At 57.1% G+C, this 57287-nt stretch carries 55 protein-coding genes and 2 pseudogenes (2 of these 57 only partly in view); 44 read left to right on the top strand and 13 right to left on the bottom strand.

All coding sequences use genetic code 11. The features are described from left to right. Together KGP22_RS16600 and KGP22_RS16595 are read right to left on the bottom strand one after the other, a co-directional pair. Positions 1-491: the 5' portion of a 6-phospho-alpha-glucosidase gene (locus tag KGP22_RS16600; RefSeq protein ID WP_149366378.1), read on the bottom strand. The gene continues 877 nt to the left of window position 1, outside the view; the window shows 491 of its 1368 coding nt (coding positions 1-491); its start codon is at positions 489-491; its stop codon lies beyond the left edge, outside the window. Positions 492-503: 12 nt separating this feature from the next. Then, positions 504-2048, bottom strand: coding sequence for a PTS transporter subunit EIIC (locus KGP22_RS16595; RefSeq protein ID WP_223580223.1), 1545 nt, complete (start codon positions 2046-2048; stop codon positions 504-506). A 286-nt stretch (positions 2049-2334) separates the two neighbouring features. On the opposite strand from KGP22_RS16595, the gene KGP22_RS16590 reads away from it, so the two are divergent. From KGP22_RS16590 to KGP22_RS16510, 17 genes are all read left to right on the top strand, one after another. Then, positions 2335-7287, top strand: coding sequence for an alpha-2-macroglobulin (locus tag KGP22_RS16590; RefSeq protein WP_223580221.1), 4953 nt, complete (start codon positions 2335-2337; stop codon positions 7285-7287). 1 nt (position 7288) lies between these two features. Further along, positions 7289-9613 (top strand): peptidoglycan glycosyltransferase PbpC, encoded by a 2325-nt coding sequence (gene pbpC, locus KGP22_RS16585; protein WP_223580219.1) that lies wholly within the window; start codon positions 7289-7291, stop codon positions 9611-9613. A gap of 156 nt (positions 9614-9769) precedes the next feature. Then, entirely contained in the window at positions 9770-10201 is a 432-nt protein-coding gene (gene ndk, locus KGP22_RS16580; RefSeq protein WP_003860625.1) for a nucleoside-diphosphate kinase, read from the top strand. Positions 10202-10370: 169 nt separating this feature from the next. Next, positions 10371-11537: a bifunctional tRNA (adenosine(37)-C2)-methyltransferase TrmG/ribosomal RNA large subunit methyltransferase RlmN gene (locus KGP22_RS16575; RefSeq protein ID WP_014171168.1), complete on the top strand. Its 1167-nt coding sequence runs from the start codon at positions 10371-10373 to the stop codon at positions 11535-11537. A gap of 292 nt (positions 11538-11829) precedes the next feature. Continuing rightward, a complete protein-coding gene (gene rodZ / locus KGP22_RS16570; RefSeq protein WP_111965151.1) occupies positions 11830-12843 on the top strand; it encodes a cytoskeleton protein RodZ in 1014 nt (337 codons plus the stop codon). 26 nt (positions 12844-12869) lie between these two features. Beyond that, complete coding sequence (ispG, locus tag KGP22_RS16565) at positions 12870-13988, top strand: flavodoxin-dependent (E)-4-hydroxy-3-methylbut-2-enyl-diphosphate synthase (protein WP_133294915.1); 1119 nt, start codon at positions 12870-12872, stop codon at positions 13986-13988. 80 nt (positions 13989-14068) lie between these two features. After that, positions 14069-15343 (top strand): histidine--tRNA ligase, encoded by a 1275-nt coding sequence (hisS, locus tag KGP22_RS16560; protein ID WP_149366382.1) that lies wholly within the window; start codon positions 14069-14071, stop codon positions 15341-15343. A 13-nt stretch (positions 15344-15356) separates the two neighbouring features. Next, positions 15357-15977: a YfgM family protein gene (locus KGP22_RS16555; RefSeq protein ID WP_115875997.1), complete on the top strand. Its 621-nt coding sequence runs from the start codon at positions 15357-15359 to the stop codon at positions 15975-15977. 10 nt (positions 15978-15987) lie between these two features. Beyond that, complete coding sequence (gene bamB, locus KGP22_RS16550) at positions 15988-17166, top strand: outer membrane protein assembly factor BamB (protein WP_045620574.1); 1179 nt, start codon at positions 15988-15990, stop codon at positions 17164-17166. A 112-nt stretch (positions 17167-17278) separates the two neighbouring features. After that, entirely contained in the window at positions 17279-18754 is a 1476-nt protein-coding gene (gene der / locus KGP22_RS16545; RefSeq protein WP_024908655.1) for a ribosome biogenesis GTPase Der, read from the top strand. A 227-nt stretch (positions 18755-18981) separates the two neighbouring features. Further along, positions 18982-20235: a site-specific integrase gene (locus tag KGP22_RS16540; RefSeq protein WP_223580217.1), complete on the top strand. Its 1254-nt coding sequence runs from the start codon at positions 18982-18984 to the stop codon at positions 20233-20235. A 117-nt stretch (positions 20236-20352) separates the two neighbouring features. Further along, a complete protein-coding gene (locus tag KGP22_RS16535) occupies positions 20353-21240 on the top strand; it encodes a hypothetical protein (RefSeq protein WP_223580215.1) in 888 nt (295 codons plus the stop codon). Between the two features lie 111 nt (positions 21241-21351). Further along, on the top strand, positions 21352-21585 hold the full coding sequence (locus KGP22_RS16530) for an AlpA family phage regulatory protein (RefSeq protein ID WP_223580213.1): 234 nt from the start codon (positions 21352-21354) through the stop codon (positions 21583-21585). Further along, on the top strand, positions 21585-21767 hold the full coding sequence (locus tag KGP22_RS16525) for a hypothetical protein (RefSeq protein ID WP_223580211.1): 183 nt from the start codon (positions 21585-21587) through the stop codon (positions 21765-21767). The genes KGP22_RS16530 and KGP22_RS16525 overlap by 1 nt, the downstream gene beginning before the upstream one ends. Before the next feature lie 13 nt (positions 21768-21780). Further along, the gene (locus KGP22_RS16520) at positions 21781-22617 is read left to right on the top strand and encodes an antA/AntB antirepressor family protein (protein ID WP_223580209.1); all 837 of its coding nucleotides are present in this window, start codon (positions 21781-21783) and stop codon (positions 22615-22617) included. Beyond that, the gene (locus KGP22_RS16515) at positions 22617-22796 is read left to right on the top strand and encodes a DUF4222 domain-containing protein (RefSeq protein WP_223580207.1); all 180 of its coding nucleotides are present in this window, start codon (positions 22617-22619) and stop codon (positions 22794-22796) included. Before KGP22_RS16520 ends, KGP22_RS16515 begins: the two co-directional genes overlap by 1 nt. Next, positions 22793-23290 carry a hypothetical protein gene (locus KGP22_RS16510; RefSeq protein WP_223580205.1) on the top strand — a complete coding sequence of 166 codons (498 nt, stop codon included), beginning with the start codon at positions 22793-22795 and terminating at the stop codon, positions 23288-23290. Before KGP22_RS16515 ends, KGP22_RS16510 begins: the two co-directional genes overlap by 4 nt. Positions 23291-23528: 238 nt before the next feature. Here KGP22_RS16510 and KGP22_RS16505 read toward each other — a convergent pair whose 3' ends face one another. Next, positions 23529-23762, bottom strand: a complete 234-nt coding sequence (locus tag KGP22_RS16505) for a hypothetical protein (protein WP_223580203.1) — start codon at positions 23760-23762, stop codon at positions 23529-23531. A gap of 3 nt (positions 23763-23765) precedes the next feature. After that, entirely contained in the window at positions 23766-23954 is a 189-nt protein-coding gene (locus tag KGP22_RS16500) for a YlcI/YnfO family protein (RefSeq protein ID WP_223580201.1), read from the bottom strand. A 193-nt stretch (positions 23955-24147) separates the two neighbouring features. On the opposite strand from KGP22_RS16500, the gene KGP22_RS16495 reads away from it, so the two are divergent. From KGP22_RS16495 to KGP22_RS16445, 11 genes are all read left to right on the top strand, one after another. Next, on the top strand, positions 24148-24351 hold the full coding sequence (locus KGP22_RS16495; RefSeq protein ID WP_223580199.1) for a host cell division inhibitor Icd-like protein: 204 nt from the start codon (positions 24148-24150) through the stop codon (positions 24349-24351). Next, entirely contained in the window at positions 24344-24538 is a 195-nt protein-coding gene (locus KGP22_RS16490; protein WP_223539379.1) for a hypothetical protein, read from the top strand. The genes KGP22_RS16495 and KGP22_RS16490 overlap by 8 nt, the downstream gene beginning before the upstream one ends. Further along, on the top strand, positions 24535-24711 hold the full coding sequence (locus KGP22_RS16485) for a hypothetical protein (protein ID WP_223580197.1): 177 nt from the start codon (positions 24535-24537) through the stop codon (positions 24709-24711). The genes KGP22_RS16490 and KGP22_RS16485 overlap by 4 nt, the downstream gene beginning before the upstream one ends. Then, positions 24708-24980 carry a transcriptional regulator gene (locus tag KGP22_RS16480; RefSeq protein ID WP_223580195.1) on the top strand — a complete coding sequence of 91 codons (273 nt, stop codon included), beginning with the start codon at positions 24708-24710 and terminating at the stop codon, positions 24978-24980. Before KGP22_RS16485 ends, KGP22_RS16480 begins: the two co-directional genes overlap by 4 nt. Beyond that, a complete protein-coding gene (locus KGP22_RS16475) occupies positions 24977-25171 on the top strand; it encodes a hypothetical protein (protein ID WP_223580193.1) in 195 nt (64 codons plus the stop codon). Before KGP22_RS16480 ends, KGP22_RS16475 begins: the two co-directional genes overlap by 4 nt. Continuing rightward, positions 25168-25764 (top strand): hypothetical protein, encoded by a 597-nt coding sequence (locus KGP22_RS16470; RefSeq protein ID WP_223580191.1) that lies wholly within the window; start codon positions 25168-25170, stop codon positions 25762-25764. Before KGP22_RS16475 ends, KGP22_RS16470 begins: the two co-directional genes overlap by 4 nt. Positions 25765-25772: 8 nt before the next feature. Further along, entirely contained in the window at positions 25773-26123 is a 351-nt protein-coding gene (locus KGP22_RS16465) for a hypothetical protein (RefSeq protein ID WP_223580189.1), read from the top strand. Beyond that, entirely contained in the window at positions 26116-28557 is a 2442-nt protein-coding gene (locus KGP22_RS16460) for a toprim domain-containing protein (protein ID WP_223580187.1), read from the top strand. Before KGP22_RS16465 ends, KGP22_RS16460 begins: the two co-directional genes overlap by 8 nt. 297 nt (positions 28558-28854) lie before the next feature. Continuing rightward, positions 28855-29046: a hypothetical protein gene (locus KGP22_RS16455; RefSeq protein ID WP_223580184.1), complete on the top strand. Its 192-nt coding sequence runs from the start codon at positions 28855-28857 to the stop codon at positions 29044-29046. A gap of 197 nt (positions 29047-29243) precedes the next feature. After that, positions 29244-29471 (top strand): PerC family transcriptional regulator, encoded by a 228-nt coding sequence (locus KGP22_RS16450; protein ID WP_223539370.1) that lies wholly within the window; start codon positions 29244-29246, stop codon positions 29469-29471. After that, positions 29468-29650: a hypothetical protein gene (locus KGP22_RS16445; protein WP_223582460.1), complete on the top strand. Its 183-nt coding sequence runs from the start codon at positions 29468-29470 to the stop codon at positions 29648-29650. Before KGP22_RS16450 ends, KGP22_RS16445 begins: the two co-directional genes overlap by 4 nt. On the opposite strand, the pseudogene KGP22_RS16440 reads toward KGP22_RS16445, so the two are convergent. Continuing rightward, positions 29600-29776 (bottom strand): annotated as a pseudogene (locus tag KGP22_RS16440) (DUF2280 domain-containing protein); the annotation flags it as partial. The gene KGP22_RS16445 and the pseudogene KGP22_RS16440 overlap by 51 nt on opposite strands. Positions 29777-29949: 173 nt before the next feature. Continuing rightward, positions 29950-30399 (bottom strand): hypothetical protein, encoded by a 450-nt coding sequence (locus KGP22_RS16435; protein ID WP_223580182.1) that lies wholly within the window; start codon positions 30397-30399, stop codon positions 29950-29952. A gap of 211 nt (positions 30400-30610) precedes the next feature. On the opposite strand from KGP22_RS16435, the gene KGP22_RS16430 reads away from it, so the two are divergent. The 4 genes from KGP22_RS16430 to KGP22_RS16415 all read left to right on the top strand — a co-directional run bounded on the left by KGP22_RS16430 (position 30611) and on the right by KGP22_RS16415 (position 35164). Beyond that, the gene (locus KGP22_RS16430; RefSeq protein ID WP_223539366.1) at positions 30611-30793 is read left to right on the top strand and encodes a hypothetical protein; all 183 of its coding nucleotides are present in this window, start codon (positions 30611-30613) and stop codon (positions 30791-30793) included. Continuing rightward, the gene (locus KGP22_RS16425; protein WP_223580181.1) at positions 30790-32628 is read left to right on the top strand and encodes a transglycosylase SLT domain-containing protein; all 1839 of its coding nucleotides are present in this window, start codon (positions 30790-30792) and stop codon (positions 32626-32628) included. Before KGP22_RS16430 ends, KGP22_RS16425 begins: the two co-directional genes overlap by 4 nt. 714 nt (positions 32629-33342) lie before the next feature. Further along, positions 33343-34884: a peptide MFS transporter gene (locus KGP22_RS16420; RefSeq protein ID WP_223580180.1), complete on the top strand. Its 1542-nt coding sequence runs from the start codon at positions 33343-33345 to the stop codon at positions 34882-34884. Positions 34885-34942: 58 nt separating this feature from the next. After that, positions 34943-35164, top strand: a complete 222-nt coding sequence (locus KGP22_RS16415; protein WP_223580179.1) for a zinc ribbon domain-containing protein — start codon at positions 34943-34945, stop codon at positions 35162-35164. Here the strand turns inward: KGP22_RS16415 and KGP22_RS16410 are convergent. Genes KGP22_RS16410 through xseA form a run of 3 tightly spaced genes read right to left on the bottom strand, consistent with a single transcriptional unit; the run spans position 35161 to position 37963 of the window. After that, entirely contained in the window at positions 35161-35511 is a 351-nt protein-coding gene (locus KGP22_RS16410) for a protealysin inhibitor emfourin (RefSeq protein WP_025757698.1), read from the bottom strand. The genes KGP22_RS16415 and KGP22_RS16410 overlap by 4 nt on opposite strands. After that, positions 35512-36531: a M4 family metallopeptidase gene (locus tag KGP22_RS16405; protein WP_111965157.1), complete on the bottom strand. Its 1020-nt coding sequence runs from the start codon at positions 36529-36531 to the stop codon at positions 35512-35514. A gap of 58 nt (positions 36532-36589) precedes the next feature. Further along, complete coding sequence (xseA, locus tag KGP22_RS16400) at positions 36590-37963, bottom strand: exodeoxyribonuclease VII large subunit (protein ID WP_223580178.1); 1374 nt, start codon at positions 37961-37963, stop codon at positions 36590-36592. A gap of 158 nt (positions 37964-38121) precedes the next feature. Between xseA and guaB the strand changes: the two genes are divergently transcribed. Further along, positions 38122-39588 (top strand): IMP dehydrogenase, encoded by a 1467-nt coding sequence (guaB, locus tag KGP22_RS16395; protein ID WP_008502128.1) that lies wholly within the window; start codon positions 38122-38124, stop codon positions 39586-39588. Positions 39589-39655: 67 nt separating this feature from the next. Next, positions 39656-41233, top strand: a complete 1578-nt coding sequence (gene guaA / locus KGP22_RS16390; protein WP_223580175.1) for a glutamine-hydrolyzing GMP synthase — start codon at positions 39656-39658, stop codon at positions 41231-41233. 55 nt (positions 41234-41288) lie between these two features. On the opposite strand, the gene KGP22_RS16385 is transcribed toward guaA, so the two are convergent. Further along, positions 41289-42119: a MurR/RpiR family transcriptional regulator gene (locus KGP22_RS16385; protein WP_223580173.1), complete on the bottom strand. Its 831-nt coding sequence runs from the start codon at positions 42117-42119 to the stop codon at positions 41289-41291. Positions 42120-42411: 292 nt separating this feature from the next. Here KGP22_RS16385 and KGP22_RS16380 point away from each other — a divergent pair, with 292 nt between their 5' ends. From KGP22_RS16380 to iolB, 10 genes are all read left to right on the top strand, one after another. After that, positions 42412-43917: a CoA-acylating methylmalonate-semialdehyde dehydrogenase gene (locus tag KGP22_RS16380; RefSeq protein WP_149366386.1), complete on the top strand. Its 1506-nt coding sequence runs from the start codon at positions 42412-42414 to the stop codon at positions 43915-43917. 11 nt (positions 43918-43928) lie between these two features. Then, entirely contained in the window at positions 43929-45854 is a 1926-nt protein-coding gene (gene iolD / locus KGP22_RS16375) for a 3D-(3,5/4)-trihydroxycyclohexane-1,2-dione acylhydrolase (decyclizing) (protein ID WP_223580171.1), read from the top strand. A 301-nt stretch (positions 45855-46155) separates the two neighbouring features. Then, positions 46156-47142, top strand: a complete 987-nt coding sequence (gene iolG, locus KGP22_RS16370) for an inositol 2-dehydrogenase (RefSeq protein ID WP_115875988.1) — start codon at positions 46156-46158, stop codon at positions 47140-47142. 31 nt (positions 47143-47173) lie between these two features. After that, complete coding sequence (locus tag KGP22_RS16365; protein ID WP_008502118.1) at positions 47174-48103, top strand: sugar ABC transporter substrate-binding protein; 930 nt, start codon at positions 47174-47176, stop codon at positions 48101-48103. A 54-nt stretch (positions 48104-48157) separates the two neighbouring features. Then, the gene (locus KGP22_RS16360) at positions 48158-49705 is read left to right on the top strand and encodes a sugar ABC transporter ATP-binding protein (RefSeq protein WP_025912800.1); all 1548 of its coding nucleotides are present in this window, start codon (positions 48158-48160) and stop codon (positions 49703-49705) included. An 11-nt stretch (positions 49706-49716) separates the two neighbouring features. Next, on the top strand, positions 49717-50745 hold the full coding sequence (locus KGP22_RS16355; RefSeq protein ID WP_008502116.1) for an ABC transporter permease: 1029 nt from the start codon (positions 49717-49719) through the stop codon (positions 50743-50745). Positions 50746-50753: 8 nt separating this feature from the next. Further along, the gene (locus KGP22_RS16350) at positions 50754-51887 is read left to right on the top strand and encodes a Gfo/Idh/MocA family oxidoreductase (protein WP_223580169.1); all 1134 of its coding nucleotides are present in this window, start codon (positions 50754-50756) and stop codon (positions 51885-51887) included. A 12-nt stretch (positions 51888-51899) separates the two neighbouring features. Continuing rightward, positions 51900-53804, top strand: a complete 1905-nt coding sequence (gene iolC, locus KGP22_RS16345; protein WP_223580167.1) for a 5-dehydro-2-deoxygluconokinase — start codon at positions 51900-51902, stop codon at positions 53802-53804. An 11-nt stretch (positions 53805-53815) separates the two neighbouring features. After that, the gene (iolE, locus tag KGP22_RS16340; RefSeq protein WP_223580165.1) at positions 53816-54706 is read left to right on the top strand and encodes a myo-inosose-2 dehydratase; all 891 of its coding nucleotides are present in this window, start codon (positions 53816-53818) and stop codon (positions 54704-54706) included. Between the two features lie 9 nt (positions 54707-54715). Further along, positions 54716-55540 (top strand): 5-deoxy-glucuronate isomerase, encoded by an 825-nt coding sequence (gene iolB / locus KGP22_RS16335; protein WP_223580163.1) that lies wholly within the window; start codon positions 54716-54718, stop codon positions 55538-55540. A 53-nt stretch (positions 55541-55593) separates the two neighbouring features. Here iolB and KGP22_RS16330 read toward each other — a convergent pair whose 3' ends face one another. From KGP22_RS16330 to KGP22_RS16320, 3 genes and pseudogenes are all read right to left on the bottom strand, one after another. After that, positions 55594-56337 carry an alpha/beta hydrolase gene (locus tag KGP22_RS16330; protein WP_223580162.1) on the bottom strand — a complete coding sequence of 248 codons (744 nt, stop codon included), beginning with the start codon at positions 56335-56337 and terminating at the stop codon, positions 55594-55596. Positions 56338-56348: 11 nt separating this feature from the next. Next, a pseudogene (locus KGP22_RS16325) lies at positions 56349-56815 on the bottom strand (DUF6130 family protein). Positions 56816-56866: 51 nt separating this feature from the next. Next, positions 56867-57287, bottom strand: the 3' end of a protein-coding gene (locus tag KGP22_RS16320; RefSeq protein ID WP_223580161.1) for an MFS transporter. It continues 809 nt past the right edge of the window; the window shows 421 of its 1230 coding nt (coding positions 810-1230); its start codon lies beyond the right edge, outside the window — the gene reads right to left on this strand; it ends in the stop codon at positions 56867-56869.

Genomic DNA, 57287 nt, shown 5'->3' with positions numbered 1-57287 from the left:
GGGCGCAGACGCCGCACGCCCTCCGCGACGATCGCTGCCGGGTTGGAATAGTTCACGATCCAGGCTTTTTCATGCGCGTAGCGATCGACCAGATCGATAAGCTCCACCATCGGCAGGATCGTGCGCAGGCCGTAGGCAAGCCCTCCGGGTCCGCACGTTTCCTGGCCCACCACGCCGTGACGCAGCGGGATCTTCTCATCCTGCTCGCGCATTTTATACTGGCCGACGCGCATCTGGGCGAAGACGAAATGCGCGCCGCTGAAGGCCACTTCCGGATCGCTGGTGACGGTAAATTTGATGCTCTGACTGTGGTCGCGAATCACCTTCTCGACGACGGGCGCAATGGTGTTTTGACGCGCCTCGTCGATGTCATAAAGGCGGATTTCGGCCAGAGGGAAATCCTGCAGGCGCACCATCAGGCTTTTCACAATACCCGGCGTGTAGGTGCTGCCGCCGCCGGCAATCGACAGAATGAATGGGGGTGTAAACATCTTTAGCTCCTTTCAGAGAAACGTCTCAACGGCTTCTCGCATTTTTTTGACGTGCAGCCCGTAGACCACCTGAACGTTGTTACCTTGTTTGATAATCCCTTTCGCGCCGGTCGCCTTCAGCCGCGGCTCGTCGATAATAGCGACGTCCTTCACCGTGACGCGTAAGCGGGTGTAGCAGTTATCCACGACCTGAATATTTTCCCGGCCGCCGAGACCTACCACGATGGATTCGCCCAGCCCGTCGTTATTCCCCTTCGCCTGGTATTCCTGCTTGCTGTAAAGGCGCGTTTCCTTGTCGTCATCCTCACGGCCCGGCGTTTTCATGTTGAAGCGCAGGATCAGGAAGCGGAACACCACGAAGTAGAGGGCAAACACGATCATCCCCACCACGATGTACATCGGCCAGTTGGACTTCTCCGTGCCGAGCGGCAGGTTGTAAAGGATGAAGTCGATAATCCCGTTGGCGCCGATGGCGTGAACGCCCAGCAGCGAGAACAGCATCATGCCGATGCCGGTCAGCACCGCGTGCACCACGAACAGCAGCGGGGCGACGAAGAGGAATGAAAACTCAATCGGCTCGGTCACGCCGACCAGCAGCGAGGTCAGCGCCGCGGGGATAAGAATGGCTTTCGCAATGACTTTACGCTCCGGCTTTGCGGTCATATACATCGCCAGCGCGGCGGCAGGCAGGCCGAACATTTTGCTGATGCCGCGCGCGTCCCACACCACCGTGCTGCTGAGCTGCTTCACGTCCGGGCAGGCCATCTCGGCGAAGTAGATATTGCGCGCGCCCTGATAGGTTGCGCCGCACACCTCCTGCGTACCACCCAGCTCGGTATAGAGAAACGGCGTATAAACCAGATGGTGCAGGCCAGTGGGAACCAGAATGCGTTCCAGGAAGCCGTAGATGGCCACGCCAAACGGTCCGGAACCTTTGATGGCCAGCGCCAGGGCGCTAATACCGTGCTGGGCAAACGGCCACAGTTCACTCATCACCACGCCGAGCAGCATGGAGACCGGAAGCATTACAATGGCGACAAAATAGTGGCCGGAGTAAATCGCCATCGCGCCGTTAAACTGTACGCCGGAGTATTTATTGTACAGATATCCGGAGAGCGCCCCGGTCAGGATCCCGGCAAAGACCCCCATCTCCAGCACCTGCACGCCCAGCACCATGGTCTGTCCGGCCGCTTTCATCTGGGCTGCTGGTGCCAGCGCGCCCTGCAGCAGCAGCGTGACGTTCATGGCGTTGATGAACACGATAAAGGTGACAAGGCCAATCAGTGCGGCATAGCCTTTATCACGCGTCGCCAGACCAATCGGAATACCGACGGCAAACACTAGCGCCAGGTTAACCAGCACCGACACGGCAGATTTCGCGATAAGCTGACCAGTATGCTGAATCAGAGGATGTCCGAGAAACGGCAGGTACTCCGCGAGATTACCGTTACCCAGCACGTTACCAAAGGCGATAAACAGACCGACGATCGGTAAGATAAGTACCGGTCCGTACAATGATTTTCCGAAATTTTGTAGGGCGTTCACGGCTCGTTTCATGGCTTTCTCTCTTATTGAACCGCGCACTCGGGGTGCGTCATGGTCATAAAACTAGCAGTCTTCAGGCACGTTTATCTAGCTATCTTATTGTTTTAAAAACAAATGACTTGGAAAGTAACATGTGACGTTATGTCTTGTGATCGCGGTTCCATCACGGCGTAGCGGCGTGATGCCATTCTGCGAGGCGCTTTCCAGACTCTAAAATTGGACTTTTTGAATTAATGAAACTTGCGGATAATACTTATCCGGACGACGACCAACAGGCCCCCTGGGCCAGGGACAAAGGATGAAACCGTTTCGCTTAGCCGCGCTCTCTCTTGCGCTGCTTACCACGTTTACGCTTGTCGGCTGTGATAACAGCGACGATAAATCTCAGGCTGCGGCTCCCGCGGCATCCACCGCATCCACACCAAAAGCCGCGGAAAAGCCCAATGCTGAAACGCTGGCTAAACTGGCCGCCCAGAGTCAGGGAAAAGCGCTGACCTTGCTGGATGCCTCTGAAGTCCAGCTAGACGGTGCTGCCACGCTGGTGCTGACCTTTTCTGTTCCGCTGAATCCTGAACAGGATTTCGCGAAAACAGTGCATGTCGTGGATAAGAAAAGCGGCAAGGTTGACGGGGCGTGGGAACTTGCGCCTAACCTGAAAGAGCTTCGCCTGCGCCATCTGGAGCCTAACCGCAACCTGGTCGTCACCGTTGAACCAGGCCTGCAGGCGCTGAACAAAGCGACGTTTGGTACTAATTATGAGAAAGCCCTGACCACCCGGGACATTGAGCCCACCGTCGGTTTTGCCAGCCGCGGCTCGCTGCTGCCGGGTAAAGTGGTGGAAGGTCTGCCAGTGATGGCGCTCAACGTCAACAATGTCGATGTCAACTTTTACCGCGTGAAGCCTGAATCGTTGGCCTCCCTTGTTAGCCAGTGGGAGTACCGTAACTCGCTGACCAACTGGGAATCCGACAACCTGCTGAAGATGGCGGAACTGGTTTACACCGGTCGATTCGATCTTAATCCGGCGCGCAACACGCGCGAAAAATTGCTATTGCCTCTGAAGGATATTAAACCGCTCCAGCAGTCTGGCGTTTATATCGCGGTCATGAACCAGGCCGGGCACTACAATTACAGCAACGCCGCGACGCTCTTTACCTTAAGCGATATTGGACTCTCCGCTCACCGTTATCATAACCGCCTGGACATCTTCACCCAGAGCCTGGAAAACGGGGCGGCGCAGTCCGGGGTTACCGTTACCCTGCTGAATGACAAAGGGCAGACCCTTGCCGAAGCAAACAGCGATGCCGACGGCCATGCGAAGCTTGAAACCGACAAAGAGGCCGCGCTGATCCTGGCCAGCAAAGACGGCCAGACCACGCTGCTTGACCTCAAGCTGCCGGCGCTCGATCTGGCGGAGTTCGATATTGCCGGTAGCCCCGGCTACAGCAAGCAGTTCTTTATGTTTGGCCCGCGCGATCTCTACCGCCCGGGTGAAACGGTGATCCTCAACGGCCTGCTTCGCGACAGTGACGGTAAGCCACTTCCGGATCAGCCCGTGAAGCTTGACGTGCTGCGTCCGGATGGACAGGTCGCGCGTACCATTGTCGTCAAGCCAGAGAACGGGCTCTATCGCTTTAACTATACGCTGGACAGCGGAGCGCAGACCGGCATGTGGCATATCCGCGCCAACACGGGCGATAACCTGCAGCGTCTGTGGGACTTCCATGTCGAAGACTTCATGCCAGAGCGCATGGCGCTCAACCTGAGCGGACAAAAAACGCCGGTATCACCGCAGGATAACGTCGACTTTAACGTGGTGGGCTATTACCTGTATGGCGCACCGGCCAACGGTAATTCTCTGCAGGGCCAGCTTTTCCTGCGTCCGCTGCGTGACGCGGTGTCTGCGCTGCCGGGCTTCCAGTTTGGCGATATCGCCGAAGAGAACCTGAGCCGCAGCCTGGATGAAGTGCAGCTTACGCTTGATGAGCAGGGGCGTGGGCAGGTTTCTACCGAAAGCCAGTGGAAAGAGGTGCATTCTCCGCTGCAGCTGATATTGCAGGCCAGCCTGCTGGAGTCCGGTGGCCGTCCGGTAACGCGTCGTGCTGAGCAGGCTATCTGGCCGGCGGCTGAGTTGCCGGGGATTCGCCCTCAGTTCGCCAGTAAAGCCGTTTATGACTACCGCACCGATACCACCGTCAACCAACCGATTGTTGACGAGAACGGCAACGCCAGCTTCGACATCGTGTATGCCAATGCCAGCGGAGCGAAAAAAGCGGTTTCCGGGTTACAGGTTCGCCTGATCCGCGAGCGCCGCGACTACTTCTGGAACTGGTCTGAGAGCGAAGGCTGGCAGTCTCAGTTCGATCAGAAAGACCTGGTCGAAGGCGAGCAGGAGCTGACTCTCAAGGCCGATGAGACGGGTAAAGTCACCTTCCCGGTGGAGTGGGGTTCTTATCGTCTGGAGGTGAAAGCGCCTGATGAGATGGTCAGCAGCGTGCGTTTTTGGGCGGGGTATAGCTGGCAGGATAACAGCGACGGCACTGGGGCAGCGCGCCCTGATCGCGTGACGCTGAAGCTGGATAAGCCAGCCTATCAGCCAGGCGACACCATTAATCTGCACATTGCAGCGCCGGCCGCAGGCAAGGGCTATGCGATGATCGAATCCAGCGAAGGGCCGCTGTGGTGGAAGGAGATCGACGTACCGGCAAACGGGCTTGATCTCGCTATCCCGGTCGACAAAGCCTGGAGACGTCACGATCTTTATCTGAGTACGCTGGTGGTACGTCCTGGGGATAAATCCAAATCCGCTACGCCGAAACGCGCGGTCGGCCTGCTGCATCTGCCGATGGGCGACGAAAACCGTCGCCTGAATATTGCGCTCGATAACCCACAGAAAATGCGTCCAAACCAGACGCTCTCGGTGAAGGTGAAAGCCAGCGTGAAAGAGGGTGCCGTGCCGCAGAAGGTTAACGTCCTGGTATCGGCGGTGGACAGCGGCGTGCTGAACATTACCGATTACGTGACGCCGGATCCCTGGCAGGCTTTCTTTGGTCAGAAGCGCTACGGCGCGGATATCTACGACATTTATGGTCAGGTCATTGAAGGGCAGGGCCGCCTGGCTGCGCTGCGCTTCGGTGGTGATGGGGATGAACTGAAGCGCGGCGGCAAACCGCCGGTGAACCACGTCACCATCATTGCCCAGCAGGCACAGCCGGTCACGCTGGATGCCAACGGGGAAGGCACGATTACGCTGCCGATTGGAGACTTTAACGGTGAGCTGCGTCTGATGGCGCAGGCCTGGACGGAGGACGATTTCGGTAGCAGTGAAAGCAAGATTATTGTGGCCGCGCCGGTTATTACCGAGCTTAATACCCCACGCTTCCTGGCAAGTGGGGACACCTCACGCCTGACGCTGGATCTAACCAACCTGACCGACCAGCCGCAAACGCTGAACGTTGCCCTGACCGCAACAGGCAAATTATCGCTGGAAGGCGGGCAGCCGCAGCCGGTGCAACTGCCTCCGGGGGCACGAACCACCCTCTTTATTCCGGTGCGTGCGCTGGAAGGCTATGGTGACGGTGAGGTGACAGCACAGGTTACCGGCCTGCAGCTTCCGGGCGAGACCTTTGCGCCACAGCAGAAGAGCTGGAAAATCGGCGTGCGTCCGGCGTTCCCGGCGCAGACGGTCAATACCGGTGCCATGCTGAACCCTGGCGAATCCTGGACCGCACCGGCGCAGCACAGTAACGGTTTCTCTCCTGCCACCCTGCAGGGGCAACTGCTGCTGAGCGGAAAACCACCGCTCAACCTGGCGCGCTACATTCGTGAGCTGCAGGCCTATCCGTATGGCTGCCTGGAGCAGACCGCCAGCGGCCTGTTCCCGTCGCTCTACACCAACGCGGCGCAGCTTACTGCACTTGGCATCAAGGGCGACACCGATGACAAGCGCCGTGCCGCCATTGATATCGGTATTTCCCGTCTGCTGCAGATGCAGCGTGAAGACGGCGGGTTCGCGCTGTGGGATAAAAACGGTCCGGAAGAGTACTGGCTGACGGCCTACGTGACCGACTTCCTGGTGCGCGCGGGCGAGCAGGGTTACAGCGTACCTGCCGATGCGGTGAATAACGCCAATAGCCGCCTGCTGCGCTACCTGCAGGATCCGGGCATGATGTCCATTCGCTACAGCGACGATACTCAGGCCAGTAAATTTGCCGTGCAGGCCTATGCCGCTCTGGTGCTGGCACGTCAGCAAAAAGCACCACTGGGCGCGCTGCGTGAAATCTGGGAACGTCACGCTCAGGCGGCGTCCGGGCTACCGCTGATGCAGCTGGGCATGGCGCTCAAGCTGATGGGCGATGCGCCGCGCAGCCAGCAGGCGCTGGATCTGGCGCTCAAAACACCGCGTAACGACAGCAAAACCTGGATGGCCGATTACGGCAGCCAGCTTCGCGATAACGCGCTGATGCTCTCCCTGCTGGAGGAGTACAAGCTGCTGCCGGATGCGCAGAATACGCTGCTGAATGCTCTGTCTGAACAGGCCTTCAGCCAGCGCTGGCTGTCAACGCAGGAGAGCAATGCGCTGTTCCTGGCCGGACGTTCGCTGCAAACCTTGTTCGGTACATGGCAGGCGAAAACCTCTCTGTCTGAGACCGCATCAGGCGGCGATAAGTCACTGGTACAAAACGTGAGCGGCGACCAGCTTGGCGCGCTGCAGGTGACCAATACCGGCACGACTCCGCTGTGGGTGCGTCTGGACAGCATCGGCTATCCGGAATACGCCCCTCAGCCGAGCGCGAACGTGCTGCAGGTTGAACGTCATATCCTGGCAACCGACGGCAGTACTAAATCACTCTCTTCCCTGAAGAGCGGTGAGCTGGTGCTGGTGTGGCTGGAAGTTAAAGCCAGCCAGAACGTGCCGGATGCGCTGGTGGTGGATCTCCTCCCTGCGGGTCTGGAGCTGGAAAACCAGAACCTGGCAAGCAGCAGCGCCAGCCTGCAGGACAGCGGTAGTGAAGTACAGAACCTGCTCAGCCAGATGCAGCAGGCGGACATTCAGCATATGGAATTCCGCGACGACCGCTTTGTGGCCGCCGTGCCGGTAAATGAAGGTCAGCCGGTCACGCTGGTCTATCTGGCGCGCGCCGTGACGCCGGGAACCTACCAGGTGCCGGTTCCGATGGTCGAGTCCATGTATGTGCCGCAGTGGCGGGCAACGGGGGCGGCCAGTGGCCCGCTGATTGTTGTTCCGTAATATGCGAATGGCACGTTTGACACGCTCCCGCTGGCTCTGGCTGGCGGGAGCGCTTCTCGTTTTATGGGGGCTAATTGTCGCCGCCGACAGCCTGTGGCCGTTGCCTCTGAAAGAGGTTAACCCTGCCCGGGTGGTGGTGGATGAGAAGGGCACGCCGCTCTGGCGTTTTGCCGATAGCGATGGGATCTGGCGCTATCCGGTGACGATCGAAGAGGTATCTCCCCGTTATCTTGAGGCGCTGATTCAGTATGAAGATCGCTGGTTCTGGGATCACCCCGGCGTAAACCCGCTTTCTGTTCTGCGCGCTGCCTGGCAGGATCTCACTTCCGGAAGAGTGGTTTCTGGCGGCAGCACGCTCACCATGCAGGTCGCGCGACTGCTGGACCCGCATCCGCGCACCGTTGGCGGCAAAATTCGCCAGCTCTGGCGTGCCATGCAGCTGGAGTGGCATCTTTCCAAGCGTGAGATCCTCACGCTCTATCTCAACCGCGCCCCGTTTGGCGGTACGCTGCAGGGCGTGGGGGCTGCAAGCTGGACGTATCTGGGCAAGCCGCCGTCGCAGCTCAGCTATTCCGACGCGGCGCTGCTGGCGGTGCTGCCGCAGGCACCGAGTCGTTTACGCCCGGACCGCTGGCCTGAGCGGGCCGAAGCGGCACGCAACAAAGTGCTCGACCGCATGGCGACGCAGGGCGTCTGGTCCGCAAAGCAGGTCAAAGAATCCCGTGAAGAATCAGTATGGCTGGCGCCCCGGCAGATGCCGCAGCTGGCGCCGCTCTTTGCACGGATGATGCTCGGCAAAAGTCGCGACACGAAAATTGTCACCACGCTGGATGCCGGACTGCAGCGGCAGCTGGAAGAGCTGGCAATGAACTGGAAATCCCGCCTGCCGGCACGCAGCTCGCTGGCGATGATCGTGGTCGATCATACCGATATGAAAGTGCGCGGCTGGGTGGGGTCGGTGGATATCAACGATGACACGCGTTTCAGCCACGTGGATATGGTCAATGCGATCCGATCGCCGGGATCGGTGTTAAAGCCCTTTATCTACGGCATGGCGCTGGATGAAGGACTGATCCATCCCGCCTCGCTGCTTCAGGACGTTCCAAGAAAAACCGGTGATTATCGCCCGGGAAATTTTGACAGCGGTTTCCACGGACCGGTCAGCATGAGTGAAGCGCTGGTGCGCTCTCTCAACCTGCCGGCCGTACAGGTGCTGGAAGCCTACGGACCAAAACGGTTTGCCGGGATGCTGAGCAATGCAGGCTTGCCGCTGATCCTGCCAGCGGGGGCGCAGCCAAATCTGTCTCTGATCCTCGGCGGGGCAGGCGCGCGGCTGGCAGATATCACCGCTGCCTACAGCGCCTTTGCCCGACACGGTAGGGCGGGAAGGCTGCGCCTGCAGCCGGGCGATCCGCTGACTGAACGTCCGCTGTTATCACCGGGCTCGGCGTGGATTATTCGCCGGATTCTTGCCAATGAAGCGCAGCCGCTGCCGGATAATGCGCTACCGCAGGTTGCGCCGCTGGCGTGGAAAACCGGCACCAGCTACGGCTACCGTGATGCCTGGGCCATCGGTCTGAATGCCCGTTACGTGATAGGCATCTGGACCGGGCGACCGGACGGTACGCCCGTGGCGGGACAGTTTGGGTTTGCCAGCGCGGTGCCGCTATTAAACCAGGTCAATAACCTGCTTCAGTCGCGCTCAACGGTAGACGAAGCCCGCCTGCCGCGCGATCCGCGTCCGGAGAGCGTCGGGAGGGGCGTAATCTGCTGGCCGGGCGGCCAGTCGCTGCCGGAAGGCAGTGAAAACTGTCGACGTCGCCTGTCGACCTGGCTGCTGGATGGGAGTGAACCGCCCACGCTGCTCTTGCCCGAACAGGAAGGCATACGCGGGATCCGTTTCCCGGTCTGGCTGGATAAATCAGGTAAACGCGTGGCGGCAGATTGCCCGGATGCTACAGAGAAAGTCCTGGATGTCTGGCCACTGCCGCTGGAGCCGTGGCTACCCGCAACCGAGCGTCGTGCGGTACGGGTCCCTCCTTCATCAACAACCTGTCCTCCGCTGTCGCAGGACGCACCTGCGCCACTCATTCTGACAGGCGTGCGCGAAGGGGCCGTCATCAAACGTCTGCCGGGGGAACCCCGCGTTTCGCTGCCGCTTCAGGCGACCGGCAATAGCGGTGAGCGCTGGTGGTTTTTGAACGGTGAACCGCTGAATGTGAAGGGAAGAGTTTACACATTACAGCTTGATAAACCGGGCGATTATCAGTTACTCGTTATGGATGAGACCGGGCAGGTCGCGACGGTGAATTTTACGCTGCAGTGACCTGAAAAAAGCTTTCTGATGTGAGCTGTTGCTAAAACTCGTCTTATTTTAAAAAAATGTTACCTGAATCCATAGGCAATGGCGCCATTGCTCATTATAATCCGCGCCACACCATACTCAGGTATGCAAAACAACAGAACATTGACAGAGGTTATCATGGCTATTGAACGTACTTTTTCCATCATCAAACCAAACGCGGTGGCAAAAAACGTTATTGGCAGCATCTTCGCTCGCTTTGAATCTGCAGGGTTCAAAATTGTTGGCACCAAAATGCTGCACCTGACCGTTGAGCAGGCTCGCGGCTTCTACGCTGAGCACGAAGGTCGCCCATTCTTTGACGGCCTGGTTGAGTTCATGACCTCCGGTCCAATCGTGGTCTCCGTGCTGGAAGGCGAAAACGCAGTGCAGCGTCACCGTGATCTGCTGGGCGCAACCAACCCGGACAACGCGCTGGCTGGTACTCTGCGCGCTGATTATGCAGATAGCTTCACCGAGAACGGTACCCACGGTTCTGACTCTGTTGAATCTGCTGCACGCGAAATCGCTTTCTTCTTCGCTGAAGGCGAAGTGTGTCCACGTACCCGTTAATTTAACGGTTTCGTTTACACATTATTTTCGTAAATGCCGCGTCCAGACGTGGCATCCCTGCGCCAGACTTTGTACAATGCAACGCCCCGGACGAGCAGACCGCTTTCCGGGGCGTTTCTATTTAACCCTCCATGGGCCATAACGTGTAACAACGAGGCCGGTAAATATTATGTCTGAATTAGTGAATACCTCCGAAGTCGCCATTCCTGCGGTTCCCAATAAAAATGGAAAAATCAACCTGCTGGATCTGAACCGTCAGCAGATGCGCGAGTTCTTTAAAGAGATGGGCGAAAAGCCGTTTCGTGCCGATCAGGTCATGAAGTGGATGTACCATTACTGCAGCGACAATTTTGATGACATGACTGACATCAACAAGGTGCTGCGCAACAAGCTCAAAGAAGTGGCTGAAATCCGCGCGCCGGAAGTGGTGGAAGAGCAGCGCTCCGCGGATGGCACCATCAAATGGGCGATTGCAGTTGGCGATCAGCGCGTTGAAACCGTCTACATCCCGGAAGAAGACCGCGCTACGCTGTGCGTCTCCTCCCAGGTTGGCTGCGCGCTGGAGTGCAAATTCTGCTCAACCGCGCAGCAAGGCTTTAACCGTAACCTGCGCGTTTCAGAAATTATTGGCCAGGTCTGGCGTGCCGCGAAAATCGTGGGCGCGGCAAAAGTAACCGGTACGCGTCCTATCACCAACGTGGTGATGATGGGGATGGGTGAGCCGCTGCTGAACCTGACCAACGTCGTTCCGGCGATGGAAATCATGCTGGATGACTTCGGTTTTGGTCTGTCCAAGCGTCGCGTCACGCTGTCTACTTCTGGCGTTGTGCCTGCGCTGGACAAGCTCGGCGACATGATTGACGTCGCGCTGGCGATCTCCCTGCACGCGCCAAACGATGAAATTCGTGACGAAATTGTGCCGATCAACAAAAAGTACAATATCGAAACCTTCCTCGCTGCGGTGCGTCGCTACCTGGAGAAATCCAACGCCAACCAGGGCCGCGTCACTATCGAGTACGTGATGCTTGACCACGTCAACGACGGTACTGAACATGCGCATCAGCTGGCTGAATTGCTGAAAGATACGCCATGCAAAATCAACCTGATCCCATGGAACCCGTTCCCGGGCGCGCCGTATGGCCGTAGCTCGAACAGCCGTATCGACCGTTTCTCCAAGGTGCTGATGGAATATGGTTTCACCACCATCGTGCGTAAAACCCGTGGTGATGACATTGATGCCGCATGCGGACAGCTGGCGGGCGATGTTATTGACCGTACCAAACGTACCCTGCGTAAACGCATGCAGGGCGAGACGATCGCGGTTAAAGCTGTTTGATTATTATGCACTCACGGCGCATTATCTGCGCCGTGAGGCATAGTCTTATGAATAATCAGTCAGATTCGTGATGACTGAACAATAATTACGGTGCGTTTCATCCGAGTTTCGGGCAGTATGTAACGACGTAACAACAGTTTAGCCGTACGGGCAGGGCTGTACTGTCATCTCCGGGCTGACAGTCTTATACTCTCTGTTCAAGGTTAACTGACCAGAAGTTTCGCGGTGCGGGTAGCATTGTGACTCACCGGCACCTGAACCCTTATTTTTCACGTACCAGTAGTTGTAGCGAATGAATACTGAAGCCACTCACGACCAACATGAAGCACTCTCCACTGGCGTTCGTCTTCGCAACGCCCGTGAACAACTCGGACTCAGCCAGCAAGCCGTTGCGGAACGCTTGTGCCTGAAGGTTTCCACGGTCCGCGATATTGAAGAAGATAAGGCACCTGCCGATCTGGCTTCAACGTTCTTGCGCGGTTATATCCGCTCTTACGCAAAACTGGTGCATATCCCCGAAAACGAATTACTGCCAATGATGGAGAAGCAGGCGCCGGTCCGTGCAGCAAAAGTTGCGCCGATGCAGACCTTCTCTCTGGGGAAACGTCGTAAAAAACGTGATGGCTGGCTGATGAGCTTTACCTGGCTGGTGCTGTTTGTGGTGATCGGTCTGACCGGTGCATGGTGGTGGCAAAACCACAAGGCGCAGCAGGAAGAGATCACCACCATGGCCGATCAATCGTCTGCTGAACTCAACCAGGCCGGAAATGATAACGCCCAGAGCGTGCCGCTGAATACCGACGGTGCGGCGTCCTCCAGCGAACCACAGACCGCAGCGCCAGACGCGTCTGCAACCGGTGCGGCACAGGCTCCTGCAGCAACGGCTGACACCACTGCGCCGCAGGCTCAGGATCAAAACGCGGTTGTTGCCCCTTCTCAGGCAAATGTTGATACGGCGGCGAACGCGCCTGCGGCTACTCAGCCTGCAGACAATACCGCAGCGTCTCTGCCAACCAGCCCGGCGGATACTGCGACAGCAGCCGATCCTAACGCACTGGTGATGAATTTCAGCGCCGACTGCTGGCTGGAAGTTACTGACGCGACAGGTAAAAAACTGTTCAGCGGCCTGCAGCGTAAAGATGGCACGTTAAATCTAATCGGCCAGGCTCCTTATAAACTTAAAATCGGCGCTCCGGCAGCGGTACAGATCCAGTATCAAGGAAAACCTGTCGACCTGAGCCGCTTTATCAGAACTAACCAGGTTGCACGTCTTACCGTTAATGCCGAACAATCAGCAGCACAGTAACAGACGGGCAACGCGGGAGATTTTTCATGCATAACCAGGCTCCGATTCAACGTAGAAAATCGAAACGGATTTACGTTGGGAATGTGCCAATCGGCGATGGGGCACCTATCGCCGTTCAGTCGATGACCAACACGCGCACCACCGATGTAGAAGCGACGGTCAACCAAATCAAAGCATTAGAGCGTGTAGGTGCGGACATTGTTCGCGTCTCCGTCCCGACCATGGATGCCGCAGAGGCGTTCAAACTGATCAAACAGCAGGTCAGCGTTCCGCTGGTGGCTGATATCCACTTCGACTACCGCATCGCACTGAAAGTGGCCGAATACGGCGTCGATTGCCTGCGTATTAATCCGGGCAACATCGGTAACGAAGAGCGTATCCGCATGGTCGTGGACTGCGCCCGCGATAAAAATATCCCTATCCGTATTGGCGTTAACGCCGGTTCCCTGGAAAAAGACCTGCAGGAAAAATACGGCGAGCCTACGCCACAGGCGCTGCTCGAATCCGCTATGCGTCACGTCGATCATCTCGATCGTCTTAACTTCGATCGGTTCAAAGTCAGCGTAAAAGCGTCCGACGTGTTCCTGGCGGTAGAGTCTTATCGCCTGCTGGCAAAGCAGATCGACCAGCCTCTGCATCTCGGGATCACCGAAGCGGGCGGCCTGCGCAGCGGCTCGGTAAAATCCGCGATCGGTCTTGGGCTATTGCTCTCAGAAGGGATTGGTGACACCCTGCGCGTCTCGCTGGCGGCCGATCCGGTCGAAGAGATCAAAGTCGGTTTCGATATCCTGAAGTCGCTGCGTATTCGCGCGCGTGGGATCAACTTCATTGCCTGCCCAACCTGCTCACGTCAGGAGTTTGATGTGATCGGGACGGTGAATGCCCTGGAGCAACGTCTGGAAGACATTATCACCCCGATGGACGTCTCCATCATCGGCTGTGTGGTAAACGGCCCGGGTGAAGCGCTGGTGTCAACCCTGGGCGTGACCGGCGGTAACAAGAAAAGTGGTCTCTATGAAGATGGCGTTCGTAAAGATCGTCTGGATAATAGCGACATGATCGACCAGCTTGAAGCCCGCATCCGCGCCAAAGCCGCCATGATGGACGAGACACAGCGTATCAGCATCCAGCAGGTTGAAAAATAACGTGATGGGAAGCGTGCCGCTTCCCATGTATGATTGAACCCATTCTTTGGGTTTTTTTTGTATATAGAAAGAGAATAAACGTGGCAAAAAACATTCAAGCCATCCGCGGCATGAACGATTATCTGCCTGGCGAAACCGCCATCTGGCAGCGCATTGAAGGCACGCTGAAGCAGGTGCTCGGCAGCTACGGTTACAGCGAAATCCGTTTGCCGATTGTAGAGCAGACCCCGTTATTCAAACGCGCGATCGGTGAAGTCACCGACGTGGTTGAAAAAGAGATGTACACCTTTGAGGACCGCAACGGCGACAGCCTGACCCTGCGTCCGGAAGGGACGGCGGGCTGCGTACGCGCCGGCATCGAACATGGTCTTCTGTACAATCAGGAGCAGCGCCTGTGGTATATCGGCCCGATGTTCCGCCACGAACGTCCTCAGAAAGGTCGTTATCGCCAGTTCAATCAGCTGGGTGTGGAAGTCTTTGGTCTGCAGGGCCCGGACATCGACGCCGAACTGATTATGCTGACCGCCCGTTGGTGGCGCGCCCTGGGTATCGCCGATCACGTTTCCCTTGAGCTGAACTCTATCGGTTCTCTGGAAGCCCGCGCTAACTACCGCGATGCGCTGGTGGCGTTCCTGGAACAGCATAGAGAGAAGCTGGACGAAGACTGCAAACGTCGCATGTACAGCAACCCGCTGCGCGTTCTGGATTCCAAAAACGCGGATGTTCAGGCACTGCTGAACGATGCGCCTGCGCTGGGTGACTACCTGGATGAAGAATCTCGCGAACACTTCGCGGGCCTGTGCAAGCTGCTTGAAGCTGCAGGCATCGCCTATACCGTGAATCAACGCCTGGTACGCGGTCTGGACTACTACAACCGTACCGTGTTTGAGTGGGTGACCACGAGCCTCGGCTCTCAGGGCACCGTGTGCGCGGGCGGTCGTTATGACGGTCTGGTAGAGCAACTTGGCGGTCGCGCAGCACCTGCTGTTGGCTTCGCGATGGGTCTTGAGCGACTTGTTTTGCTGGTTCAGGCAGTTAATCCGGAATTTAAAGCAGATTCCGTTGTCGATATATACCTGGTGGCCTCAGGCGCGGAAACGCAGTCTGCGGCGATGCAGCTTGCCGAACGCGTGCGCGATGCGCTGCCGGGCGTTAAGCTGATGACCAACCATGGCGGCGGCAACTTTAAAAAACAGTTTGCTCGTGCCGATAAGTGGGGCGCAAGTATTGCACTGGTGCTGGGCGAGTCCGAAGTGGCTAACGGCGAAGTGGTGGTGAAGGACCTGCGCTCTGGTGAGCAGACAACGGTAACGCAGGACGGCGTTGCGGCGCACTTGCGCACTCTATTGGGCTAAGGAGAAGGACTGCGTGGAAATTTACGAGAACGAACACGATCAGGTCGACGCGATTAAGCGCTTCTTTGTTGAAAACGGCAAAGCGCTGGTTGTTGGGGTTGTTTTAGGTATCGGTGCGCTGGTGGGCTGGCGTTACTGGAACAATCATCAGGCAGATTCCGCGCGCGGCGCGTCTCTGTCCTATGAAAATACCGTGAGCGCAATTCGTGCCGATCAGCCTCAAACGCTGACGGCGGCAGAAAAGTTTGCGGCTGACAACAAAAACACCTACGGTGCACTGGCTGCGCTGGAAGTGGCTCAGCAGTACGTTGATAAGAACGAACTGGATAAAGCCGCTGCACAGCTGTCTCAGGGCCTTGCTGCCGCCAGTGATGAAAACCTGAAAGCGGTGATCAATCTGCGCCTGGCACGTATTCAGGTTCAGCAGAAGAAAGCTGACGATGCGCTGAAAACGCTCGATACCATCAAAGGCGAAGGCTTTGCTGCCATCGTTGCCGATCTGCGCGGTGAAGCACTGCTGAGCAAAGGTGACAAAGCGGGCGCGCGTAAAGCGTGGCAAGCTGGCGTAGAGAGCAATGCTTCACCTGCGCTGAGCGAAATGATGCAGATGAAAATAAATAATTTGTCCGTCTGAGAGGGACCCGATGCAATTGCGTAAATTACTTCTGCCAGGACTGCTTTCTGTTACGTTATTGAGTGGTTGTTCACTGTTCAGTGGCGAAGAAGACGTTGTGAAAATGTCCCCACTGCCGACGGTTGAAAACCAGTTTACTCCATCCACCGCGTGGGATGTCTCCGTGGGCAATGGGATTGGTGATTTCTATTCCAACCTTCATCCTGCGTATGCAGACAGCGTTGTCTATGCCGCTGACCGCAAAGGTACCGTGAAAGCGGTGAACGCCGATGACGGGAAAGAAGTGTGGTCCGTTAACCTGGCGGAAAAAGACGGCTGGTTCTCCCGTAAATCTGCACTGCTCTCTGGCGGTCTGACCGTTGCTGGTGGCCACGTCTACGTGGGTAGCGAAAAAGCGCAGGTTTATGCGCTGAACAGCAGCGACGGCTCCATTGCCTGGCAAACAACCGTGGCGGGTGAATCCCTGTCGCGTCCGGTAGTAAGCGACGGCCTGGTGCTGATTCATACCAGCAACGGCCAGCTGCAGGCGCTGAACGAAGCGGACGGTCTGGTGAAATGGACCGTTAACCTGGATATGCCTGCGCTCTCTCTGCGCGGCGAATCCGCGCCGGCTACCGCATTTGGTGCTGCTATTGTGGGCGGTGATAACGGTCGCGTGAGCGCCGTGCTGATGCAGCAGGGCCAGATGATCTGGCAGCAGCGTATCTCTCAGGCCACAGGCTCAACGGAAATTGATCGTCTGAGCGACGTAGATACAACGCCGGTTATCGTTAACGGTGTGGTTTACGCCCTGGCCTACAACGGCAACCTGACCGCGCTGGATCTGCGCAGCGGCCAGATCATGTGGAAACGTGAGCTGGGCTCGGTGAACGATTTCATCGTTGAGGGTAACCGTATTTATATGGTTGACCAGAACGACCGTCTGCTGGCCCTGAGCACCGAAGGCGGCGTAACGCTGTGGACGCAAAGTGACCTGCTGCACCGTCTGCTGACCGCACCGGCGCTGTACAACGGTAGCCTGGTTGTCGGCGACAGCGAAGGGTATATGCACTGGATCGATCCGGATAACGGCCGCTTTGTTGCGCAGCAAAAAGTCGACAGCTCTGGTTTCCTGACCGACCCGGTTGTGGCCGACGGCAAACTGCTGATTCAGGCAAAAGACGGCACGCTGTACGCGATCACGCGTTAATTACCCGGCGGTTGTAGTATACTAAACGGCTCCTGTTCACTCAGGAGCCGTTTTGACATTTTTAAAAACGCCGCGAAAGCGACGTTATTTTGAATTTTATGAGGCTTCAAACATGGTACCTGTGGTCGCGCTTGTCGGGCGCCCTAACGTTGGAAAATCCACTCTTTTTAACCGTTTAACACGCACCCGTGATGCGCTGGTTGCGGATTTCCCGGGGCTGACGCGTGACCGTAAGTACGGTCGTGCAGAGGTGGAAGGACGCGAGTTCATCTGTATTGATACCGGTGGTATTGACGGCACGGAAGACGGCGTGGAAACCCGCATGGCGGAACAGTCGCTGCTGGCGATTGAAGAAGCGGACGTGGTGCTGTTCATGGTGGATGCACGCGCTGGCCTGATGCCGGCGGACTCCGCTATTGCCAAACACCTGCGTTCACGCGAAAAGCCGACCTTCCTGGTGGCGAACAAAACTGACGGTATCGATGCCGATCAGGCCATTGCGGATTTCTGGTCTCTGGGCCTGGGTGAAATCTATCCTATCGCGGCATCGCATGGCCGTGGCGTTACCAGCCTGCTGGAAACCGTTCTGCTGCCGTGGGTTGACGAAGTGAACCCGCCGGAAGAGGTGGACGAAGACGCTGAATACTGGGCGCAGTTTGAAGACGGAGAAGAGGGCGAAGAAGAAGAGCCTGAAGACGACTTCAACCCGCAGGATCTGCCTATCAAGCTGGCCATCGTGGGTCGTCCAAACGTAGGTAAGTCTACACTTACTAACCGTATTCTGGGCGAAGAGCGCGTGGTTGTTTACGACATGCCGGGCACCACCCGCGACAGCATCTACATCCCGATGCAGCGCGATGAGCGTGAATATGTCCTCATCGACACCGCCGGGGTGCGTAAGCGCGGGAAAATCACCGATGTGGTGGAGAAATTCTCCGTTATCAAAACCCTGCAGGCGATCGAAGATGCTAACGTAGTGCTGCTCGTCATCGACGCACGCGAGGGTATCTCCGATCAGGACCTCTCTCTGCTCGGCTTTATCCTCAATAGTGGGCGCTCACTGGTTATCGTGGTCAACAAATGGGATGGCCTGAGCAACGAAGTGCGTGAGCAGGTGAAAGAGACCCTCGACTTCCGTCTGGGCTTTATCGACTTTGCACGCGTACACTTTATCTCTGCGCTGCACGGCAGCGGCGTGGGTAACCTGTTCGAATCCGTGCGCGAAGCGTACGACAGCTCCACCCGTCGTCAGAGCACCGCCATGCTGACCCGTATCATGAATATGGCTGCGGAAGACCATCAGCCGCCGCTGGTGCGCGGTCGTCGCGTGAAGCTGAAATACGCCCACGCCGGTGGTTATAACCCGCCAATCGTGGTGATTCACGGCAACCAGGTGAAAGACCTGCCGGACTCCTACAAGCGCTACCTGATGAACTACTTCCGTAAATCGCTGGACGTGATGGGCACGCCTATCCGTATCCAGTTCAAGGAAGGGGAAAACCCGTTCGCCAACAAGCGCAACACCCTGACGCCAAACCAGATGCGCAAGCGTAAGCGTCTGATTAAGCACATTAAGAAAAGCAAGTAAGCTATCAGGGCGATTCACCCACCAGCACGAAATCCATAAAGCCCGTATATGTCGGGCTTTTTTGTTATCAGGGGCTATCATAACGACGCATCAGAGTGCATGATAATGTTGTACACAAGGTTGTACCCTGTATGGGTTATCGCTGTTTTGGGTACATCTTGGGTAGTTTTTGGGACAAATTACGTTGTACCCATGACTAAATAGACTGGTTTATCGGGTATTCGCACATGCCAAAACTTACAGATATGCAAATTCGCGCTTGGGTTAAGAGCGGGGAAAGGTTCGAGGGACGCGCCGACGGTGACGGCCTGTATCTGAGGTTTCGTAAAGAGGATAAAACCCCTTTTTGGCGCTACCGCTATAAAATGGCAGGTAAGTCCAGAACTATGCTGATTGGCTCTTACTCTGACTTCCCTTTGTCTAAAGCAAGGGAGATAGCAAGGGAGCTTTCAGCACGCGTTGCGCTGGGTTATGACGTGGCAGCAGAGAAGCAGCAGCGAAAAGCCGATGCCATGGCAAAGATCGAGGCTGAGAAGAGCGCCATTAACGTTTCGGCGCTTGCCGCTGAGTATTACACCCGCCAGATAGAACCGAATTACAAACACCCTGACCTTTTCCGCAGCAGCCTACAAAAAAACATCGTGGCGCTAATTGGCAAGATGAACGTTGAGGACGTTCGCCCGCGTCAAATTGATAGCATTTTGCAGGACGTACTACAGCGCGGTTCTCCCACAGTCGCTAATGATGTATTGAGAATGCTAAAGCGCCTGTTTGATTACGCTGTGGTGCGCGGAATGATTGAGGTGAACCCCGCTATATCCTTTGGCTCGAAGGATGCCGGGGGCAAGGAGCAGGGGCGAAAACGCGCCTTATCACGCGATGAACTAATCCAGTTCTTTAAAGCGCTACGCCGTGGGCGTGGGATAAGCAGGGAAAACGAGCTTACTTTCAAAATCATCCTTGCGCTGGGTGTCAGAAAGATGGAGCTATGCGCCGCAGAATGGGCTGAGTTTGATTTAAAAAATGCCGTCTGGCACCTGCCGGGAATCCGCGCGAAGAATGGCGATGATATCGATATTCCGCTGCCGCAGCCGGTAATCGAGTGGATCGAAGAAATAAGGCTCTTTGCCGGAGACAGTCGCTGGTTAATTCCGGCCAGGCGAGCCAGAACGACCTCACACGTCAGCCGCGCCACCCTGAATATGGTTATGCCCGCCGTCCTGAAAGAAATGCCGGATGTTGAGCCATTCAGCATTCACGATCTGCGCCGCACAATGCGTACTCAAATGGCAGCGTTGGGGATTGACCCTGTGATAGCTGAGCGATGCCTGAACCACAAAATACCGGGCGTTGAGGGTATCTATAACCGCCATGAGTATTTCGACGAACGCAAAGCAGCGCTGGCGCAGTGGGCGGATTTGCTGGTGGCTCTGGAACGCGGCGAAGAATACAACGTGACGCCATTGAGAAAGGCGAAGTAACCACGATTAGTAACCAGAATTAACGAACAGATTGAGCCTAGCCCGACGGGGCGAAAAGCGGAAAGCCTTACCGCCTGACTCAATCGCTCTTTAAGGCGTGGCGTAAAAGGTAACGCGATGACACAAAAATTTACCCGGAATTATTATCGAATTGAGGAAGCAGCAAATTATATCGGCTGTAGCGTTGATTATATCGTTCATCTGGCAGCAATTGGGACAATAGAGGCTTGCCTGATGATGGATGGATTCGAAAGCACGTTAATAGTCTATGGCATTCCTGCCGGAGAAGATGAATCTTTTTTTGATGATTTGCAGTCGCCGCGATGCTTCGGCTCTATATGTGCGGAAAAGACATCAACATCATATTTCCTGCCATCCGTAACGAGCATGAGAGCCGTATCAGTCGGTTACATCATGAAGGGTAGGGCTTTTGGATTGTGGGCTATCCCGCTCGAAGGGATGGAAAAAATAGAACGTCATGGCACTGCGCAAGCTGATTGTTTCAACTCTGATTGTTGGCGAGAACTGAAAGCAGACAAAGGGATATCGCTATGTCTTCATCCGGCGTCATTGTATTACGAAACCGTAGAAGAAGCTCATAATGCCCTGCATGAAGAAAATGGGCGTAAAGCGCTAAGCATTCCAAAGCCAACCTTCACCGTACAAGACATATATATATCGCATTGTACTTTGAAAAAAATTGAAGTTCTCAAGGACAAAAAAGAACCCCCAGAGTCTATCTATTCAGGGCTTCCGCTCGGCATCCAGCCAGAAACCGACGAGCAAGATAAAAATACACCAGTAGTGAACAATAATAAGATGGGTGACTTTATTGAAATGCTAATCCGATGCGTCCCTGAGTTGGGTGACGATGTAATGGACGCAAGTCCCAATAGACGCCATGAGATTCTAAGATCATTTCTTGATGCGCAGAAGAATAAAGGCAAGTTCAAAGACATGACAATGCCATCATCCCCAACCATTGAGAAATATTTCAGAATTTGAAACTGGCCATTCGAAATTTGGAACTGACCATTCGAAATTTGGAACATTGACCGCTGAATTTTATGTTCAATACCCGCAACTTCAACCGCTATCAAGAGGAGTTACGGGTACATGACATCTAAACAAGCAGCGCATTTAGCTACAGCACATTTAGCCATTCCAGCCACAGGGTACATCCGCCGTTTCCGTATGCCGGAACTTCTGGGTGTATCCATGCCAACCATTGATCGCTGGGCGAAGAACGGCACAATGCCGCGCCCGGTGAAACTCAGCGATAACGTGACCGCATTTGACGCAGTAGAGATTAATAACTGGCTGGCTGAGCGCCGGGGAAAGGTGGCGTAATGAAAAAGAAAAACCGCCCATTACAGGCGGCTAATTCAGATATTCGCACGTCTGATGTTACGCCACCAGCGCCCACCACACAAGTGAACCATAACGCCGACGCTGGGGGCTATCAGGGGCTTTCTCAGCCTGAAATTGCCGACATTCTCAATCTATACCCGGACAATCTCACCGCCGCATAACGGAGACTGAAATATGAAACTCGAAAAAAGCCGATTCAATTCGGAGGCCGCCCCACGCTTCACCACCAGCACGGGCGAACATAGCAATAATGACTTTGCCGCGATTGTCCCCGTTATTTCCGGTCAAATTGGCGGGCGTGAGGCCAGTATTGTTAGCGCTAAGGCACTGCATAAAGCGCTTGGAGTAGGTAACGACTTTTCAACCTGGATCAAACTACGCATTGATGAATATGGCTTTAGCCTGAGTGCTGATTACGTGGTTTTTGATTCCTCAGATTTCAGGAATCAAAGTTCAAATTTTGAACAGCGTAGCCCCGAATGGGTGGCAAAGCGTGGCGGCGACCGCCGCAGCAAAGATTATGGCCTTTCTCTGGGAATGGCTAAAGAACTGGCAATGGTTGAGCGTAACGAACAAGGCCGAGCTGTTCGCCGCTACTTCATCCAGTGCGAGGAAGCGCTATCCCGCAGCGTGCCGGAGATTGCCTCGCAGTACCGTCGCCAGCTTAAAGCCCGCATTGGTGCCGCAAACCAGTTTAAGCCGATGTGCGAGGCGCTGGAGGCTTCACGCGCAGAGCAGGGCAAGCAGACGCTGCCACGCCACTACAGCAACGAGAGCAACATGATCGCCCGTATCGTGCTGGGTGGCATGACGGCGAAGCAGTGGGCGCAGACTAACGGCATCGATGGCGAACCCCGCGACAGCATGAGCGCCGTACAGCTTGAACACCTGACTTATCTGGAAAGCACCAATATCACGCTGATTGAGTTAGGCCAGGACTACCAGCAACGCAAAGATGAGTTAACGCGCCTGTCTCAGCGCTGGCTGGCTAAGCGTCTGGAGGTTCACTAATGGCTCAGACAACCAGCACCCCACGCCCGCAGCAGCGCTACAAGGACTCACACGGCGCTATCGTGACCGTTGAGCGCGTTGAGCATAACCGCGTGACGTTCTACCGTGACGGATATCAATACCCGTGCATACAGCCGATTGAGCGTTTCATGAAGGAGTTCGCAGAGGTGGAGCAATGATTGCCGTCCAGAGTAACAGCCTCTCACTGGCTGGCAGCAAAGAGCCTGATGTTAACGGGTTGCCGCTTTCGATGGTTGACCAGTGGCAGGAGTACCAGACTACCCGAACCTTTGCGGTATCCGTGCCCTCCGCGCTACGTCGCCAGTATTACCCTGACGATGCCGCATTCGGTAAGGCGATGCGTGATGCGGGTTATGTGACTATCCGCACTCGCAAGTTAACGGGGAAGCTGGAAAGTTTCTGGCTCTACCGTGTGACGGGCGATGATAAGGGGGTATGCACAGCAGAACCCGCACAGCGCAAGGCTTGTAGCGTAGTTGTCCAGACCATGACAAAGCCGCATCCGTGGTTTAAACGTGTGGCACTCGATGGCAAATGGCAGTACGTCTATGCAGACCACATCCGTTTTCTGACGAAGAAGCGCCACCGCGTTGATGGTGTGCGTGTGCAGGGCTTTACCGCTGGCGGGCTGTCTGTGGAGGTGATTGCATGACGGCGTTTGTGAACTATGAGGGGAAGGGCTTCTCACTGGCTGGCCTGTTAGCGGATATAAGCTGTTATAGTCCAGTTTCGGAGAAAAAATTCCCCCTTATTTCTGGTTGGGTGGAAAACTTTGCTACCGCTGAAAGCGGCGCCGTTAGGACTTTCGTTACCAGTACGCGCGTAGGGCGGGAAGTAATAAAAAAGGGTAGCATTTCAAATGCTACCCTTTGGTTATGCGCCAGCGTGGATCACTCCTCTGGTGCGTCTGGTTTTGGTTTGCGGCGTTTAGTTATCGTGGCTTGTAGCGTTTCGGCTACACGCTCATTCAGCGCGATTTTTCGCCCGCTATACAACGGGTTCCATCGCCCCCATAAGCTACTGGAATTTAAACGCGCCCCCTCCAGCAGGAAGCGCATCGGTTTATCTGGCGAAGACCCGTCTAACTCGTCGTCCACTGGCTTATCGTCTTCTGGCTCGCTCATGGATCACGCCTCTTGCTCGTCCGATTTTGGCTTGCGGCGCTGGCGGCGCTTCACTTCACCACGCATTGAAGTAACGATAAAACCAGCACTGCTTTCGCCATCTTCTTTTAACAATTCCATATCTGATACAACTTCATGCGGAACCCTGACGGTGAATAGTTGCGATTTTGCATTCTTGTTAGGCGTTGCCATTACTGATTCCTCTTTGTTTTGGTGTGTATCAGTATATGCAAAAAAAAGTTATCCGCAATGCTTGAAGTGTGTTTCACTTAAGTGTAGCTTTAAAAGTGATGGTGAAACACACCTATCAAATGCGAAGCCCGGCAGTGGTGGAACACTAACCGGGCTTCTAACCACCACCGATAACAGAACTATCGAGGCAGCTATGAAAAATAGTACCACACACCCGCAAGGGCGGGATTCGCACACCCTGAATAAATTCATCTGGCGCTTTCTGGCGCTGAGTACAGCAAACCCACGCCTGATTACCATTGAGGCCGCAACCGAAGCGGAAGCCCGCCAGCAGTCACCCGATGGCTGCGTGATGGTGTTCTCTGCCCGTTTCAGAGCGGGGGTGAGCCATGCGTAAAAAACCACTGAAAAGTAGCATTGAGTTTGCTCAGAAATCATTAGAGCAAGCCTCTGCCGTGCTGGTTGCCGTCAGCCTTTCCGCTGAAAGGATGGATGCGACTGATATATCCATCGCTATAGACGCGTGTTCGGGGCTGGTCAACGACGCCCTTTCAGAGCTGGCAATCATGGAGGCCGGAGAATGAACCACTTCCACATTACAGGCTACGGCGTCAATAAGCGCGGCCTGACCATTGGCATTAATTACCGTCTCACATCTTCCAGTGCCAGAGAGGCGACGGCGCACGCGATGAACAAAGCACAGCACGAAGGGTTAACCAGTGTTCGCATTACCCGCGTCATGGAGGTTTCAGCATGAGCAATTGCCAGATTGAGAAAAAAAGGGCGGTCAGTATGCGCATTCGTGCCGCTATGGGTTGCGATGAAGTACCGAAACCAGACGCAGCGGATAACGTTTCACGCGCCCGCCTTTTGCGTGTGCACGCAGGACTGACCCATGTACTGACGGAGATTGTGCCGGGAATAACAGAGAGCGCGGTACGTGACGAGCTGTATGCGTGGTTGTTTGAGATTCACTCAATCACAGGCGCGGAAGATTGTCAGGCGAGAGCGGAGGCGGGTAAATGAAACAGTTCCGAATTTTCGCTACCTGTCTTGATGCCGCGGGAGCGTCGATAGCGGTCACATGGTACGGCGAGGGCAGTACGCCAGATATTGCCGTTCAGCAAATGAGAGACGAAGCACACGGCAACGGCTGGAGCGTGGAAGCTATCGCCGCTGTTCAGCAGCGTGAGAAACAACAGGAGTCAGCAGCATGATTACATTACACCGCGCAGAGGCCACACCGGACGGCGTGAGCATCATGACACGCAATGATGCCGGGATATATGAGCATGTAGCCATTATCACCTATGAGAGCGCTGTAAGCCGTCTGGATGCGGGAGAGTACGACGATAAGCCAGATATCGGCTACGCCATTCATTCTGCCGTTGCTGATGGCGGGGCGTGTGGCTGGTTCGACTTCACTGCGCAGCATAACGTGACTATGTGGCGCTGGCTGGTTGCCGCTGTCTTTATCTCTGACATGAAGCGTGAGAACGGCACAACCTCCGTCACTGAGGCTGACGGCACAACGTCAAAGGTAGCGATTTACTCAAATGGTAAGGCGGGGATTGTGGTTTATCCGTTCTCTGAACGTCTGGCGATGGCGAACAACATCGAGGGTGCGATGATTGAGCGCTACGGAATTGAACAGGGTACAGAGCACGCCATTACGTTTTATGCCCGAATGATTGACGCTGATGCCGGGGTTATTTCGGATTTTGGGCGTGAAGTACTGGCGCAGTTACACGATCACTTTATCGCAGACCTTGAACAGAACGGGCTGCCAGAGCAGCCGCTGGCGCACTGAGGGACAGCATGATTACTAAAAATTTCCAGCTTAATTCACTGGCTAACCAGTATGCGGCGGCACTGTATGACCATATCACCGCCACCAGCGGCGGCGCTTATTTCATGGTTGATGTAGGCGGGCAGTCTGTTAGCGTGGACATTATCGGCGGCGTCAAAGGGGTGCGTGACCTTATCGACAGTTACGCACTGGAGGCGCTCAGGGACAACTACCCGCATTGGGAAAGTATCGGGATCGCGCTAATGACAAGATGCGCCGGGCGCGGCGGTATCACTGACACCGGGATAGAGATTTGGCAGAGCATGACTAACGATATGGGCGCAACGGTTTCGGGTAATGGCGGGGGTGTGAATGCGTAATATCGACCTTATCCGCGAAGTGACCAGCGCAGCAGCGAATAACTGGCCTCATGTGCTGGCTGGCCTGAATATTGATGTTCCTGATTCGCCCCACCGACACGCCGGATGCCCCGTGTGTGGCGGTACGGATCGCTTTCGGTTCGACGACAACGGGCGCGGCGCTCACATCTGCAATCAGTGCGGTGCGGGCGACGGCTTAGACCTGATTAAGAAGGTGAACAACTGCGACACCACGGAGGCGGCGAGGCTTGCCGCTGGTGTGCTGGGTATTGATTACCGGACAGCAGAAGCAGACCCGACAGCAGCGAGCCAGAGAAGGGAGCAACTGGAAGCTGACCGCCAGCAGCGAGAGCAGGAGCGCCAGAAACAGGCCGCAGAGAGAGCAAAGCAGCGACAGGCTACCTTTGCCAGTCTGTACGCCGGAATGCGTGACAGCGCCGTACAGCGTGAATCTGAATACCTGATTGCTAAGGGGCTGGACGGGTTCACTTTCCCGCTATTGCCTGATGGTTCAGTCCTGCTTGAGCTGGTGGACGAATCCGGCGCGGTGGCAGCAGCGCAGACCATTACCCCGCAGGGAGAAAAGCGCCTCCTGACGGGTTCGGCAAAGCGCGGGGCATACCATGCCGTAAACGCGCCAGAATCGCCCCATAGCGTTTTAATCGCCGAAGGGCTGGCAACGGCATTATCAGTTCACCTGATGCGCCCTGACGCGCTCACAGTGGCAGCAATTGACGCCGGGAACCTGACTCATGTAGCCGGGGTAATGCGCCGGAAGTACCCGGACGCAGAAATCATCATTGCCGCAGATAACGACCACCACGAAGACGGGCAGCCCAATACAGGCAGAGAGGCCGCAGAGAAAGCCGCCTTGTCCGTGGCGGGCTGGGTATCCGTTCCACCGACAGGCCACAAGGCAGACTGGAATGACTACCACCATGAAAACGGGCTGGAAGCCTCTGTAGCGGCTTTTAACAATTCGATGTACCAGATTAAGGGGGAAGATGTGAACGTCCAACTGAGAGCGATTGAGGGCGGTAAAAAGAGCCGCCGAACAGAAAATGGTGACATTTCCCAGATGGCAGCAAGCCAGAAAGCAAAGTTGCTTGCGGCTCGCTGGGACAGGCTGGCGGTAAATGCTGATAGTGGCGTGGTGTATCACTACGGCTCGGGCGTGTGGGAAAAACTGCCAGACAGTGAGCTTGAGCGTGTCATGGTGTCTGTTTTTGAGGAGCACGAAGCCCATTATACGGAAAAGGGAATTAAGTCCGTGGTGGCGACGATGAAGCTACAGCTACAGCCCGCCGCTGACCAGCGAGCAGATCTAATCGGTTTTAATAATGGCGTGTACGACCTCAACACACAGACATTTTCCGCTCACAGCCCGGGTAACTGGCTGATGAACCATAACGGGATCGACTACACCCCCCCCGCGCCGGGAGAGAACCTTAAAGAACATGCCCCACACTTCACGCGATGGCTGAACCACGCCAGCGATGGCGACCACGGTAAAGGTGAGCGCATCAAAGCGGCCTTGTTTATGGTGCTGGCAAAGCGTCACGACTGGCAGCTATTTATTGAGGTGACGGGGGAAGGTGGCAGCGGTAAGTCCGTATTCAGCAGCATTGCCGCGACGCTTGCCGGGGAGCACAACACAGCCAGCGGTAGCATGAGCACGCTCGACCTTGCACGCGGGCGGGCGCAGTTCGTCGGAAAGAGCCTGATAATTATGCCTGACCAGACGCGCTATGTTGGTGAGGGGGCGGGCATCAAGGCCATTACAGGCGGCGATCCGGTTGAAATCGACGGCAAGTACGAAAAGCAGTTCACAACGGTACTGAATGCGGTTGTGCTGGCGACCAATAACGAACCAATGACATTTACCGAGCGTAACGGGGGCATTGCCCGCCGCCGTGTGATATTCCCGTTCAATAATCCAGTTTCTGAGGCAGATAAAGACCCGGATCTAACCGCTAAAATTCGGCTCGAAGTACCGGTAATCATTCGTCACTTGCTGGGTGCTTTTTCCGACCAGAACAGGGCTAAGTTACTTTTGCTGGAGCAGCGCGATTCACTGGAGGCGCTGGGCGTTAAGCGCGGCACAGATCCAGTAATCGACATGTGCGCAGCGCTTTTCTTCATGAACGAACCCAAAGGCATGATGATGGGCGGAGGTACATGGGCAGGCCAGCCAGAGCCGAGGGCGTATCTCTATCATCTGTATCTGGCATTTATGGAGTATCACGGGCTGGGTAAGCCGCTTTCCGTCAATAAGTTTTCACGCGCCATAAAATCAGCAGCAAAAGAGTACCGAGCCAGCTACCTGACGCGAAGCATTAACGGCAGGGCGCAAACCAACGTGGGCTATAACGAGATGGCGGAAGAGTTCATTCCCCGTGCTTACGGTGTGGAGAGCGGGCAGGGTGATGATTGAAACTTTTACGGCAGCACTTATCCCTACTGCCCTACTAAAAACGAGACAAGGCCAGACGTAGCAAGGATTTAAACTAGGTAGGGATATATATTTTTATCCCTACTTATCCCTACTTATCCCTACCAAATAAAACAGGCAGTAAAATGCCGTTGAAGTGATTTAGTAGGGATAAGTAGGGTTATGTAGGGCAACAAAATTGAATGCCTACCAGTCTGAAAGCCTTGCCATTCGTGGCCTGAGCCAGTTAGTAGGGATTGGTAGGGATATTACACCCCCAAAAAGATTCACAGGGGGGGGATGAATCAGAAGGAATGGAAAAAAATGAACGAGCACCACAAAAAGCAGATCGAAGTTATCAGGGAAATTGAGGCGCAGGGCTTCACCACGCAGGAGGCGGCGACCTTCTTAGTGGCTGGCGAATTGTCCCGACTGAATGAAATCATGGACTACCTGAAACGCTGGGGATTCTCTCTATGGCGGGATTCCTGAGTGCTGAGCAAGCTAACCCACATCACTAACCAGTAAAATTCAATAACAGGATGCGTAAATAAATACACAATTGGGAATCCCAGACCATTAATATGATTTTGTTGGTTATGATAGTTTATCCCATTGGCATTATTGACTCTTTTGGCTCACTCCGGTGAGCTTTTTTTTGCTTTATCGCTGCTAGAAATAGGTGTTGCGTGGTTAAAGACAGTAAAGCCGAAGAACTTGAGGCAAAAGGATTATATCGCAGGGCAGCGAGGCGATGGCAGGATGTTATGATGACCAGAGCCAGAAGCGACGAACAGGAATGGGTGAGGCGGCGTTGTGATTCGTGTCTGGCGAAACTGAAAAGCCAGGCAGTGAAAGCTGATGATTATGGCGATCTGCATAAAGCCGCTACTGGTACACAACACCACAGGAGATAGCAGCATTGACAGCCGCCAAGCTGGAGCATGAAGGCCACCAGCTTACCCCGGTAGAGGTTCGGGAGATGGAGCGCGTGATTAAGGCCGATATAGTCCGGCGCGACAGGTTCCGCGAAATGATGCGATCACCACTTTTGACCAAGGTTCTTACCGATTGCTTTTGTGGGGTCGTAGGATGACACCTGCTGAATGCTGACAGTGAGGTTAAATTCTTGTTTCACTTGTTCCACTACTTGCGTAGGGGTATCAAAGCAGGCTAAGGCCTGTACTATAAAGGCTTTAACCTCTGGTGATAATGCTGCCATTGGTTGCCTCCATAGCTAACCTAGTATAACTATCACGCTAATTTCATAAGGCATGTACCACATGCTCTTGCCACATTTAGATGAGCGACCTCAGCAGGTTTATTTATTCGCCTTTACATATTCGAACAACAAAACCCATCGCAGGTATCGCCAGTAAAGGGATATAGCAGTAGCTATTCCGCTGAATGGTAAAGCTGTGACAGTAGCGCAGTCAGCTTATCGCTATGCCCTCCCTGCCGCTTCCATGCGCTGTAAATGTCTTTATCCCATGCCTTGCCCGCCTTAGTCTGATAACCAGCTTCATTGAGCCGCTCAGCAATCACGCGCCCATTATCAAAGCCCTGACGGATAGTATCGGCAACAATAGAGATTACAGCGGCTTCATTATATGGGGTTGGCGGGATGCCCTGCTTTCCTCCAGCCAGCGCAGCGGCGGCTGTTTCCATTCGCTCCACCAGCGCCAGCATACGTGACTGAGGGTTATTCTCTGGCTGGTTCAGTTTGCTACGCAGCGCGTCTAGAAGCCATGCTGTTTTGTCCCCTCCAGATCCCGCTACGGATTGATTAAACGCCTCCAGCAACTCAGCCGGGACACGGAACGCTACAAGACTGGATTTACTCATGATTTGCGACCTTATAAGTGTTTATCTCTGAACAGAATACCACTGTATAACACTGTTATACATCCCGAGAAGATGCGAGAAAATCCCGTATGTAGAACAGCCAGCCGCACACGGAAAATGATTACGTCATTCATTTCAAAAATAGCAACAAAGACAATGATTGTTTTAAATATTGCAATTAAAATTACTGTGTAAATATCAGGGGGTACAAATGTCTAAACAAAACGTAAAGCCTGTATTGCTCAGTGAAACGCAGATACAGGCCATTCGAAACATTCAGAAGCAACACCGCGAAATTTCAGGTATCGGGGTTGCTCCATCTATTCACGAGATCGCCCGCGGGCTTATTGATAGTGCTCTGGCGACTCACGCAAAAATGAAGGTAACAGCATGATAGTCTCTCAACTGGCCTATGAGGTCACGCTAAAGGCTGACGAGTTTCTCAACGGCAAGAAAAAGGTCAGTCAGGAAGTAACAAATCTCAATCGGGTCATGGAGCGCTCTGAAAAGGACGCTGAAAAGGCCGAGAGAGCGCGAGCGGCAGAACGGAAGAAGCAACAACAGGAATTTGAGAAGTCCGCAAAAAACGCTGTCTCTGCCTTTCGTAATGTGACCGCTGCCGCCGCCGGGTTTCTCGGTATTGGTGCCGGACTGTACGGCATCAAGCAGCTTTTCACATCTACGGCGAATGAGATTGCTCGAGCCAGCACTCAGGCTAAATTTTTCGGCACTGACGTAAACAAGATATACGGAATGCGCAGGGGCTTTAAGCAAGCCGGGCTGGATTCCGAGGCGTTTATAGGCGCGTCTGGCGGTGCCCGTATGGCGCTGGCAAACATCAAAGACCCGACAATATTTGGCGGATTAACTGGCGCAGCGCAAAACCTTCTGACGCTGGGAGCGCGTACAGGGCTGGACATCAATGAGCTTGGCGACCCGAATAAGGCGCTGAGTGAGTTCACCCGGTACGGAAAAACCCACTCGCAGGAAAATCTTATGCAGGTGATGGCGGCAGCCGGATTCGACCCTTCCGACGCTGCCAAAATCAAATCTGGCGAACTTAAAACGCTGGTGGACTCTGAAACCAAAAAGTCCGACCTGACGGCTCAGCAGGTGAAGGAGCAGGAAGCGATTGTTAAGACGCTGGGTGAGTTTGACGCAGAGCTAGACCGACTGAAGAAGGATTTGGTTGTTGCCTTTGCGCCTGATGTCATATCGGCAATGAAAGCCTTTGGTGACTGGATAAAGAACAACCACGGCGACATAGAGGGATTTTTCAAAACCGCAGGCGATACGGTGAAGAAATTCACCGAAGCCGTTGGTGGGGCTGAAAATGCGCTATTGATTCTGGCGGGTACATACCTTGGAGGCAAGGCGGTATCTGGAGCAGCGTTAAGGGCAGTGTCGGGCGCTGTAGTCGGTGGAGGAGTAGCCGCCGGAGTTGCGGGAAACTCTGCGACAGGTGCGGCTGCGAGGTTGGCTGCCAGATTATCACCGTGGGCGGCAATGCTTTATTCTGGAGATGCCGGGGAAGCGTCAACAAAAGACATCATGGAAAGGACAGGCGCAACATGGCAATACCAGTTACTGCCAGAGAAAGATAGAAAATATTACCGAGCTGATGACACGATGCTTGACGCGGTGAGACAGGTAGAGTCCGGCGGCGGGAAAAAACTGTACAGCCCAGTGGGGGCGGTTGGTGATTTTCAATTCATGAAGCCAACAGCTATTGAGATGGGATTGCGCGTTGATAGTGATATTGACGAGCGACTAGACCCGGAAAAATCCCGCGCGGCAGCTCAAATCTATCTAAACAGGATGCTAAAAAAATATAGCGGAAACTTAGATGATGCTCTCATGGCTTACAATTGGGGACAGGGGAACGTTGACCAGTGGATAGAGCAGGGAAGGGGCGAGGGTTTCACTGATAAGAAGGGGAATTGGCGTCCCGTTCCGAAAGAGACGATGGAGTACGGCGGTAAGGTTAAATCGGCAATGGGTTTTGATACTGACGCCACGAAGTATTACCAGCAGCAGCTAGCGTTAGCCAGCATCCCGCCATCCAGCACGACAAACCACACCAATAACAGCCAGACAAGTTCAGTCCACGTTGGTACTGTTCACGTCAACACGAACCCGCAAACGGTTGACGCGCTTGCCGATAGCCTCAAGAAGCAAACCATGAGGGCGGGGACTGTTCAGGCGTTTGCGAGCGGTGTTCAGGCGTGACGGGTACGATTGGTTGTACAGAAACCCTAAGGTTTGACTATGGTTTGACTAAGGTTTGGCGACAAAGGGCGGAAAGTCATTTAGGCAATTACGGGTTTCTGACAGAAATTAATTTAATCAGAAGGTTAGGCACATCAGCATGCCACGGACGGCTGACATTAATATCTACCATGCACCCGACACGGTACGGCAAGGTGACGGTAAGGTTTCGGTAAGGGTGACGGTAAGGTTTGGCGGCAAGGGATCGGAGAAGCTGCGAAATTTTCGTAGTTCAAAAAGTGAGCTAAAAAGCAGAGCACTTTGATTTTGGTTGTACACATGGTTGTACCCATTTTTATTTAATGAATTATAAATTCATTTAAAATCAATGTATTTAGTGCTTTATTTGTCTTTCACATTAAGAAAAGCAAATAAGCTTTGCTGAACACACAAAAGCCCGCGACTATCGCGGGCTTTTTTTTGTCCAATCATACCGCCGGTTTTCTCTGTGTGAAGTCAATCACTATTCACTTTTAACCAAGTTTAAATCTAAGAAAGTAGACAATCGTCGAATTTTCATCTTAAAGTCCAGGGTCCGGTACTAGACAAAACTAGCGCCTGGTTATCAAATGGTTAACTAACTTTTCGCCGCATGTAAAAAATCGGCCAGATACGTAACTGGCCGGCGTACCTGCTGGTGTTTACAAGCACGACGACATACCTTTCGGGAGAATTATGCAATCCACTGTTAATCAAAAAGAGAGCCGAACGTTCTTCGGCCACCCGTATCCGCTCGGTTCGCTGTTCTTCACCGAGATGTGGGAGCGTTTCTCGTTTTACGGCATTCGTCCGTTACTGATCCTGTTTATGGCCGCCACCGTCTATGACGGCGGGATGGGCCTGGCGCGTGAAAACGCCTCGGCGATTGTCGGTATCTTTGCCGGTACCATGTACCTGGCCGCGCTGCCGGGCGGCTGGCTGGCGGATAACTGGCTCGGTCAGCAGAGAGCCGTCTGGTACGGTTCTATCCTGATTGCGCTCGGTCACCTGTCGATTGCGCTCTCGGCGGTGATGGGGAACAACCTGTTCTTTATCGGCCTGATGTTCATCGTGCTCGGCTCCGGGCTGTTCAAGACCTGTATTTCAGTGATGGTCGGTACCCTGTATAAAAAAGGCGACGCGCGTCGCGACGGCGGTTTCTCGCTGTTCTATATGGGTATCAACATGGGCTCGTTCATCGCGCCGCTGATTTCCGGCTGGCTGATTAAAACCCACGGCTGGCACTGGGGCTTTGGTATTGGCGGTATTGGGATGCTGGTAGCGCTGATTATCTTCCGCGTCTTTGCCGTTCCGGCCATGAAACGCTATGACGGCGAAGTTGGCCTCGACTCCACCTGGAACAGCCCGGTGGTGAAGCGTAACGGCGTGGGCGTTTGGCTGCTGGCGCTGGCGGCAGGCGTGGCAACGCTCGTGACGCTGATTGCGCAGGGCGTGATTGTGATTAACCCGGTCGCGGTAGCCAGCGTGCTGGTCTACGTGATTGCGGCATCCGTTGCCCTCTACTTTATTTATCTGTTTGTTTTTGCAGGCCTGAACCGTAAAGAGCGCGCCAGGCTGCTGGTCTGCTTTATTCTGCTGATCTCCGCGGCGTTCTTCTGGTCCGCGTTTGAACAGAAGCCAACCTCGTTCAACCTGTTTGCCAACGACTACACTAACCGCATGATCGGCGATTTCGAAATCCCGGCGGTGTGGTTCCAGTCAATCAACGCCCTGTTCATCATCCTGCTGGCACCGGTGTTCAGCTGGGCGTGGCCGAAGCTGGCGAGCATGAACATTCGTCCGAGCAGCATCACCAAGTTTGTTATCGGTATTCTGTGTGCCGCAGCGGGCTTTGGCCTGATGATGCTGGCGGCACAGAACGTGCTGAGCAGCGGTGGGGCGGGCGTATCGCCGTTCTGGCTGGTGGGCAGTATCCTGATGCTGACGCTCGGAGAGCTGTGTCTCAGCCCGATTGGCCTGGCAACCATGACGCTGCTGGCGCCGGAGAGAATGCGCGGCCAGATGATGGGGCTGTGGTTCTGTGCCAGCGCGCTGGGTAACCTGGCGGCGGGTCTGATTGGCGGCCACGTGAAGGCCGACCAGCTTGATATGCTGCCGGATCTCTTTGCGCGTTGCTCCATGGCGCTGCTGATTTGTGCAGCGGTACTGATCGTCCTCATTGTTCCGGTACGCCGCATGCTGGAAAATGCGCAGACTAAACCGGCGGCTGAAGCCTGATAAAATTCACCCTGGCGGGGCAATTATCTTGCCCCGATAAAACCCAACAGGAGAGAATATGACGATTACCTGCCCGGATTGCCAGGCACCGCTTGAGCCCCTGAACGGGGGGGCACACTGCGAAAGCTGTAATAAAGATATTGTGCTTGAAGCCCGCTGCCCGGAGTGCCATCAGCCACTCCAGGTCTTAAAAGCCTGTGGGGCGGTGGATTATTTCTGCCAGAACGGCCACGGTCTTATCTCTAAAAAACGCGTGGAGTTCGTTCGGGCCGAAGGTTAATCGCACACGCAGCCTTCGCCTTTCTTCCACAGCTCGACCAGCGACTCGGGCGCTTCCTGCTCCGGTACCAGCACGATGATATCGGTGTAGTGCGCCTGATTTTGCCCGGTCCAGATAATCTGGATGCGGAAATAGCGCTGGTCGCCGCTGCCGGGTGAAGAGGCTTGCCCGGGCGGCTGGCCGCGTGGAAAAGCCTGCTCCAGGATGCTCACCAGGCGCTGGCGCTGGGCCTCATTGAGCGAGGAGAGCGCGATGGTGCGCTGTCCGCTCAGCTTGGGAATAAAAGCGACGCCGCCTTCCCGGGCCAGCTCAACCACGGCGTCATCCGTCAGTTCCGGAACCTGCATTTACAACACTCCCACCTGTTCCCAGGCTTGTTTAATGGCCGCCCCCACGTCGCCGCCGGAACGTTTCTCTCCGTGCGCGATCGTCAGTTTTGCGAAGGCCTCAAAATCCGCATCTTGCGCCAGATTGCGATCGCAAACCGTGTCGTACCAGGCATAACCCGCTTTTTTCCAGGCGTAGCCGCCGATCGCCGTTGCCGCCAGATAAAAAGCCCGGTTGGGGATGCCGGAGTTCAGATGCACGCCGCCGTTATCCTCACGCGTTTTGATGAAATCTTTCATGTGTGCAGGCTGCGGGTCTTTGCCGAGCAGCGGATCGTTGTAGGCAGTGCCCGGTTCAGACATCGAGCGCAGCCCTTTGCCGTTGATACCTTTTGCCAGTAATCCCTCACCAATCAGCCAGTCCGCTTTATCGGCGGTTTGCTTCAGATGGTATTGCTTCACCAGTGAGCCAAACACGTCCGACAGCGACTCGTTCAGCGCGCCGGACTGCTCAAAGTAGATAAGCCCGGCTTCGGTCTCGGTCACGCCGTGGCTCAGCTCGTGCGCCACGACGTCTATGGCGATGGTAAAGCGGTTAAATATTTCCCCGTCACCGTCGCCGAATACCATCTGCTGTCCGTTCCAGAAGGCGTTCTGATATTCCCGGCCATAGTGAACGGTGCCGGTTAAAATAAGCCCTTTATTATCGAGCGAATCGCGCTGATATTCTTTCCAGAAGAAATCATGGGTAATACCTAAATACTCGTAGGCCTCATCCACCGCTATATCGCCGTTCGACGGCTGGCCTTCGTAACGCACCTGCGTACCTGGTAGTTCCTGAGTCTGCTTCGCGTCGTAAATATCACGCTCAAGCTGCCCGGCTTTATTCACGTGCGGCGCGGCGGGTTTGCCGGGCATATGTGCCATCAGCGTCTGGACATGGGTTAAGGTCTGGCGGGCACAGCGCTGCTGCGGTTCGGAACCGCTTTCGATAATACGACGAAGAATATACGGCGGAATAACGCTATTAAGATGGGTCATGCTGCTCTCCTTATTAAAAAAGGGAATAGCAGCAGTATAGTAAGTAACCGGCGAAGAATTATCCGGTTTTACGCTGACGCGTTTTTTTCACCGGTTTAATTGATTTCACTTCGCTTTCTACCCAGCCGTCTGACAGGCGCGTCGTCAGCACATCGCCTGTACTCACCTGTTTGGTTTGCTTCAGCACTTTGCCGTCCGTCGCCGTCGTCACGCTATAGCCGCGCGCCAGCGTGGAGAGGGGGCTAACCGCTTCAAGGTGGGTCACTGCATTGCCAAAGCGTTCGCGGGTGGTGCTCAGTCGCGCACGGATAGTTTCCGCCAGACGATACTCCAGCTGCTGAATTCGCGTTTGCGCGCGATAAATTTTCGGCTGCGGGTTCTGCTGGTTCAGGCGCTGGGTCGCGCGCTGCTGGCGCGATATCGCGCGCTTAAGCTGCGCGTCCACCGCAACGTTCATGCGCTGACGCAGACGTTCCAGAACGGTCTGCTGACGCGCCAGACGCAGCTGCGGGTGCTGCTGCTGTAGACGGTGGTGAAGCTGGGTAAAGCGCCGGGTCCGGTTGGCGAGGTAGTAGTCCATCGCCATCTCAAGACGCTGCTGGCCGTTCTGAATCTGACGCAGCAGCTCCAGCTGGTTGCGGCTGACCACTTCCGCCGCCGCGGACGGCGTCGGCGCGCGGAGATCCGCGACAAAATCGGCGATCGTTACGTCCGTTTCGTGGCCGACGGCGCTCACCACGGGGATCTGACTTGCAAAGATTGCCCGCGCAACGCGCTCGTCGTTAAAGCTACACAAGTCTTCCAGCGAGCCGCCACCGCGCCCGACGATTAGGACGTCGCACTCCTGACGGGCGTTCGCCAGCTCAATGGCGCGCACAATCTGGCCCGGCGCATCGTCACCCTGCACGGCGGTCGGGTAGATGATGACGGGCAGGGAAGGGTCGCGACGCTTCAGCACGTGCAAAATATCGTGCAGTGCCGCACCGGTTTTCGAGGTGATGACCCCAACGCAGTGGGCGGGGGAGGGCAGCGTCTTTTTGTACTGCTGGTCGAACAGCCCCTCGGCAGAAAGCCGTGCTTTTAACTGTTCATACTTCTGCTGCAGCAGGCCTTCGCCCGCAGGCTGCATGCTCTCGACGATAATCTGATAGTCGCCGCGCGGCTCATACAGGGTGATATTGGCGCGAACCAGAACCTGCTGGCCGTGCTGAGGGCGAAACGTCACGCGACGGTTGCTATTGCGGAACATTGCGCAGCGCACCTGGGCGGTGTCGTCTTTTAAGGTAAAGTACCAGTGACCGGAGGACGGCTGCGTGAAGTTAGAGATCTCACCGCTGATCCAGACCTGCCCCATTTCCTGCTCAAGCAGCAAACGCACCGTCTGATTCAGGCGGCTGACGGTATAAATTGAGGGGGATTGAGAGGATAACATGTGAGCGGGATCAAATTCTAAATCAGCAAGTTATTCAGTCGATAATAACCTGCTGAGAGGCAATCGCAAGCTTTTTTATAAAAAAGTGTAGATGCAATCGGTTACGCTCTGTATAATGCCACGGCAATATTTAACCACCCAGGTCAGAGATATTGCCCATGCTACGTATCGCTAAAGAAGCACTGACGTTTGACGACGTCCTCCTCGTTCCCGCTCACTCCACCGTTCTGCCGAATACTGCCGACCTCAGCACGCAGTTGACGAAAACCATTCGCCTGAACATTCCTATGCTCTCTGCGGCAATGGACACCGTGACTGAAGCGCGCCTGGCTATTGCCCTGGCACAGGAAGGCGGCATTGGCTTTATCCACAAAAACATGTCCATCGAACGTCAGGCAGAAGAAGTTCGCCGCGTGAAGAAGCATGAATCCGGCATCGTGTCTGACCCACAGACCGTTCTGCCAACCACCACGCTGCACGAAGTGAAAGCCCTGACCGAGCGTAACGGCTTCGCCGGTTACCCGGTGGTGACCGAAGAGAACGAACTGGTTGGTATTATTACCGGTCGTGACGTGCGTTTCGTGACTGACCTGAACCAGCCTGTTAGCGTGTACATGACGCCAAAAGAGCGTCTGGTTACCGTTCGCGAAGGTGAAACCCGCGACGTGGTGCTGGCAAAAATGCACGAAAAACGTGTTGAAAAAGCGCTGGTTGTTGACAGCAACTTCCACCTGCGCGGCATGATCACCGTTAAAGATTTCCAGAAAGCAGAACGTAAGCCTAACGCCTGTAAAGACGAGCATGGCCGTCTGCGCGTCGGCGCTGCGGTTGGCGCAGGTGCCGGTAACGAAGAGCGCGTTGACGCGCTGGTTGCAGCGGGCGTTGACGTCCTGCTGATTGACTCCTCTCACGGCCACTCCGAAGGCGTTCTGCAGCGTATCCGTGACACCCGTGCCAAATACCCTGACCTGCAGATCATCGGCGGTAACGTGGCGACGGGCGCAGGCGCTCGTGCGCTGGCTGACGCCGGCTGCAGCGCGGTGAAAGTGGGTATCGGCCCTGGCTCTATCTGTACTACCCGTATCGTCACCGGCGTGGGCGTTCCGCAGATCACCGCGGTCTCTGACGCGGTTGAAGCGCTGGAAGGCACCGGTATTCCGGTTATCGCTGACGGCGGTATCCGCTTCTCTGGCGACATCGCGAAAGCGATCGCAGCGGGCGCAGCTGCCGTAATGGTAGGCTCCATGCTGGCCGGTACCGAAGAATCCCCGGGTGAAATCGAACTCTACCAGGGCCGTTCTTACAAATCTTACCGCGGTATGGGCTCCCTGGGCGCGATGTCCAAAGGCTCCTCTGACCGTTACTTCCAGACCGATAACGCCGCAGACAAACTGGTGCCAGAAGGTATCGAAGGTCGCGTTGCCTATAAAGGCCGTCTGAAAGAAATTATTCACCAGCAGATGGGCGGCCTGCGCTCCTGTATGGGTCTGACCGGCTGTGGTACCATTGACCTGCTGCGTACTAAAGCGGAATTCGTACGCATCAGCGGTGCGGGTATCCAGGAGAGCCACGTTCACGACGTGACGATCACCAAAGAGTCCCCGAACTACCGTCTGGGCTCCTGATAAGTTTCCGCGCCCGGCTTCTGCCGGGCGCTCTGTTTTTGTTTCACTTGCCTCGGAATTAGCGTCAATGACGGAAAACATTCATAAACATCGCATTCTCATCCTGGACTTCGGTTCTCAGTACACTCAGCTGGTGGCGCGTCGCGTGCGTGAACTGGGCGTTTACTGTGAGCTGTGGGCGTCGGATGTCACGGAAGCACAGATTCGCGAATTCAATCCAAGCGGCATCATCCTGTCCGGCGGCCCGGAAAGTACCACCGAAGAGAACAGCCCGCGCGCGCCGCAGTACGTGTTCGAAGCTGGCGTGCCGGTATTTGGCGTTTGCTACGGTATGCAGACCATGGCAATGCAGCTGGGCGGCCACGTAGAAGGCTCCAGCGAGCGCGAGTTCGGCTATGCGCAGGTTGAAGTGGTTAACGACAGCGCGCTGGTGCGCGGTATCGAAGACTCCCTGACCGCAGACGGCAAACCGCTGCTGGACGTGTGGATGAGCCACGGCGACAAAGTTACCGCCATCCCGTCTGACTTCGTGACCGTTGCCAGCACCGAAAGCTGCCCGTTTGCCATCATGGCGAACGAAGAAAAACGCTTCTACGGCGTGCAGTTCCACCCGGAAGTGACCCACACTCGTCAGGGTATGCGCATGCTGGAGCGCTTCGTGCGCGACATCTGCCAGTGTGAAGCCCTGTGGACCCCGGCAAAAATTATCGACGACGCCGTTGAGCGTATCCGCCAGCAGGTTGGCGATGACAAAGTGATCCTCGGCCTCTCCGGCGGCGTAGACTCCTCCGTGACCGCGATGCTGCTGCACCGCGCCATCGGCAAAAACCTGACCTGCGTCTTCGTGGACAACGGTCTGCTGCGTCTGAACGAAGCCCAGCAGGTTATGGACATGTTTGGCGACCACTTCGGTCTGAACATCGTTCACGTGGAAGGCGAGCAGCGCTTCCTGGACGCGCTGAAAGGCGAGAACGATCCGGAAGCAAAACGTAAGATCATCGGCCGCGTGTTCGTGGAAGTGTTCGACGAAGAAGCGCTCAAGCTGGAAGACGTGAAGTGGCTGGCGCAGGGCACCATCTATCCGGACGTGATCGAGTCTGCGGCTTCCGCTACCGGTAAAGCGCACGTTATCAAATCTCACCACAACGTGGGCGGCCTGCCGAAAGAGATGAAGATGGGCCTGGTTGAACCGCTGCGCGAGCTGTTCAAAGACGAAGTACGTAAGATCGGTCTGGAACTGGGTCTGCCGTACGACATGCTCTACCGTCACCCGTTCCCGGGCCCGGGTCTTGGCGTGCGCGTGCTGGGTGAAGTGAAGAAAGAGTACTGCGACCTGCTGCGTCGCGCGGACGCTATCTTCATCGAAGAGCTGCACAAAGCTGACCTGTACAACAAGGTAAGCCAGGCGTTCACCGTGTTCCTGCCGGTTCGCTCCGTCGGCGTGATGGGCGATGGCCGTAAGTACGACTGGGTTGTTTCCCTGCGTGCGGTGGAAACCATCGACTTCATGACCGCGCACTGGGCGCACCTGCCGTACGACTTCTTAGGCCGCGTGTCTAACCGCATCATCAACGAAGTGAACGGTATTTCCCGCGTGGTGTATGACATCAGCGGTAAACCACCGGCTACGATTGAGTGGGAATAATTTCCCTCTGAATTAACCCAAAACCCTCTGCCCGTGCAGGGGGTTTTTTATTTTCCTATTTCCCTTCACCCAGCCGATACGCCAGCGCCACCACCAGCGACTGCGTCAGGCACAGCGTTGCTGACTGTGACCGGAACGCATCCACCTGCGCCTCTTTCACCACAAAGCAGAGGTCGCTGAACGTCGCCAGGGGGCTTATCTGGCTGTCCGTAATCACGATCTGCCGCGCGCCGACGCTGGCGGCGGTTTCGCTGACCATCACCGTCTCTTCCGCGTACGGCGAGAAGCTGATCGACACCACGATGTCGCGCGCCTTAATGCGGCTGATCTGTTCGCGCAGCATCCCGCCCATGCCGTCGAGCAGGATAGGGCGGCACTCCAGATGGCTCAGGGCATAGGTGAGGTACGCGGCGACGCTAAAGGAGCGGCGCAGTCCGGCGATGTAGATGGTGTCGGCGTCGGCCAGCAGCTGTACCGCGCGCTCCAGCATCTCCGGCTCGGCGCGGGCGGCCAGCTGCTGCAGCGCCTGCGCGTTCGAGCGGGCAAACTCCTGCAGGATATCGAGCGGCGTTTCCGGCACGGCCTCGCTCTCCATCTCGCGGAACAGCCGGGCGCGGTCGCTGTAGCTGGCGGTCTCCTCTACCAGGTTCATGCGAAACAGCTGTTTCATTTCGTTGAAGCCGGTGAAGTCAAAGGCGTTAGCAAAGCGGATTAGCGTCGAGGGCGGCACGTCGGCGCGTTCTGCAATGACGGCAACCGTATCAAAGGCCACGCTGTTGGTGTTGTCCAGCACGTAGCGGGAGACCTGCTGCAGCCTCTTGCTCAGGCTATCGTAGCGATCGCGGATTTGCTGCTGCAGTTCGTTCAGGCTGGTTGCTGTCGTCATCTTATCCCCCAAATACAGTCTTATGATTCTAAACGCAAAACCGCGTCTTTTAAATATCGGCCATCCATCTGGCAGCAAAAATGAAACAGAAGATTCAGTCATTTCCTCGCCCGAGATCCCTTAATAGCGCACGTGGCGTCAGTGGTGCTGGCTGTTAACATAAAAATCCATCCTTGATCACAATAATCATCATTTATTTTATTTCAACTTAAAATGGAATATTTGTTTCATGTATAGTGTTCAGTACACAGCGTTCAGGTAACAGTCACGAATCAACAGCGAGAGGTTAAGGATGGAGACGGTAGCGAATTTTATTCACGGCGAATGTGTCACCGGTTCAGGCCAGCGCGTTCAGGCGATCTTCAACCCGGCCACCGGCGAGCAGATCCGCCAGGTGGTGATGAGTACGGCACAGGAAACGGAGCAGGCGATTGCCGCCGCGCAGCAGGCGTTTCCGGCGTGGGCGCGTCATGCTCCGCTTAAGCGCGCGCGCGTGATGTTCCGCTTCAAAGCGCTGCTTGAAGAGAACATGGATCGCCTGGCCCGCCTCATCAGCGAAGAGCACGGCAAGGTCTTCTCCGACGCGGTGGGCGAACTGACCCGCGGCCTGGAAGTGGTGGAGTTTGCTTGCGGCATCCCGCATCTGCAAAAGGGAGAACACTCGGCGAACGTCGGTACCGGCGTCGACAGCCACTCGCTGATGCAGCCGCTCGGCGTCTGCGCCGGGATCACGCCGTTTAACTTCCCGGCGATGGTGCCGATGTGGATGTTCCCGATTGCGCTGGCGACCGGCAACACCTTCGTGCTGAAGCCGTCGGAAAAAGACCCTTCTCTGGCGCTCGCGCTGGCGCAGCTGCTGAAAGAAGCCGGCCTGCCGGACGGCGTCTTCAACGTGGTGCAGGGCGATAAAGAGTCCGTTGACGTGCTCCTGACCGACCCGCGCGTGCAGGCGGTGAGCTTTGTCGGCTCCACGCCGATTGCGGAATACATTTACCAGACCGCGTCCGCCCACGGCAAGCGCTGTCAGGCGCTGGGGGGCGCGAAAAACCACTGCATTTTAATGCCGGATGCCGACATGGAGATGGCGACCAACGCCATCATGGGCGCGGCCTACGGCGCGGCGGGGGAACGCTGCATGGCGCTCTCGGTAGTGCTGGCGGTGGGGGATAAAACCGCCGATGACCTCTGTACTCGGCTGGAGAAACAGATTGCCGCGCTGCGCGTCGGGCCGGGCCTGGACCAGTCGCCGGAAAACGAAATGGGGCCGCTCATCTCCTCCGCGCACCGCAGCAAGGTGCTGGGCTATATCGACAGCGGGGAAGCGCAGGGAGCAAAACTGCGCGTGGACGGTCGCGGCTTCAGCGTGAAGGGCCATGAGCAGGGCTACTTCGTTGGGCCGACGCTGTTCGATAACGTCACTCCTGAGATGACCATCTATAAAGAAGAGATTTTTGGCCCGGTGCTTTCTGTGGTGCGCGTAGCAGATTACGCCAGCGCGGTGGATCTGATTAACCGCCATGAATATGGTAATGGTTCGGCGATCTTCACCCGCGACGGCGGCTGCGCGCGCCGCTTCTGCGAAGAGGTGCAGGCGGGCATGGTGGGGGTCAACGTGCCGATTCCGGTGCCGATGGCATTCCACAGCTTCGGCGGCTGGAAGCGTTCCATCTTCGGTGCGCTCAACGTTCACGGCAGCGACGGCGTGCGTTTCTACACCCGAATGAAAACCATCACCGCGCGCTGGCCGGAAATGCAGCAGGAGACAGGCGCTGCGTTCTCCATGCCGACGCTGGGCTGACAGGAGGCGTTATGCAAACCGAACGTATGACCATGGCCCAGGCGCTGGTCCGGTTCCTTAATCAACAGTACGTTAGCGTGGATGGCGATGAAACTCCCTTCGTGGAGGGCGTCGCCACCATCTTTGGGCACGGCAACGTGCTGGGCATTGGCCAGGCGCTGGAGCAGGATCCCGGCCATCTGCAGGTGATGCAGGGCTGCAACGAGCAGGGCATCGCCCATATGGCGACGGGATTCGCCAAACAGCACCGTCGTCAGCGCATCTTTGCCGTCACCTCCTCCGTCGGGCCGGGCGCCGCCAATATGGTCACGGCCGCGGCAACCGCTACGGCGAACCGCATCCCGCTGCTGCTGCTTCCGGGCGATATCTACGCCAGCCGCCAGCCGGACCCGGTACTGCAGCAGATCGAGCAGTATCACGATCTCAGCATCAGCACCAACGACTGCTTCCGTCCGGTCTCCCGCTACTGGGACCGCATCTACCGTCCCGAGCAGTTGATGAGCGCAATGCTTAGCGCGATGCGAACGCTTACTGACCCGGCAGATACCGGTGCGGTTACGATTTGCCTGCCGCAGGACGTGCAGGGGGAAGCGTGGGATTACCCGCTAAGCTTCTTTGCGCGTCGCGTGCACCACATCGAGCGTCGTCCACCCGATCCGCAGCGTCTGGCGCAGGCGCGGGCGCTGATCGCCCGCAAGCGTCGCCCTCTGGTGGTGTGCGGCGGCGGGGTGCGTTATTCCGGCGCGCATGAGGCGTTTCGCGACTTTGTCGAGACGCTGCAGCTGCCGTTTGCGGAAACTCAGGCCGGAAAGGGGGCGCTGGTAAGTGACCACCCACTTAACCTCGGTGGCGTAGGGGTGACGGGCGGAATGGCGGCCAACCAGCTCGCGCCGCAGGCTGACCTGGTGATTGGCATCGGCACGCGCCTGACCGACTTTACCACCGGCTCCAAGGCACTCTTTTCCCATCCGGACGTCGAATTTCTGCTACTGAACGTGGCCGAGTTTGACGCTCTGAAGCTGGACGCTACGGCGCTGATTGCCGACGCTCAAACCGGACTCCAGGCATTGACCCACGCGCTCGGTGATTACCGCAGCGGCTGGGGAGAGGCGATCGCTGAGGCGAAATCCGCCTGGCGCGACGAGTGCCGCCGCCTGTGGGATCGCCAGTGGCGTCCTGACGATGCGCCCGAAGTGGCGGGGCACCTGGACGCGCAGCTGGCGGAGTACGGCGAGGCGCTCAATACCCGCCTGACCCAGACGCGGGTGCTGGGGCTGATCAACCAGCATGTGGAAGATAACGCCATCGTGGTGGCCGCGGCCGGTTCGCTGCCGGGCGATTTACAGCGCCTCTGGCAGGTCAAAACGCCGGACAGCTATCACCTGGAGTACGGCTACTCCTGCATGGGGTACGAGATTGCGGCGGCCATCGGCGCGAAGCTCGCCAGACCCGGGCTGCCGGTGTACGCCATGGTGGGAGATGGCTCCTACATGATGCTGCACTCCGAGCTGCAAACCGCCGTGCAGGAGGGTATTAAGGTTACCGTTTTGCTGTTTGATAACGCCAGCTTCGGCTGCATTAACAACCTGCAGATGGGGCACGGCATGGGCAGCTTTGGCACGGAAAACCGCCACCGCAACCCGGAAACCGGACGCCTTGACGGTCCGCTGGTGAAGGTCGATTTTGCGCAAAACGCGGAGAGCTACGGCTGCCGCGCGTGGCGGGTGAACGATGAGCAAAGCCTGCTGGCGGCGCTCGAGGCATCGCGGGCGCATCCCGGCCCAACGCTGCTGGACATCAAGGTGCTACCGAAGACCATGACCCACGACTACGCCTCCTGGTGGCGAACCGGTGATGCGCAGGTGGCGGAATCGTCTGCCGTGCGTGAAGCCGCGGAGCAAACGCAGGCGCAGGTGAAAAAAGCCCGTCAGTATTAAGTTTTTCCGCCGTAACGAAATTTTCATTTCATTTTTATTTTCCCCTCACCCCAGCCCTCTCCCCAAAGGGGAGAGGGAGAAAAGACCGCGCCGTACCGTCCCCTTTCCCCTTTGGGGAGAGAGTTATGGTGAGGGGCACATCTCCCGCGATGTTGTGAGATTGATAACAAAATTTATCTCATTCATCTCAAAAGTGTTAACCCGCACTCAAAAACATAATTTTCACTATTTATAAAAATGAAATAAATGTTTTATTTATAGGGTCGTTAGTTCACAGCATTCACCAACACCGGGAGCCGTTATGTTTAACATTGCTTTACTGGGCGCTGGCCGAATTGGCCAGGTACATGCAGCTAACATCGCCAGCCACGGCGCGACCACGCTCTGGTCCGTGGTTGACCCGAATCAGGAATTTGCCACCCGCCTCGCCACGCAGTATCAGGCCCGCCAGCAGAGCCTGGATGAAGCGATGACCGACCCTAACGTTCACGCCGTGCTGATCGCCTCTGCCACCGATACCCACGCGGACCTGATTGAAATGGCCGCCCGCCACGGCAAGGCCATCTTCTGTGAAAAGCCGGTACACCTCGACCTCGCCCGCGTGCGCGACTGCCTGAAGGTGGTCAAAGAGTATGACGTGCCGCTGTTCATTGGCTTTAATCGCCGCTTTGACCCGCAGTTCCGCCGCGTGAAAACCGACGCGCAGGCCGGGTGCATCGGCAAACTGGAATCGTTGCTCATTATCTCCCGCGACCCGTCTCCGCCGCCTGCGGAGTACGTGCGCGTTTCCGGCGGCATGTTCCGCGATATGACCATTCACGACTTTGACATGGCCCGCTTCATCATGGGCGAAGAGCCGGTGTCGGTGTATGCCCAGGGCAGTAACCTGGTCGATCCGGCGATTGGCGAGGCGGGGGACATCGATACCGCGTTTATCGTTCTGAAATACGCTTCCGGCGCGATGGCGACCATCGTTAACAGCCGCCGTTCATCTTACGGCTACGACCAGCGCCTGGAGCTGCACGGCTCCGAAGGGCTGCTGTGCGCGGGCAACATTCTCGAAAACCAGGTGCAGCACTACGGCAAACAGGGCTGCACCAGCGCGCTGCCGGAACACTTCTTCCTGCAGCGCTACAAATCCGCTTACGCCGCGGAATGGGAACACTTTGTCGCGGTCCTGCGCGGCGAAGCGGTACCTGACTGCAGCGGCGATGATGGTGAACGTGCGCTGTACCTCGCGGATAAAGCGCTGGAGTCACTCCGCAGCCAGCGCGAGATCGTCCTCTAAACACGACAACCCTACACAGAGAGACATAATAATGAAAAAACTGATCGTAGCCGCCCTCATCGCCATGACGTCCGGGGCCGCCCTCGCCGAAAACGAGCAAATCGTTTTCAGTACGCCAAACCTGGCCATGCCGTTTGAAGTTCACATGCAGCGCACGGCGGTGAAAGCCGCAAAAGAGATGGGCGTGAAGCTTCAGGTACTGGACGGGCAGGGCAGCTCGCCGAAGCAGGTTGCTGACCTGGAAAATGCCATCACCCGCGGGGCGCAGGGCTTTATCGTTTCCCCGAACGATGTGAACGCGGTCTCCAGCGCGGTGGATGAAATTCAGGATGCGAAGCTGCCAGTGGTCACCCTTGACCGCTCCGTCGACAGCCAGAAGAAGGTGCCGCACTTTGGCGCCAACAACTACAAGGGCGGCCAGGCGATTGGCGACTTCGTTAAAACCAAATTCCCCGACGGGGCGGAGATCATTCTGCTGACCGGCCAGCCGGGCTCCTCCTCCAACATCGAACGCACCAAAGGGATCCGCGACAGCCTGAAGGCTGGCGGGGATAAGTACAAGATTGTCGCCGATCAGACCGGCAACTGGATGCGTTCTGAAGGGATGCGCATCGTGGAAAGCGTGCTGCCCTCGCTGCCGAAACGTCCTCAGGTGATCCTCTCCGCTAACGACGACATGGCGCTGGGGGCGATCGAAGCGCTGCAGAGCCAGGGCGTGAAGCCGGGCGAAATTCTGGTCACAGGCTTTGACGCGGTACCGGAAGCGCTGGCCCGCGTGCGCGACGGCTGGCTGGCGGTGACGGCGGACCAGCGTCCGGGCTTTGCGGTGCAGACGGCGATGAGCCAGCTGGTGGCCAACGTGCGCGAGAAGAAAGCCATCACCGGGGCCGACTACCCGCCGACGCTGATCACTAAAGAGAACCTGCAGCAGGCTGAGCGTATCGGTGAGGCCGGTAACTGATTTATCCGCAGCCGCCGCTGGCGCGGCGGCTCACTCTAAAGGAGGAGCAGACCGATGTCGCAACCCTTACTGAAAGTGACCGACCTGGCAAAAAGCTTTTCCGGCGTCTGGGCGTTAAGCAGCGCCCAGCTGACCGTCGGCGCGGGCGAGATCCACGCCCTGCTGGGGGAAAACGGGGCGGGTAAATCCACGCTGCTGAAGGCGCTCGCGGGGGCGCAGCCGCAAACCCGCGGGGATATCTGGTTCAACGGCGAAACGCTGCCGGTGGACGACTCCCCGGTGGAACGGCAGAACAAGGGCATTATCACCATCTACCAGGAATTTAATCTGCTGCCCAACATGACCGTCGCGGAAAACATGTTTCTCGGGCGCGAGCCGCGTAAACGCAATCTGATCGTCGACGAAAAGGCGGTAAATCAGGAAGCGCAGGTCATTCTCGACTATCTGCAGCTGAACGTTGCGCCGACCACGCCGGTCGCCCGTCTGAGCGTTGCCCAGCAGCAGATGGTGGAGATCGCCCGGGCGCTGACCCTCAACGCCAGGCTAATCATTATGGACGAACCTTCCGCCGCGCTGAGCGATAGCGAGGTGGAAAGCCTGCATCGCGTGGTGCGGGAGCTTAAAAACCGCGGCGTAAGCATTATTTATGTTACCCACCGTCTGCACGAAGTTTTCCAGCTCTGCGATCGCTTCACCGTTTTCCAGGACGGCCGCTTCACCGGCACCGGCGCGGTGGCGGAGACCAACGTCGAACAGCTGATCCGCCTGATGGTCGGTCGCGACGTGGCCTTTAACCGTCGCCCTGCCAGCGAAACGCATCATGAGGATAAACCCGTCCGCCTGGCGGTGAAGGGGCTGAGCCGCGAAAAGCCGCCGCTGGATCCGCACGGCATTGCCCTGCATGACATCAGCTTCCACGTTCACGCCGGGGAGGTCTTAGGCATTGCCGGACTGGTGGGCGCCGGGCGCACCGAAGTGGCCCGCTGCCTGTTTGGCGCGGACGCGTTTACCTCGGGCAGCTTTGAACTGGACGGCGTGCCGTACCAGCCGCGCGACCCGCTTTATGCGCTCGATCAGGGCGTGGCGCTGGTGCCGGAAGACCGCAAAAAAGAGGGGGCGGTGCTGGGGCTGTCGATTCGCGACAACCTGTCGCTCTCCTGCCTCTCCTCGCTGCTGCAGTGGCGCTGGTTCGTGAACACCCGCAAAGAGGACGATCTGATCGAGTCCTACCGCAAGGCGCTGCAGATCAAAATGGTCAACAGCGCGCAGGAGGTGCGCAAGCTCTCCGGCGGTAACCAGCAAAAGGTGATCCTCGCGCGCTGCATGGCGCTCAACCCGCGGGTGCTTATCGTCGATGAGCCGACGCGCGGCATTGACGTGGGGACCAAATCAGAAGTGCACCAGGTGCTGTTTGACATGGCGAAAAAGGGCGTGGCGGTGATCGTGATCTCCTCCGATCTGCCTGAAGTGATGGCGGTGTCAGACCGGATCATCACCCTGAGCGAAGGGCGAGTGACCGGCGAGATCCACGGCGACGACGCTAACGAAGAACGGCTGATGACGATGATGGCCATCAACCACAACGCCCTGAACGCGGCATAACGGAGTTTCTCATGACGCAGATGATTTCTAAAACGCAGGCCCCGGTCAAACGCGCCGGACGCATCGATCCCATCGCCTTCTTCGAGCGCTTCGGGGTGCTGATTTTCATGATCCTGCTGCTGATCTTCTTTCAGTCGCAGAACAGCAATTTTTTCTCTGAACGCAATATTTTCAACATCCTGACCGAAGTCTCCATCTACGGGATCATGGCCGTGGGGATGACCTTTGTCATCCTGACCGCCGGGATTGACCTTTCCGTCGGCTCCATTCTGGCGGTCTGCGCCATGACCGCGGCGTACGTGATTAAGGGCGACAACTTCACCACCGTCGACCCGAACGCCTGGGGCGGCATGAGCTGGCTGATTGGGCTGGGGATTTGTCTGGCGATGGGCACGGCGATTGGCTTCCTGCACGGTCTGGGCGTAACCCGTCTGCGCCTGCCGCCGTTCATCGTGACCCTCGGCGGGATGACCATCTGGCGCGGCCTGACGCTGGTGATCAACGACGGCGCTCCGATTGCCGGTTTCGATCAGGGCTACCGCTGGTGGGGGCGCGGGGAGCTGCTCGGCATCTCCATTCCGATCTGGATCTTCGCCATCGTCGCCCTCGGCGGCTATCTGGCGCTGCATAAAACCCGCTGGGGCCGCTTCGTCTACGCCATCGGCGGTAACCCGGAGGCGGCGCGCCTGGCGGGGGTGAACGTCAAGCGCGTGCTGGTCAGCGTCTATGTGCTGATCGGCTGTCTGGCGGGACTGGCGGGCTTCATCCTGAGCGCGCGTCTGGGGAGCGCCGAGGCGGTGGCCGGGATCTCCTTTGAGCTGCGCGTCATCGCCTCGGTGGTGATCGGCGGTACCTCGCTGATGGGCGGCTACGGGCGCATCGGCGGCACGATTATCGGCTCCATCATCATGGGGATTCTGATTAACGGCCTGGTGTTGATGAACGTCTCGGCCTACTACCAGCAGATTATCACCGGATTAATTATCGTTCTGGCGGTGGCGTTTGACACCTACGCCAAGAGCCGTCGCGGCGCACTGTGAGGATCACGATGAAAGAGGTTCGTATTGGATTAATTGGCACCGGGTATATCGGCAAGGCGCACGCTATCGCCTATGCCCAGGCCCCAACGGTGTTCAACCTGCGCGGCAGGCTGGTGCGCGAGATGGTGGCGGAAGTCACGCCGGAGCTGGCGGCAGCGCGCGCGCAGGCGTTTGGCTTCAACCGCTCCACCGGCGACTGGCGGGCGCTGGTGGCCGACCCGGCTATTGATGTGGTGGATATTTGCTCACCCAATCATCTGCATAAAGAGATGGCGCTGGAGGCGATCCGCCACGGCAAGCACGTCTACTCGGAGAAGCCGCTGGCGCTGAACGCCCACGACGCGCGGGAGATGGTTGACGCCGCGAAGCAGGCCGGGGTGAAAACGCTGGTGGGGTTCAACTACATGAAGAACCCGACGGCGCAGCTGGCGAAGGAGATTATCGCCCGCGGCGAGATAGGCGAGGTGATCCACTTCTACGGCACCCACAACGAAGACTATATGGCCGACCCGCTGTCGCCTATTCACTGGCACTGCTTTAAAGAGACCGCCGGGCTGGGGGCGCTGGGCGACCTGGCGGCGCATATCGTCAACATGGCTCAGTACCTGGTGGGGGAGATCGAGCAGGTCTGCGGCGATCTGAAGATCGTGGTCCCGGAGCGCCCGGCGAAGGCCGGATCGTCGGAGATGATTGCCGTCGAAAACGAGGATCAGGCCCACGCAATGGTGCGCTTCGCGGGCGGGGCGCAGGGGGTGATTGAAACCTCCCGTGTCGCCTGCGGCCGCAAAATGGGGTTGTCATATGTGATAACCGGAACGAAAGGCGCTATCAGCTTCACCCAGGAGCGCATGGCGGAGCTGAAGCTCTATCTGCATGACGATCCGGTTAACCGTCAGGGGTTCCGCACCCTGCTCGTCGGCCCGGCGCACCCGGACTACGCCGCGTTCTGCATGGGCGCGGGCCACGGGATTGGCTTTAACGATCAAAAAACGGTGGAGGTGCGCGATCTGGTGGACGGGATTGCCGCCGACGCGCCGATGTGGCCGGACTTCGAAGAGGGCTGGAAGGTATCGCGCGTGCTGGATGCAATCGCGCTCTCGCACCGGGAAGGCCGCTGGCTGAACGTGAACGACATTGTCTGATGAGGTATCAACGTGGAAAAGCAGTTTGATGTGATATGCATGGGTCGCGTGGCGGTAGACCTCTACAGTCAGCAGATTGGTGCCCGTCTGGAGGATGTGTCGAGCTTCGCCAAATACCTCGGCGGCTCGTCCGGCAACGTGGCGTACGGCACCGCGCGCCAGGGGCTGCGCTCGTCGATGCTGGCACGCGTCGGCGATGAACATATGGGCCGCTTCCTGCGCGAAGAGCTCAACCAGGTGGGCTGCGATACCAGCCATCTGATTACAGATAAACAACGCCTCACGGCGCTGGTGCTACTCGGCATTAAAGACCGGGACACCTTTCCTCTGATTTTTTATCGCGATAACTGCGCGGATATGGCCATTACGGCCAGCGATGTGGACGAAAGCTACATTGCCTCCGCACGGTGTCTTGCCATCACCGGGACTCACCTTTCTCATCCTCAGACCCGCGAGGCGGTGCTGACGGCGCTGGGCTATGCCCGCCGTCACGGCGTGCGCACGGTGCTGGACATCGACTACCGTCCGGTGCTGTGGGGGCTCACCGCCTTAGGCGACGGTGAAACGCGCTTTATCGCCGCCGATAAGGTCACCCGCGAGCTGCAGGAGGTGCTGCACCTCTTCGACGTCATTGTCGGCACCGAGGAGGAGTTTCACATTGCGGGCGGCAGCACGGATACCCTGCAGGCGCTGGGGCAGGTGCGTGCAGTCAGTGACGCAGCGCTGGTCTGCAAACGCGGCGCGCTCGGCTGCTCGGTCTATACCGACGCCATTCCGCCCCGGCTGGACGACGGCCTGACGGTGACCGGCGTGCGCGTGGAGGTGCTGAACGTCCTCGGCGCAGGGGACGCGTTTATGTCTGGCCTGCTGCGCGGTTACCTGAACGACGAGGGCTGGGAGCAGGCGTGCCGCTATGCCAACGCCTGCGGCGCGCTGGTGGTCTCGCGCCACGGCTGCGCCCCGGCGATGCCGAGCAAAATCGAGCTGGATGACTATCTTTCACGCGCTGCAGATGTGCCGCGCCCGGATCTCGACCCACGTCTTAACCATCTCCACCGGGTGACCACCCGCCGCCGCGAGTGGCCGGAGCTGTGCGTGATGGCCTTCGACCACCGCAGCCAGCTTGAGGATATGGCGATGCAGTGCGGCGCGTCGATCGGGCGCATTCCGGCGCTAAAGCAGCTGATCCTGCAGGCCAGTCGCGAGGCGGCAAGCCGCGCCGGGCTGGAGGGCAAAGCCGGCCTGCTGTGCGACGGCACCTTTGGTCAGGACGCGCTGAACGCCATCACCGGCGAGGGGTGGTGGATTGGCCGTCCCATTGAGCTGCCGGGCTCGCGTCCGCTGGAGATGGAGCATGGCAACATCGGCACCCAGCTCATCAGCTGGCCGCAGGAACACGTGGTGAAGTGCCTGGTCTTTTTCCATCCGGAAGACGCCCACGGCCTGCGCCTGGAGCAGGAGCAGAAAATTGCCGAGGTGTACCACGCCTGCTGCCGGTCCGGGCATGAGCTGCTGCTGGAGGTGATCCTGCCTGCGACCATGGCGCGCAGCGACGAGCTCTACCTGCGCGCCATCTCCCGCTTCTACAACCTCGGCATTTACCCCGACTGGTGGAAGCTGCCGCCGCTTTCCGCCGAGGGCTGGACGGCGCTGAACGAGATTATCGAACGTCGGGACCCGCACTGCCGCGGGGTGGTGATCCTCGGCCTGGATGCCCCGGCGGAACAGCTGCGCGCCGACTTCAGGGCCGCAGCAGGGCAGACGGTAGTAAAAGGCTTCGCCGTGGGGCGCACGCTGTTTGGCGATGCCTCCCGCGCGTGGCTGAAGCACGATATTGACGATGCGCAGCTGGTGGCACGCATCCGGGACAACTACCTGCAGCTTATCGCCTGGTGGCGCGAGCGCGGACACGCATAATGGAGAAGACAATGAGTGTACAACTGGGCATTAACCCGCTGACGTGGACGAACGACGATCTGCCTTCTCTGGGCGCGGAGACGTCGCTGGAAACCTGCCTGAGCGAAGGTAAGGAGGCCGGTTTCGCCGGCTTCGAGCTGGGCAATAAGTTCCCGCGCGAAGCGCGCCTGCTCGGCCCCATCCTGCAGCGCCACGACCTGCAGCTGGTCTCCGGCTGGTACTCCGGTCGCCTGCTGGAGCACAGCGTGGATGAGGAGATCGCCGCCGTGCAGTCCCACCTGGCGCTGCTGCGCGAGCTGGGGGCGAAGGTGCTGGTCTTTGCGGAAGTGAGCGGCTGCATTCACGGCGAGCAGCAGACCCCGGTGCATCTGCGCCCGCGCTTCCCGCAGTCACGCTGGAAGGAGTACGGTGAGAAGCTTACCGAATTTGCCCGCTACACCCAGCAGCAGGGCGTGCAGATTGCCTACCATCACCATATGGGCACGGTGATTGAGTCCGCTGACGACGTGGACAACCTGATGACCCACACCGGCGAAGAGGTTGGACTGCTGCTGGACACCGGCCATCTGACCTTTGCCGGGGCCGATCCGCTGGCGGTGGCGCAGCGCTGGGCGTCGCGCATCAACCACGTCCACTGCAAAGACGTGCGTGCCGACGTGCTGGCGGACGTGAAAAACCGTAAAACCAGCTTCCTCGACGCGGTGCTGAGCGGCGTGTTTACCGTGCCGGGCGACGGCTGCGTTGATTACCCGCCGATTATGCGGCTGCTGAAGGCGCAGGATTATCACGGCTGGCTGGTGGTGGAGGCCGAGCAGGACCCGGCGATTGCCCATCCGCTGACCTACGCCCGTCTGGGGTATAACAATCTGAGCCGACTGGCGCGCGACGCCGGACTGATTTGAGGAGGTGACATGTCACGTCTGTTATCACGCTGGCAACAGCCGAACGCGGAGGGGCGCACCCAGTCCGTCACGTCGGAAAGCGCAGGGTGGGGGTACGTCGGCTTTGAGGCGTATGAACTGCAGGAGGGGCAGACGCTGACGCTGCCCGCCGTCCGCGAAGAGCGCTGTCTGGTGCTGGTCGCCGGGCGCGCCTCCATCACAACGCCTTCCGCGCAGTTTAACGATATTGGCGGGCGGATGAGCCCGTTCGAGCGCATCAAGCCGTGGGCGGTGTACGTCACCCCGCAGGAGACGGTACAGGTGAAGGCGCTTACGAAGCTTGAGCTGGCGGTCTGCGCCGCGCCTGGCAAAGGCACGTATCCGACGCGGCTGATTGCGCCGCAGGATATCGACGGCGAAGCGCGCGGTAAGGGCCACAACCAGCGCTACGTGCACAACATTTTGCCGGAAGACAAGCCCGCCGACAGCCTGCTGGTGGTGGAGGTGTGGACCAATGAGGGCTGCACCAGCTCGTATCCGAGCCACAAGCACGACACGGATAATCCGCCGCAGGAGACGTATCTGGAGGAGACCTACTACCATCGCCTCAACCCGGAGCAGGGGTTCTGCATGCAGCGCGTCTACACCGACGACAGAACGCTGGATGAGTGTATGGCGGTCTATAACCGTGACGTGGTCATGGTGCCGAAGGGCTACCACCCGGTGGCGACGATGGCCGGGTATGACAGCTACTACCTCAACGTGATGGCCGGGCCGGTGCGCAAATGGATGTTCACCTGGGAGGAGGACCACGCGTGGATTAATCGCGACTATCCCGCAGATGGCGGGCACTGAGGCTATTTTTGCCGGGTGGCGCTGCGCTTACCCGGCCTACAATTTACAAAATATTATTTTGCTTCAATCGCCTGCTCAATCGTCCGGGCAACGATCTGCGGCTGGCTCACCATCGATACGTGGCTTGCCGCCACCTCGGTGGTTTTCGCGTGGATCGTCTTCGCCATCGCCCGTTCAAGATCGGGGTTGATCATTCGGTCATTCTTGCTAACCACATACCAGCTCGGTTTGTCATGCCACGCCGCGTGGACGACTTTTTCACCAAAAGCCTCAGCCTTAATTGGCCCCTGCGTGGCTGCAATCGTGTTTTGAGTGTCTGGCTTCACGTCAGGCGCGAAATCCTTCCTGACGGCGTCCGCTGGCAGGTATAAATAACCGTCGGCCGTTTTGGCAATGCTCGCGCTACCCGGCGGCGCAGGGTAGCTTCCTGCCAGGTCCGCCGTCGACTGGCCGGAATCCGGGGCGAACGCCGCCACATATACCAGCGATTTTACCCGCGCATCGTTGCCCGCCTCGCTAATCACGGTGCCGCCCCAGGAGTGGCCCACCAGCACTACGTCACCCTGCGCACGGGCGATGGCCCGCTTTGTGGCGGCAACGTCATCGTTGAGCGACGTGAGCGGCAGCTGAACGGCAATGACCTCGGCGTGCTGCTTCTGCAACAGGGCAATCACCTTATTCCAGCTGCTGCCGTCGGCAAACGCGCCGTGAACCAGCACGACGCTGGTTTTACCCTGTGCAAAGGCGCTGGCGGAAAGCGCCAGCAGGCCTGCCGTTAGTACAGTCAGTGCTTTCATCTTGAGACTCCTTAAAAGTGGTGGACCGCCGCGTGGGGTGGTACGGTGAATTCGATGGTTTTGCGGTCGAGCGGCTTGTGCGTCGGGTCGGCCAGAATAATCGTCACCTTGTGTTTACCGGCGGGGAGTCCCACCAGAATTACCGGCTCTCCGCTGGCGTCAGCCCAGTGCAGGGCGCGTCATCCACCACCACGTGAATGTGTCCGATGCGCGGGGTGACCTTGAGCGCTTCAGGTCCGAATACCGGCTCGATGCGCAGGTTTTCGGCACGGTACTGGATAAATACCGCGCCTTTGCTCAGCGGCCCGGCAAGCGGGGGATCGACGATCAGCTTTGCGGGCGGCTGCGGCTGCGCCAGCGGGGCAACGGCGGCGGGGCCGTTAACGTCCCCGGCGCTCAGGTTGTCCAGCGGCGTGGCCTGGGCATGGGCTACAGATGCCAGGACAAGCAGGGGGATAAGTGCATAACGACGGGTCATCGGTCTCTCTCCTCATCGGTTCTGAATGGCGACAGGGAAAGAAAACCATTTTTATGTATCGGAGATATTTGCCGGAGGCGGCGTTTTGTACCCGTTTGTCAGCGTGGCGCTCTGGATACAGTGCGATACAGTTTGCTTCCCGGGACAGCGCACGATCGCTATCGCCAGCCCGGCAATCACCAGCGTCAGCCCCGTCGACACCCCCATTGCGCCAGCGATCCCCAGCGTTTTGTTCAGCCACGCATAGGCAAACGGTGAGGCTGCGGCCATAAGTTGGCCCGGGATAAGCAGCATGCCCGTACGGCGGGCATAGCTTTCGGTGTTAAACAGTTCCAGCGGCAGCGTGGCTTTCACGATGGTGACCAGCCCGTTGATGGCACCGTAACCCAACACAAATCCGGCCGCGCACCAGACAAACTGGGAACTGCTTAGCCCAACCAGAAAGCAGAGCGGCATGGCGAGCGCGGTAAAA

The sequence above is a fragment of the Enterobacter sp. JBIWA005 genome (assembly GCF_019968805.1).
GTDB lineage: Bacteria > Pseudomonadota > Gammaproteobacteria > Enterobacterales > Enterobacteriaceae > Enterobacter > Enterobacter vonholyi.
The sequence above is the reverse complement of the archived record's forward strand: the minus strand, read 5'-3'. Positions and strand labels throughout refer to the sequence as shown.

Bases quoted from the DNA above. Each gene is read 5' to 3' on its own strand.
- KGP22_RS16595 (WP_223580223.1), bottom strand. From the start codon at position 2,048: ATGAAACGAGCCGTGAACGCCCTACAAAATTTCGGAAAATCATTGTAC.
- KGP22_RS16590 (WP_223580221.1), top strand. From the start codon at position 2,335: ATGAAACCGTTTCGCTTAGCCGCGCTCTCTCTTGCGCTGCTTACCACG.
- pbpC (WP_223580219.1), top strand. From the start codon at position 7,289: ATGCGAATGGCACGTTTGACACGCTCCCGCTGGCTCTGGCTGGCGGGA.
- ndk (WP_003860625.1), top strand. From the start codon at position 9,770: ATGGCTATTGAACGTACTTTTTCCATCATCAAACCAAACGCGGTGGCA.
- KGP22_RS16575 (WP_014171168.1), top strand. From the start codon at position 10,371: ATGTCTGAATTAGTGAATACCTCCGAAGTCGCCATTCCTGCGGTTCCC.
- rodZ (WP_111965151.1), top strand. From the start codon at position 11,830: ATGAATACTGAAGCCACTCACGACCAACATGAAGCACTCTCCACTGGC.
- ispG (WP_133294915.1), top strand. From the start codon at position 12,870: ATGCATAACCAGGCTCCGATTCAACGTAGAAAATCGAAACGGATTTAC.
- bamB (WP_045620574.1), top strand. From the start codon at position 15,988: ATGCAATTGCGTAAATTACTTCTGCCAGGACTGCTTTCTGTTACGTTA.
- der (WP_024908655.1), top strand. From the start codon at position 17,279: ATGGTACCTGTGGTCGCGCTTGTCGGGCGCCCTAACGTTGGAAAATCC.
- KGP22_RS16540 (WP_223580217.1), top strand. From the start codon at position 18,982: ATGCCAAAACTTACAGATATGCAAATTCGCGCTTGGGTTAAGAGCGGG.
- KGP22_RS16535 (WP_223580215.1), top strand. From the start codon at position 20,353: ATGACACAAAAATTTACCCGGAATTATTATCGAATTGAGGAAGCAGCA.
- KGP22_RS16530 (WP_223580213.1), top strand. From the start codon at position 21,352: ATGACATCTAAACAAGCAGCGCATTTAGCTACAGCACATTTAGCCATT.
- KGP22_RS16525 (WP_223580211.1), top strand. From the start codon at position 21,585: ATGAAAAAGAAAAACCGCCCATTACAGGCGGCTAATTCAGATATTCGC.
- KGP22_RS16520 (WP_223580209.1), top strand. From the start codon at position 21,781: ATGAAACTCGAAAAAAGCCGATTCAATTCGGAGGCCGCCCCACGCTTC.
- KGP22_RS16515 (WP_223580207.1), top strand. From the start codon at position 22,617: ATGGCTCAGACAACCAGCACCCCACGCCCGCAGCAGCGCTACAAGGAC.
- KGP22_RS16510 (WP_223580205.1), top strand. From the start codon at position 22,793: ATGATTGCCGTCCAGAGTAACAGCCTCTCACTGGCTGGCAGCAAAGAG.
- KGP22_RS16505 (WP_223580203.1), bottom strand. From the start codon at position 23,762: ATGAGCGAGCCAGAAGACGATAAGCCAGTGGACGACGAGTTAGACGGG.
- KGP22_RS16500 (WP_223580201.1), bottom strand. From the start codon at position 23,954: ATGGCAACGCCTAACAAGAATGCAAAATCGCAACTATTCACCGTCAGG.
- KGP22_RS16495 (WP_223580199.1), top strand. From the start codon at position 24,148: ATGAAAAATAGTACCACACACCCGCAAGGGCGGGATTCGCACACCCTG.
- KGP22_RS16490 (WP_223539379.1), top strand. From the start codon at position 24,344: ATGCGTAAAAAACCACTGAAAAGTAGCATTGAGTTTGCTCAGAAATCA.
- KGP22_RS16485 (WP_223580197.1), top strand. From the start codon at position 24,535: ATGAACCACTTCCACATTACAGGCTACGGCGTCAATAAGCGCGGCCTG.
- KGP22_RS16480 (WP_223580195.1), top strand. From the start codon at position 24,708: ATGAGCAATTGCCAGATTGAGAAAAAAAGGGCGGTCAGTATGCGCATT.
- KGP22_RS16475 (WP_223580193.1), top strand. From the start codon at position 24,977: ATGAAACAGTTCCGAATTTTCGCTACCTGTCTTGATGCCGCGGGAGCG.
- KGP22_RS16470 (WP_223580191.1), top strand. From the start codon at position 25,168: ATGATTACATTACACCGCGCAGAGGCCACACCGGACGGCGTGAGCATC.
- KGP22_RS16465 (WP_223580189.1), top strand. From the start codon at position 25,773: ATGATTACTAAAAATTTCCAGCTTAATTCACTGGCTAACCAGTATGCG.
- KGP22_RS16460 (WP_223580187.1), top strand. From the start codon at position 26,116: ATGCGTAATATCGACCTTATCCGCGAAGTGACCAGCGCAGCAGCGAAT.
- KGP22_RS16455 (WP_223580184.1), top strand. From the start codon at position 28,855: ATGAATCAGAAGGAATGGAAAAAAATGAACGAGCACCACAAAAAGCAG.
- KGP22_RS16435 (WP_223580182.1), bottom strand. From the start codon at position 30,399: ATGAGTAAATCCAGTCTTGTAGCGTTCCGTGTCCCGGCTGAGTTGCTG.
- KGP22_RS16430 (WP_223539366.1), top strand. From the start codon at position 30,611: ATGTCTAAACAAAACGTAAAGCCTGTATTGCTCAGTGAAACGCAGATA.
- KGP22_RS16425 (WP_223580181.1), top strand. From the start codon at position 30,790: ATGATAGTCTCTCAACTGGCCTATGAGGTCACGCTAAAGGCTGACGAG.
- KGP22_RS16420 (WP_223580180.1), top strand. From the start codon at position 33,343: ATGCAATCCACTGTTAATCAAAAAGAGAGCCGAACGTTCTTCGGCCAC.
- KGP22_RS16415 (WP_223580179.1), top strand. From the start codon at position 34,943: ATGACGATTACCTGCCCGGATTGCCAGGCACCGCTTGAGCCCCTGAAC.
- KGP22_RS16410 (WP_025757698.1), bottom strand. From the start codon at position 35,511: ATGCAGGTTCCGGAACTGACGGATGACGCCGTGGTTGAGCTGGCCCGG.
- KGP22_RS16405 (WP_111965157.1), bottom strand. From the start codon at position 36,531: ATGACCCATCTTAATAGCGTTATTCCGCCGTATATTCTTCGTCGTATT.
- xseA (WP_223580178.1), bottom strand. From the start codon at position 37,963: ATGTTATCCTCTCAATCCCCCTCAATTTATACCGTCAGCCGCCTGAAT.
- guaB (WP_008502128.1), top strand. From the start codon at position 38,122: ATGCTACGTATCGCTAAAGAAGCACTGACGTTTGACGACGTCCTCCTC.
- guaA (WP_223580175.1), top strand. From the start codon at position 39,656: ATGACGGAAAACATTCATAAACATCGCATTCTCATCCTGGACTTCGGT.
- KGP22_RS16385 (WP_223580173.1), bottom strand. From the start codon at position 42,119: ATGACGACAGCAACCAGCCTGAACGAACTGCAGCAGCAAATCCGCGAT.
- KGP22_RS16380 (WP_149366386.1), top strand. From the start codon at position 42,412: ATGGAGACGGTAGCGAATTTTATTCACGGCGAATGTGTCACCGGTTCA.
- iolD (WP_223580171.1), top strand. From the start codon at position 43,929: ATGCAAACCGAACGTATGACCATGGCCCAGGCGCTGGTCCGGTTCCTT.
- iolG (WP_115875988.1), top strand. From the start codon at position 46,156: ATGTTTAACATTGCTTTACTGGGCGCTGGCCGAATTGGCCAGGTACAT.
- KGP22_RS16365 (WP_008502118.1), top strand. From the start codon at position 47,174: ATGAAAAAACTGATCGTAGCCGCCCTCATCGCCATGACGTCCGGGGCC.
- KGP22_RS16360 (WP_025912800.1), top strand. From the start codon at position 48,158: ATGTCGCAACCCTTACTGAAAGTGACCGACCTGGCAAAAAGCTTTTCC.
- KGP22_RS16355 (WP_008502116.1), top strand. From the start codon at position 49,717: ATGACGCAGATGATTTCTAAAACGCAGGCCCCGGTCAAACGCGCCGGA.
- KGP22_RS16350 (WP_223580169.1), top strand. From the start codon at position 50,754: ATGAAAGAGGTTCGTATTGGATTAATTGGCACCGGGTATATCGGCAAG.
- iolE (WP_223580165.1), top strand. From the start codon at position 53,816: ATGAGTGTACAACTGGGCATTAACCCGCTGACGTGGACGAACGACGAT.
- iolB (WP_223580163.1), top strand. From the start codon at position 54,716: ATGTCACGTCTGTTATCACGCTGGCAACAGCCGAACGCGGAGGGGCGC.
- KGP22_RS16330 (WP_223580162.1), bottom strand. From the start codon at position 56,337: ATGAAAGCACTGACTGTACTAACGGCAGGCCTGCTGGCGCTTTCCGCC.